A 56,254-nucleotide genomic window follows, 5' to 3' on the forward strand; every position below is an offset into this window, starting at 1 on the left:
GACCGAGTTCACATCCAGAAACTCACCCTGACGATCCGGCTCACCCTGCATACCCACCAGGATCCCAGCCCACCAGGCAAACCCGCTCACCCCACACCGAAACGACACCGACTATTTCAGCAGTCTCCTAGCCTGAGCGAAGCGGCGAGGCCGTTGCCGTCGGGGACACTCGCCCGGTCACCCAGTGGCTTCGACTCGGCTCCTCGCTCCGCTCGGTGCCGGCTCAACCAGCGGGGGGGTGGCCGACCGCGCGGGCACCAGCCAGCCGGCTCAACCAGCGCGGGGTGGCCGCTGCCGCGGGATCAAGACGACTGGCGGCCTCGACGCAACGGTCGTGCCGACGCGTTGGTTCCGAAGACAGGTCGATTGGTGACCGATTGCCCGGCTGGTCCCGCATGTGGTCGGACTCACGTGGCGCCGACGGCCGACTTCCGGTGCCCTGGGAGATAGGGAACCGCTCAATTCGGGCTTCCCCGACGGGACAGACCGCCGATGCCGCCGGGACGCACTCCCCCGTTCGAAAGCCGATCACGACCACAGCCCTATCGACAGGACTGGAGCCGACCGATGACCGTAGCCGAACGCACCGCACCCGAATCCGACTCCCGCAGACAGTCAACCCGAACGGAGCTGCTGGGCCCCTTCCACGACGGGCGAGAAATGATTCTCGCCGCCGTCCTCGCCGCGTTGGCCGGGGCCACCGGCGCGGCGGCGTGGCTGTACTCCTCCGGGTGGTACGTGACCTTCATGACGGGCAACAGCGAGCGACTGGTGCTCGAACACGTCAAGGGGGCCCACCAGCTCGGCTTCACCGCTCTGCTGACCGTGGTGGTGTTCGTTCTCGGCGTGTTCGTGGCCACCCTGGCCAGGATGTACGTTTGGCGCAAAGCCCGGCACGGGGCGACGATGCTGACCGCGGGCTCGACGATCGCCGCGTGGCTCATCGACATCAACCTCGACAACGGCAACCGAGAATTCGGCGCCGGCCCGGTGCTCTGCCTGGCCTTCGGTCTCGGCGCACTCAACACCTCGATCAGCCGCAAGGGCGAGGTCGTCATGCCTCTGTCCTACGTGACCGGCACCCTGGTGAAAATTGGCCAGGGCGCCGGGTTGCACGTGTCCGGCGCCAAGCGATGGGGATGGGTCGCTCACCTGAGCACCTACGCGGGATTCCTCGCCGGTGCAGGATTCGGCGGCCTGCTGTTCAACGCCTTCGACGAACGGAACTCGCTACTGACCCTGGCCGTGGTCGCGGTGGTCGCCGCGGCGATCACCTGGCGTCTGGATCATCCCAAGTTCTTGCGTGCCGACGTCCGCTGACATGAGTGGCCGCGTCGTCGGCCGGTCGCGTCGACTGCTGGGCAGGCCGGTCAGCCGCCCAGCGTCTTGTTCATCCGGCCGACGGCCTCCTCGTACTCGCTGACGAGGTCGGCGATGAGGTCGGCGACGGGCGTGATCGCGTTGCAGCGTCCGACGATCTGACCGGCCGGCATCGCGACGACATCGGGATTGTCGGCCTGTGAGATCCGTGCGTGCGCCTCGGCGACGAGCAGGTTCTGCAGCGGCATCGGCAACGGTTCGGGCGCGGACTCGGCGTCCCAGGCATCGGTCCAGGCCGTCTTCAGCAGTCGCGCAGGCTTTCCCGAGTAGATGCGGCGGCGCACGGTGTCCCGCGACGTCGCCTTCAGCAGTGCCTGCTGGACAGTCGACGGCTTGTCGGAACCCTCCGGCACGCCGAGCTTGTACTCCGCCGCCGTCAGCCAGTACGTGCCCATCCACACGCCCTGCGCACCGAGCGCGATCGCCGCGGCGATCTGGCGGCCACTGCCCACGCCACCGGCCGCGAGGACCGGCGCGGTGTCACCGACCGCGTCGACGAGATCCGGCCACAGGATCATCGAGGTGACCTCACCGGTGTGCCCGCCGCCCTCGTAGCCCTGGGCGATGACGATGTCGACGCCCGCCTCGACGTGATGCAGCGCATGCTCTTTCGCGCCCGCGAGCGCGGCGACCAGGACGCCGTTGTCGTGCGCGGTCTGGATGACGTCGGCCGGCGGCGAGCCGAGTGCGTTGGCGATCAGCTTGATCTGTCCGTACTTACGACGATGCTCCATCGCGACGTCGACATGCGAGCGCGCGACCGAGTGCAACCAGCCGAGCACCCCGGCGTCGACCCGGTCTCCACCCGGGAGCGGGGGCACACCCAGATCGTCGAGCGTGCGTTCGACGAACGCGCGGTGCTCCGGCGGGATCATCGAGTCGAGGTCCATCTTCGAGCCCTCGGTCGGGATCTTGGCGGGCATCACCACATCGACGCCGAACGGTTTGCCGTCGGTGTTCTCGTGCATCCACTCCAGGACTTCGTCGAGCTCCTCGGCCTCGTTGAAGCGGACACAACCCAGGACACCGAGGCCACCGGCCCGACTGATCGCCGCCGCCACGTCCTGGCTGGGGGTGAATCCGAAGATCGGATACTCGATGCCGAACTTCTCGACCAGTTCAGTACGCATGTTTCAGCTCCCTTTCGGCGCTCTACTGCGCCTCGTCGGCGGGACGTTCGGTGGTGACCGACGCTCCCCATCGATAGTCGGGTTTGCCTGCGGGAGAACGCTTGATCTCGTCCACGAACCACACGCTGCGCGGACACTTGTAGCCCGCCAACTCTTTTCGGACAACGTCGTTGAGACTCGTGAGCGACGGGTTCGCACCGTCCCGAGTCGCGATGACTGCCGCGACGCGCTGACCCCACCGGTCATCGGCCACACCCACCACGACGGTGTCGAACACGTCCGGGTGGGCCTTGAGCGCCCCCTCCACCTCCTCGGGGAAGACCTTCTCGCCGCCGGTGTTGATCGACACCGACCCACGGCCGAGCATGGTGATCGTGCCATCGGCCTCGAGGACGGCGTTGTCGCCGGGCAGCGAGTAGCGCACGCCGTCGAAGACCTTGAACGTCTTCGCGGACTTCTCCGGGTCGTTGTGGTAGCGCAGCGGTACGTGGCCGGATCGCGCCAGCACACCGACCTCGCCGCTGCCCGGCTCGACCGGCGTACCGTCCTCCCGCAAGACGTGGGTCTCCTTGTCCGCCTTCACCCGCGGACCGCCGGTGTGCGGCGTGTCCTTCGCGACGACGCCCATCCCGCCGAAGCCGGTCTCCGACGATCCGATCGCGTCGATGATGACCGAATTCGGGAACCGGTCGAGGAACTGTTCCTTGACGCTCGGTGAGAACAGGCAGGCCGACGACGCGATCGACAGCACGCTCGACAGGTCACGGTCCCCACCGCTCTCCAGCGCCTCGATCATGGGGCGCCCCATCGCATCTCCGGTGATGAACACGACGTTGACCTTGTGTCGTTCGACGATGTCCCACGCCGACGATCCGCTGAACTCGGGGTACACCACCGCTTTTCCGCCGGCGAAGAGGGACTGGAAGATCGCCCACTGCGAGCCGCCGTGAATGAACGGCGGAATCGGGTACCGGACGAGCTGTCCGCCCTCGGCACCGGTCTTGGCAAGATGCCACTCGTCGGGTACGGGTTCGCTGGTGTACCAGTCGATTCCACCACCGAGGACGCGCCACACGTCTTCCTGCCGCCACACCACGCCCTTCGGCTTCCCGGTGGTGCCGCCGGTGTAGAGCATGTACAGGTCGTCGTCGCTGCGTTCCTCGAAGTCGCGTTCGGTCGACGACACCGCGATCGCCTCCTCGAAACAGATCGCATCGCTGTGGCCCGCGCAGCACAGGTCCTCGTCCGACCCGTCCTCGATGACGACGCGGTACTCGAGATCGGGCGCTTTCGGCAACGTGTTGCACACGCGACCGGCGAAGCTCCGCTCGTGGATCAGCACCTTCATCCCGGAGTCGGTGAAGATGTGTTCCAACTCGGCTTCGACGTAGCGGTAGTTGACGTTGACCATCACCGCGCGAGCCTTGAAGATGGCGACCATCGCCTCGACCGACTCGATGGTGTTCCTGCTGTACAGACCCACTCGGTCGCCCGGTTGTACGCCCAGTTCCCGGAGTTTGTGGGCGAGGGCGTTGGCACGCGCCTCCAGGTCGGCGTAGGAGCGCAAGCGGTCGCCCGACTCGAGCGCGACGCGCTCGGGAACAAGGTCGACGGCATGCTCGATGAGGTCGGCGATTGTGTAGGCCATGGTTCAAAATTAGAACGTGTTATCGTTCTGGGCAAGCGGCAATACGCGCCCGCCGCCATCACCTGATCACCACCCGAGCACAGCGACACCGGAGTGCAGCGATGACCACAGCAACCCCCGCCGAGTCCGTCACCGAAAAGGCACCCGAGTGCCTCGTCGAGAAGCGCGGGCACATCCTGATCGTGACGATGAACCGACCGGAGGCGCGCAATGCGCTGTCGACGGAGATGATGCGGATCATGACCGAGGCGTGGGACCAGGTCGATGCCGATCCCGACATCCGGGTGGCCATCCTCACCGGCGCCGGCGGGTACTTCTGCGCGGGCGCCGACCTGAAGAGCATGAACAAGAACGCTCCCGGCGACACCGTCGACTCCGGTGCGTGGAATCCGGCCTCGTTGCCGGCCCTGCTGAAGGGACGCCGTCTCACCAAGCCGCTCATCGCCGCAGTGGAGGGACCCGCCATCGCCGGCGGTACCGAGATCCTGCAGGGCACCGACATCCGGGTCGCCGGCGAGAGCGCGAAGTTCGGTGTCTCCGAGGCCCGTTGGGGCCTGTACCCGATGGGTGGCAGCGCGGTTCGCCTCGTCCGGCAGATCCCGTACACCGTGGCGTGCGACATCCTGCTGACCGGCCGCCACATCACCGCGCGCGAGGCGCTCGAATACGGACTGATCGGCCATGTCGTCGACGACGGGACCGCTCTCGACAAGGCACTCGAACTCGCCGGGAAAATCGCGGCCAACGGTCCGCTCGCGGTGCAGGGCATCCTCAAGACCATCCGCGACACCGAGGGCCTACACGAACTCGACGCCTTCGAGATCGATGCGAAGATCGGCATCTCGGTCTTCAAGTCGAAGGATGCGAAGGTCGGACCCCGCGCGTTCGCGGAGAAGCGCACGCCGGAGTTCACCGGGGAGTAGCGGCACCGGGCGGTCGCGCCGCGCAGCGACTTCCGCGACGCCCCCGGTCAGCAGACGGCGTCCGACGTATCCTCCGACGACCTACGTGGGCGCAGCACGATCTCGTCGAGACGCCGACGATGATGCTCTTCGATGGTCATGCCCGCCTGGATCTCGTCGACGAGGGCTGCGGCGACGTCGCGGATCTTCACGTTCTCCTGCTGTGAGCGCCACCTGAGCATGTCGAACGCCCGGTCGGCGTTGACTCCGTAGACCAGCATGAGCATGCCCTTGGCCTGCTCGATCACGCCGCTGCTGTCGCGGAAGGCTCGTACCTGGTCGTCGCCCGCCGTTGCACCACGGCCATCTCGGCGTCGGTCAGGTCGAGGTAGAAGCCCTCGGTGCCGATGGCCCGCCCCGTGGCGTCGGTGATGGAATGCGCGATGACCGCGACCGGTCGGACCCGCCCGGACGTGTCGACGATGCGGTGCCGACTCGAGAACGGCGTGTGATTGGTGAGCATCTCGGCCAGCACGGCGTCGAAGTGGGCTCGATCGTCGGGGTGCTTGTGGCGGCGCATGAGTTCGGTGGTCGGTTCGACCTCCCCCGGCGCATAACCGTGCAGGGCGGCGACCTCATCGGACCATTCCCACTTCTCGCCCTCGTAGAAGAAGCGGAAGCCGCCGATACGTTGCATGCCCGACGGCATCCGGCCGGACCGGCCGGTCTGCCGACCCGCCGGGAGGCCATCCCGTCCGTGGTCGGCGTCTCCGCAACGGGGCCGTGATCACTTGGCTGCACGCGAGAAATTCTATGTTCGATCGGCATGCACGGCCGCAGGTTCTGCAGTTGGGAAGTCGTCGACGACGGTCGCACGCGGCGGATCACCGATACCGTGTCCCGTCGGGCACACGCCGACACCGGGTGCGTCGTCACACCAACGTCGCGAGTTCCCGGATCGTCTCGGTGTCGCGGGCGGTGACCATGAGCATGGTGACGCCGGCCGCCTCCCACTCCTTGATCTGAGAGCGCACCTCGTCGGCCGTGCCGACGAGCATCGTCTCGCGGACCATCTCGTCGGGCACTGCGGCGATCGCCTCGGCCTTCTTGCCGCTGAGGAACAGGCTCACGATCTCGTCGACGGCGTCGGCGTAACCCATCCGCTTGTACAGCTCGGCATGGAAGTTCTTCTCCTTGGCGCCCATTCCGCCGACGTAGAGCGCCGTCGACGGCCGGTAGCGATCGATGGCCGCGGACACATCGTCGGTGATGACGACCTGAACCGTCGCGGCCACCTCGAAGTCGTCCCGGGAACGCCGTGCCCCCGGCCGGGCGAACCCCTCGTCGAGCCACGAGTTGTACTGGTCGGCGAGGCCCAGGCTGAAGAAGATGGCGAGCCAGCCGTCGGCGATCTCTGCGGTCTGCGCGACGTTCTTCGGGCCCTCGGCACCCAGCCAGATCGGGACGTCGGCGCGAAGCGGATGAGTGATCGGCTTGAGTGGTTTTCCGAGTCCGGTCGCCCCGGGTGCGTCGCCCGGGTACGGCAGCGGATAGTGCGGACCCGCGCTGGTCACCTTGTCCTCTCGGGCCAGCACGTCCCGCACGACGCGCACGTATTCGCGGGTGCGTGCCAACGGTTTTGCGAACGGTTCGCCGTACCAGCCCTCCACCACCTGCGGACCCGACACCCCGAGTCCGACGATGTGCCGGCCGCCGGAGAGATGGTCGAGGGTCAGCGCGTGCATGGCGAGGGAGGTCGGCGGCCGCGCCGACAGCTGGGCCACCGCCGTGCCCAGACGGATGCGCGAGGTCGCCGCGCCCCACCAGGCGAGCGGCGTGTACGCGTCGGAGCCCCACGACTCGGCGGTGAAGACCGCGTCGAACCCGCATTCCTCCGCGGTGGCGATCAACTCCGGCGCTTCGCGAATCGGATCGGCACCCCAGTACCCCAGTTGCAGACCGAGCTTCACAACCACTCCCCTTCTCGCCGGGCCGCGCTTCCCACGGCCTGACATGCATCTTGTGCCCAATACTAGAACGTGTTCTACTCGAGATGTGAGCATGAGCGTAACGTCTCCGGCCGCCCCGAATCCCGTCGCCGAGGTGCCCGAGCCGAAGTCCCCCATCCTGACCGCTCCCCTGACCAACTCCTTCGACTACACACGGTCGCTGGGCCCGGTCCTGAGCCAGTTCGCGCTCGCGTTGCGCGATGGCCGGATCATCGGGTCCAAGGGCAGCGACGGCAAGGTGTCGGTTCCCCCGGTCGAGTTCGACCCCGTCACCGGCACCCAGTCCGCCGAGTTCGTCGAGGTGTCGACCGTCGGCACGGTGACCACGTGGACGTGGAACCCCGAGCCAGTGCCGGGCCAACCGTTGGACACGCCGTTCGCGTGGGCGCTGATCCGTCTCGACGGCGCGGACACCACACTGCTGCACGCGGTTTCGACCGACTCGCCCGACGACCTGTCGACCGGCCTGCGGGTCCACGCCGTCTTCGGCGCCGCGCGCATCGGCCGGATCGACGACATCGCGTACTTCGCCCCCGGCGAGAAACCCGCCACCGCTCCGGCCAACACCGCCGACGCCCCCCAGGGCGCGGAGGCGGGGCTGCTCGTCATCCCCACCCCGGTCAGCACCGCGATCACGCACTCGGCCAACGAGGAAGAGTCCGTGTACCTCGAAGGACTGAAGGCGGGCAAGCTGATCGGCACCCGCATCGGTTCGGGAGTCGATGCCGGGCGCGTGTACTTCCCGCCCCGCGGCGTCAGCCCCGCCGACGGTTCACCCGCATCCGAGCGCGTCGAGTTGGCCCACACCGGCATCGTCACCACGTTCTGCATCGTCAACGTGCCCTTCCAGGGACAGCGGATCAAGCCGCCCTACGTGGCGGCCTACGTGCTCCTCGACGGGGCGAACATCCCGTTCCTGCACCTGATCCTGGACTGCGAGGCCTCTGAGGTCCGGATGGGCATGCGCGTCAAGGCCGTCTGGCTCCCCGAGGACGAATGGGAGTACTCGATCGGCAACATCAGCCACTTCGCGCCCACCGGAGAGCCCGACGCCGAGTACGAGACCTATAAGGACCACCTCTGATGACACTGCCACCGATCGCGATCATCGGCTTCGCGCACAGCCCGAACATCGCCGGCTCCCACGGCACCACCAACGGCGTCGAGATGCTGATCCCCTGCTTCGACAAGCTCTATGCCGAACTCGGCATCGCCCGCACCGACATCGAGTTCTGGTGCAGCGGTTCCTCCGATTACCTTGCCGGACGGGCATTCTCGTTCATCTCCGCAATCGACTCGATCGGTGCGATGCCGCCGATCAACGAGTCCCACGTCGAGATGGACGGCGCCTGGGCGCTGTACGAGGCGTGGGTGAAGATCGCGACGGGCGAGGTCGATCTCGCCCTCGCCTACGGATTCGGCAAGGCCACCGCGGGCAACGCCGACCAGACGCTCACCCTGCAGACCGATCCGTACACCGTCGCCCCGCTGCATCCGGATGCCCGGTCGCTCGGCGCCCTGCAGGCTCGCGCCGGCCTCGACGCGGGCGTGTGGACCGAGGCCGACATGGCCGCGGTCGGTGCGCGGACCTTCGGCGGTTCCGCCGACGAGCTGCTCGGTCGTGAGTACGTCGCGAACCCGCTGCGACAGCACGACATCGCGCCGTACACCGATGCCGCCGCAGCGGTCGTCATCGCCAGCGAGCGCAAGGCCCGCGAGCTGGTGGCCAACCCTGCCTTCGTCACCGGGTGGGATCACCGCATCGACACACCCAACTTCGGGGCACGCGATCTCACCGTCTCACCGTCGACGAAGCTGGCCGGCGACACCGCCTTCGGCGACCGCAGCCGCGCGGTCGACGTCGCCGAGATCAACGCGTCGTACACGCACCAGGAGATCATCGTCCGCAACGCGCTCGGACTCCCCGACTCGGTGCGCATCAATCCGTCCGGCGGTTCGCTGGCCGGCAACTCGCTGTTCTCCGCAGGTCTCCAGCGGATCGGGTACGCGGCCAACGAGATCCTCGGCGGCAACGCCGGCACCGCGGTCGCCCACGCCTCGAGCGGCCCGCTGCTGCAACAGAACATGGTGGTCACCCTGAGTGCCCAGAACAACGAGGGGGCCTGAGAACTGATGGGACACAACAATCGTGCCGCGGTGCTGGGCACCGGGCAGACACGGTACGTCGCGAAGCGGTCCGACGTCACGATGGCGGGCATGGTCCGCGAGGCCATCGACGCCGCGCTGATCGACTCCAAGGTCTCGCTCGACGACATCGACGCGATCGTCATCGGCAAGGCCCCGGACCTCTTCGAGGGGTCGATGATGCCGGAGCTCGCGATGGCCGAGGCCATCGGCGCTGTCGGCAAACGCCTCATCCGCGTACACACCGCGGGTTCGGTCGGCGGTTCGACGGCCAATGTGGCCGCGTCGCTGGTCTTCGCGGGCGTGCACAAGCGGGTCCTGGCCGTCGCCTGGGAGAAGCAGTCCGAGTCCAACGCGATGTGGGCGCTGTCGATCCCGGTGCCGTTCACCAAGCCGGTGGGCGCCGGCGCGGGTGGCTTCTTCGCCCCGCACGTGCGCGCCTACATCCGGCAGTCCGGCGCGCCCGAGCACATCGGGGCGATGGTCGCCGCCAAGGATCGCCGTAACGGCGCGCTGAATCCGCTTGCGCACCTGCACCAACCGGATCAGACGGTCGAGAAGGTCATGAGCTCGCAGATGCTCTGGGACCCGATCCGTTACGACGAGACCTGCCCGTCGTCGGACGGGGCCTGCGCGGTCGTCATCGGCAGCGAGGATGTCGCCGATGCCGCGATCGCCGCAGGCGATCCGGTGGCGTGGATCCATGCCACCGCGATGCGCACCGAGCCGCTGTCCTACGCGCACCGCAACGTCGTCAGCCCGCAGGCCGGTCGCGATGCCGCGGCCGCGTTGTGGAAGGCCGGCGGCATCAGCAACCCGCTGGAGGAGATCGACGCCGCCGAGATCTACGTGCCCTTCTCCTGGTTCGAGCCGATGTGGCTGGAGAACCTGGGATTCGTGGCCGAGGGCGAGGGGTGGAAGCTCACCGAATCCGGCGACACCGAGATCGGCGGGCGCATCCCGCTCAACGCGTCCGGCGGTGTGTTGTCGTCGAACCCGATCGGGGCGTCGGGCATGATCCGGTTCGCCGAGGCCGCCATCCAGGTCATGGGCAAAGCCGGAGACCACCAGGTCCCGGACGCCCGGAAGGCACTGGGCCACGCCTATGGCGGTGGCTCGCAGTACTTCTCGATGTGGCTCGTCGGCGCCGACAAGCCCCTGCACTGAGCGGAACCTCGTGGCATTCATGCGCCATATGTGCGCATGAATGCTACGAAGTGCGTTCGGGGACAGCGCAGGCGAGGCCGTCGGCCATTCCCGTGGGTCGCACACCCAGCGACTGGTTGAGACGCGCGCGCTGATTCTCCCAGGCCACGGTCATCGCGAGTTCGACGATCTGGGTCTCCGACAGGTGTTCGGCCAACCGGCGGCGCAGGTCCGCGAGATCGTCGCCGACAGCCGGCGTACGGGTCATCGCCTCGGCGTAGCCGATGACGAGTTTCTCCAGATCGGTGTAGGCCGTCGACTCCTCATAGCGCGGCAGATCGCGGAGTTGCTGCTCGGTGATTCCGGCGCCCGACGCCAGCGCGGAGCCGATGTCGAGGCAGAACTCGCAACTGACCATGCCGGCGGCCTTGAGTTCGGCCAGTTCTTTGAGTTTCGGGTCCATCCGGTTGGACAGCAGCATCGCGCTCTCCATCCCGGCGATCCCGCCCGCCACCAGCGGCCGACGAGCGAGGTGGCCGACGAGTTCGGTGCGATGACGCCGGGCCCGCCGCATCGCGCGTACATAATTCCGGATTCGATGCAGTGCTCTCATACCCGTCCTTCCCGATCCGGCCGAAAACTGTAACGCCGCCCCAGCGCATATGTGACCAGCAGCACCAGGGCAGCCACACCGACCGCACCGTGGGCGACCGCACCCCAGGCGAAGACGCCGATCTCGTGGAGACCGCGTCCGCCCATCACCAGTCCGAGCGGCACGCCCGCGATGACGGCGACGGGTAGCCACCGGCGACGCGTCGAGGCGACCGCGATCGCCGCGCCGACGGCGATGAACGCCAATCCGCCGTCGACCATCGCGTGCTGGTTGAACGGCTCGCCGAGCGACGCCGAGATCCACTCGCCGGCAATCATGTTCCCGACGCCATGGATGATCAGGATCGCGCCGAGCGCGGCCGCGGCCACCTGCGCCGCCGACCACCGTCTTCTCCGACGACCGGCAGGCGCAGGATGCAGTATCCGGTCGACCGAAACGTAGGTCGACGCGGGCGGGTCGGGCCGCAAGCCACCGGCGAGCAACTCGAGTTCCGGGTCCGGAGCATTCGGGACGTCGCGCCCGTCGAGAACTGCCGATATCGCGTCATCGAGTCGTTCGGCCGCAGCGATGTCCACGGGGTCGAACTGTTCACTCGGATCGTGAGGCGTCACCTCGGCATCACCTCCCTCAACTTCGCCACCCCGCGATAGACGAGCATCCGCGCGGCCGTCGCCGAGATCCCCATCGCCGCGCCGATCTCGTCGGAGGTGAGTTCGGTGGCGAATCGCAGGGTCACGGCTTCCCGCTCGCGCGCCGTCAGAACCCACAACCGGCTGCGCACGTCGTCGGCCGCGGCGGCCCGCAGCATCGCGGTCTCGGGATCGCCGTCGTAAACGGACACCCCGGCGTCGCCGAGGTCGACCTCGGCGACCGGCACCTCGCGGGATCGCCGGGCCCACCAGTCCGCGACGACATGCCGCGCGATCCCGATCAGCCAGGCGCCGACGCTGTCGCGCCGGTCGTCGAACCGGTCCCACGAGCGCATCGCCTTCACGAAGACCTCCGCGGTCACGTCGTCGGCGTCGGCGGCCCCGGGCACACGGGTCCGCACGTAGCGCCAGACCCCCGCAACGTGTTCGCGGTACACCGCGTCGAACTGATCGACCGCGCCGGACTCCGAGTCGCTCCCCCTCCGTCGACGACGCCGTGGGGGCGTCGGTGAACCTGTCACCCCATCTTCGGGCCCGGCCGACGCGCTGTAACGACGGATGGGAGAACCCGGCCCACAAACGACCGCGGGCGGGACAGGGTGAGCACCCTGTCCCGCCCGTGGCGGCTCGTGTTGCGACTATCCGGCCTTGCGCACCGAGTTGATCGTCTTCTCGACTTCCCAGAAGGCGCGCAGTGCCGACAGCTTGCCGTCGGCGTCGGCGCGATAGGTGAACACCCCGCGCGCCTCGGAGACATGGCCGGCGATGTGGGTGACGATGCTGCCGATGTAGGCTACCTCGTTCCCGCAGATGATCTCCTCGTCGAAGCGGAACTCGATGCTCTCGGTCGTCCCGATCGATTTGTCCCAGAACTCCGAGATCTGCTCGTGCCCGCGGAATCCGACGCCGTCCGGGTCGAACATCGACGGGCCGACCGGGTCCTCGACCGTGGCGTCTGCCGCGAAGTTGTCGATCCAGGCCTGTTTGTCCCTGGATTCCACGAACTCACGCGAACGACGCCCCGCCACGACTGCGGGATGGTTCTCCCGGTCGATGCCGAGGTAGGCCGGTGTCTGCTCTGCTGCGGTCACTTGGTGCCGTAGTCGACGCGGAGTTCCTTGACGCCGTTGATCCAGCCGTGGCGCAGACGGCGCGGTGCGTCGAGTTTGGTGATGTCGGGCACCATGTCGGCGAGCGCGTTGAACATCAGGTTGATCTCCATCCGCGCGAGGTTCGCACCGACGCAGAAGTGCGCACCGTTGCCGCCGAACCCGACGTGCGGGTTGGGATCGCGCATGATGTTGAACGAGAACGGATCGTCGAAAACGTCCTCGTCGTAGTTCGCCGAACCGTAGAACATGCCGACGCGCTCACCCTTGGCGATGTCGACGCCGCCGATCTGCGTGTCGCGCTTGGCCGTCCGCTGGAAGCAGTTGACCGGGGTCGCCCACCGCACGATCTCGTCGACCGCGGTCGCCGGGCGCTCCTTCTTGAACAGTTCCCACTGATCGGGGTTGTCCAGGAAGGCATTCATCCCGTGGCTGATGGCGTTGCGGGTGGTCTCGTTGCCGGCGACGGTCAGCAGGATGAAGAAGAACCCGAACTCGGTCTCGTCGAGCGACTGCCCGTCGATGTCGGCGTTCACCAGCGTGGTGACGATGTCCTCGCCGGGATTCTTACGCTTCTCCTCGGCCATCGTGTAGCCGTAGCCGAGGATCTCGGCGTTGGCCTGCTGCGGATCCGTCGTGTAATCCGGGTCGTCGGCGTTCATCATCGAGTTCGACCAGTCGAACAGCTTCTCCCGATCCACCTCCGGCACGCCGAGGAGGTCGGCGATGGCCAGCAGCGGCAGGTCGACGGCCACGTCTTTGACGAAGTCACCGCTGCCCTTCTCCGCGGCCTTGGCGACGATGTCGCGGGCGGCGTCGTCGAGCTTCTCCTCGAGTGAATGCACGGCGCGCGGCGTGAACAACTTGGAGACCAGCTTGCGCAGGCGGGTGTGCTCCGGCGGATCGTGGTTGATCAGCAACGCCTTGGTGATCTCGATCTGATCGGCGGTCATGTCGTCTTCGAAACGCATGATGACGCCGTTGGCGTTGGTTTCCCAGTCCTCGTTGTTCTTGGAGATCTCGCGGACATGGGCGTGCTTGGAGATCACCCAGTACCCGCCGTCGTGGAAACCACCGCCCTTGCCGGGCGCCTGGGCATTCCACCATACCGGCGCGGTCTTGCGCAGTTGCGCGAACTCCTTCACGGGGATTCCCTGCTCGAGCAGATCGGGGTTGGTGAAGTCCCACCCCTCCTGCTCCATGAACGGGCACTTCGCGACTACGTCGGAAGGGCTCGTGCGCGCAGAATCCGCCGGGGTCGGCTCGCTGCCGATCGGGGCGCTCTGGGCCTGGGTCACGTCACACCACCTCGCTGTGAGATTTAGAACCTGTTTCAATCACATTGAAGCACACTGTGACGCATACGACACTCTCAGACGAGAACTTGTTCTAGTTTTGTTCCCGACCCGGTATCTTGACCTGCGACCTTCCCTCACAGATTCATTCGCGTTCGTCGCCGTGCAGCGTCGACGCATGGCGTCGAACACCCGTCGAGTGGGCCGCCCTGCCCGCATCATCCACCCCAGCGTAGACGCAAACATAGAACGTGTTCTAGCGTGATCACAGCGGCCTCGACGGACCGTCGGGCCTCATCCGTGGACATCCGGGTTCACCGGTACGAACGAAGGAGTGGCGATGGGCGTTCCCGTCATCGTAGAAGCGGCGCGCACGCCGATCGGCAAGCGCAACGGTTGGCTCTCGGGCCTGCACGCCGAGGAGTTGCTCGGCATCACCCAACGCGGCCTCCTCGAGAAAGCGGGCCTCGACCCCGCCCTCGTCGAGCAGGCGATCGGCGGCTGCGTGACCCAGGCAGGCGCCCAGGCCGGCAACATCACGCGCAAGGCCTGGCTGTCCGCGGGTCTGCCGGAGGCGACCGGAGCCACCACCATCGACGCGCAGTGCGGTTCGGCGCAGCAGGCCAACCATCTGATCGCCGGGCTCATCGCCTCCGACGCGATCGACATCGGCGTCGCCTGCGGAGTGGAGACGATGTCGGTCGTTCCGCTCGGCGCGAACGTCGGCACCAATGCCGGTCCGTATCACGCGGATTCGTGGGACGTCGACATGCCGAACCAGTTCGAGGCCGCCGAACGGATCGCCAAACGCCGCGGTATCACGCGCGCCGACGTCGACGCGCTCGGCGAGCGCAGTCAACGCAACGCCCGTAAGGCATGGGACGAGGGTCGATTCGACCGCGAGGTCCTGAGCCTCAAGGCGCCCGAGCGCACCAAAGAAGGCGAACTGACCGGGAACATCCTCGACGTCAGCCGTGACCAGGGTCTGCGCGACACCACGCTCGAATCCCTGTCCGCGCTCAAACCCGTTCTCGAGGGCGGTATCCACACCGCTGGAACGTCGTCACAGATCTCCGACGGCGCGGCCGCCGTGCTCATCATGGACGAGTCCCGGGCACGCGAGCTGGGCCTGACACCGCGCGCACGCATCAAGGCGCAGGCGCTCGTCGGCGCGGAGCCGTCCTTCCACCTCGACGGTCCGGTCCAGGCGACCGAGCGCGTCCTGGCCAAGTCGGGAATGTCGTTGTCCGACATCGACATCGTCGAGATCAACGAGGCGTTCGCGTCCGTGGTACTCAGCTGGGCCCAGGTCCACGGCGCCGACCTGGACAAGGTCAACGTGAACGGCGGTGCCATCGCCCTGGGACACCCCGTGGGCAGCACCGGCTCTCGCCTGATCACCACCGCGCTGCACGAACTGGAGCGTCGGGACGGTCAGACCGCGCTGGTCACGATGTGCGCCGGCGGCGCCATGGCCACCGGCACCATCATCGAGCGCATCTGATGCCCGCACTCGACCCGAACAACAAGCCCGCGCAACTGGATTCGCCGATCGTCAGCAAGATCATCAAACTGGGGTCGAAGGCGAACACCGCGCTGTACAAGGCCACCGGTGGTCGCGTCGGGGGCACTTGGCGGGTCGGCGCGGGTCTACGCAAGCCCGCGCCGGTGTGCTTGCTGACCACCATCGGCCGCAAGTCGGGACAGCCGCGCACCGCGCCGCTGATCTACCTGCGGCGCGGGGACTCCTTCGTCGTGGTCGCCTCCCAGGGCGGCTCGGCGAAGAACCCCGCCTGGTACCTCAATCTCCGGGACAACCCGCAGGTCACCATCCAGATCGGCAAGGAGAAGCACGACCTCGTGGCGCGCACCGCCACCGATGCCGAGCGTGCCGAGCTCTGGCCTGATCTCGTCGACACCTACGCGGACTACGACACCTACGCCGCCTGGACGGAACGAACGATCCCGGTGGTCATCTGCGAGCCGGCCCGGTAGCGCCGATCGCGTTGCCGCGGTGCCGTTTCCGTCCCGCTTATCGGATCTGATCAGCGGGACGTAAACGGGCTCGCGGGAGTGCCGACCGGCCGGCCGGCTAGACCACCCAGTCGTGCGGAGTCCCGGCCGGTCCAGTTGGCCAGTCGCTCAGTGGGTCCGGCGCCGGGGCGGGGTTCGACGACGACGCCGAACGGCACGTTCGGGTCGGTGCGGATCTCGGCCGGGATGAACTGCTGCGCGACCGCGAGCGTCGCCTCGGCCGTCGCGGGATCTGCTTCCGCGGGTTGCCCGGTGGCAACGGCGAGGTCCCAGCCGTGCACGAGGGTCTCGCTGACATAGCCCCAGAGCGCTCCCGCGCCGGGTACCTCACCCCACGGCACCTGGACCATGCGGGTCAGCGACGCATCATCGGCCCATCCCTCCAGGGCGGCCTCGACCAGCGCGGAGTAGGTGGCAGCGTCGTGCTGCTCGGCGATCGTCCGCATCGTTCGGACGTCGAGTCCGTCGGCGAGTGCCCGGGCACGCTCGGCGGTCGCCACGACGTGCGCCGAGAGTGTCCGGACGTCTAAGTCCTCGCAGGGAGTGGGCGCTTCCAGTTGATCGTCGGTGATCCCGGTCAGCAGTGCCGTCATCCAAGCAGTTGCCACTCGGAATGCGGGACGGGGGTCGGCGGGTGCGGCCGGGGCGGGCACGGCCTCTGGTGTGGTTGCGGTCATGATGACGTCCTCTCCTTGTCGTTGGTCGGTCTGCCACCAGTGAATCCGCAATACACGACATCTCCTGTCATGTATTCGGGAGAGAATCGCATTCGTGCGCGCCGAACGTCTCATCGCCCTGCTGATGGTGCTGAAGAGGCACGAGCGGGTGACCGCCGCCGAGTTGGCCGCCGAGCTCGGGGTCTCCGAACGAACCGTGCTCCGCGACATCGACGCGCTGTCGCTGTCCGGCGTGCCGGTCTACGCCGAGCGCGGCCGGCACGGCGGCTTCGCGTTGTTACCGGGGTATCGCACCGATCTCACCGGACTGACCGTCGACGAGGCCACGTCGTTGCTCGCCGGTACCGGACGGGTCGACTCCCCCGCGTTCACCAGCGCCATGCGCAAGGTGACCGCCGCCCTGCCCGAGGCGCACCGGAGTCATGCCGTGCGCGCCGCGCAGCGGATCCTGGTCCGTCCGGAGGGTTTCGTCAGAACCCCGGAGATCCTCGACGGCCTCCAGGCCGTACAACTCGCCGTGTTCGAGGGCCGACGGATCCGTGTGAGCTACCGGAGCCGGGGTGCGCCCACCCCGCGCGAGCACGTCCTCGACCCGATCGGACTCATCGTGGCGGGCGAGACCTGGTACCTCGTCGCCACCTCACCGCGCAGCACGTCGCACGACGGCGCCGGCTCGGCGGAACGCATGTACCGCGTCTCCCGGATGAGCGACGTGGACGTCCTCGACGAACCCGCGCGCCGGTCCGATGACGTCGACCTCGGCGAGATCTGGGAGCGGCATCGTGACGCGTTCCGACGCTCCTTCGAACCCGTCGACGTGGTGATCGACTGCTCGGCCGACGATGCCGAGCAGATCGAGTCAATCGCCGCCGCAACATATCTCGACCGCTCACCAGAAGGACGATGTCGGCTCGGACTCCGGTTCGCCGACCGTCGCCACGCCACGCGCGCGTTGTGGGCGTCGATGTTCGACCACGACTTCGTGGTCTGCGAGCCGGAATGGCTCCGAACCACGCTCACGGCCCGCGCCCGCGTTGTCGGCGGCGACTGAGGCGAGCACATCGGGCCGCCTGCACCGAACGAATGAATCCTCTGGCGAGGCCCCCCTGCCTGTGGTCTGATTCTCGAATGTTCGGGGTTCTCACTCCATGTCGGCACGCACTCGACGACGACCTGATGGACCAGTGGCGCTCCCACCTGTGCGGGGTCTGTCTGTCGCTGCGCGACAACCACGGCCAGTCGAGCAGGTTGACGGTCAACACCGATGCGGTGATGGTGTCGATCCTCACCGCAGCCCAGTCGACGTCGGAGTGCGCCTCCACCGAGGCCGGTCGGTGTCCCCTACGCGGAATGCGCACGGCGACAGTCGTGTCCGCCGACGAACCGGGTGTCCGCCTCGCCGCGACCGCCTCCCTCACCCTCGCCGCCGCGAAGGCGGCCGACGTCGGCAACGAGCAGCGACACGCGCTGGCGCCCCGTCGGCCGGTACGCGCGAAGCTCGCCGACTATGCCGGGAGCCACCTGCGCCGGAATGCCGCGGCCGACACCGAGGTCGCCCGACGTCTCGATGTCGACGGGATGATGACGACGCTCTCTCGTCAAGCCGAGATCGAGTCGACGAGCGTCGTCCTCGACGACCTCACCCGGGCGTCGGCAGTGGCTGCGGCACAGGTCTTCTCCGCGTCGGCGATACTCGCCGACGCACCCCGCAACGAGGCAGCGCTCTCCGACATCGGTGCCGATTTCGGCCGGATAGCGCACCTCTTGGACGCGGTCGACGACTATGACTCCGACGCCGAGCAGGGACGGTACAACCCACTCCGGTCCACCGGAACGTCGCCGGAGACCGCGCTCGAGCAGTGCCGGCGACTCGCCTCCGCGATCCGGACCCGCTACGCCGACCTCGAACTCGTCGACGACCGACTCCTACGAGTGGTGTTGCTCGACGGACTGCGCCACGCGATCCACAAGCGCATGCACCCGCACGCGGAGGCCCCTTCGGTGGTCGCCGACTCGCGCACCCAGTGGCCGCCGCACCGGCCGTTCGGCTATCCGACCGAGTGGCCGTACCCGCCACCCTTCAAACCGAATCGATCGTTCCACGAACGGATTCTGCCGTTCATCGGCGTCTCGTGCTTCGGCAAGGCCTGCTGCGTCGACCACTGGAATCACTTCACCGACAAGTACAAGGACGCGGTCTGCGACGACTGCGACTGCTGCGATTGTTGCGACTGCTGCGACCTGTGACCCGCCCGGGCGGGTCAATTGAGGAGCGAGCAATGCGCTCCCCCTGTGCTCCCTGAGCTGAGGTGCGGGCGAAGCGCCAACGCTCCTCGCACCTCAGGGGGCAATGGTTATGTCGTTCTTTCGGATCAGGGAGCAGAGGGGATCTAGCCGACCCCGCGGTCGGAGTCGGCCCAGTACTGGGACCGCAGCGCCTTCTTGTCCGGCTTGCCGAGCGCGGTCAGTGGCAGGGCATCGGCGAAGATCACCCGCTTGGGTGACTGCACCGCACCCTTGCGGTCTTTCACGGACTGCTGGATCTCGGCGGTGATCCGGTCCTTCGCCGCGTCGTCGGCGTCGGCATCGTTGCGCAGCACCACGATCGCGGTGACCGCCTCGCCCCACTTGTCGTCCGGGACACCGATCACGCCGACCTGACCCACTGCCGGGTGTTCGGCGACGACGTCCTCGACCTCGCGCGGGAACACATTGAAGCCACCGGTGACGATCATGTCCTTGGTGCGGTCGACGATGAACCAGAATCCGTCCTCGTCCTCGCGGGCCACGTCGCCGGTGCGCAGCCAGCCGTCGCGGAAGGTGTCCGCGGTCTGTTCGGGGAGGCCCAGGTACCCGCCGGCGAGAAGTGGTCCCGCGACGCAGATCTCGCCGGGTTCGCCCTGCGGGACGGGCTTGTCGTCGGGCCCGAGCAGGGCGGTACGCAGGAAGGCCGACGGCCGTCCGCAGCTGCTCAGCCGACGCTGGTCCTCACCGGGACCCGGATGGTCACCCTTCGCCAGGTAACTGATGACCATCGGCGCCTCGGACTGGCCGTAGTACTGCGCGAAGATCGGCCCGAAGCGCTCGATCGCCTCGGCGAGCCGGACCGGATTGATCGGCGACGCACCGTAGTACACAGTCTCCAGCGAGGACAGGTCGCGCGTCTTCGAGTCCGGGTGGTCCATCAGTGCGTACAGCATCGACGGCACCAGCATCGTCGCGGTGATCTTCTGCTCCTCGATCGTGCGCAGCACCTCGGCCGGGTCGAACTTGGACAGCACCACCATCGATCCGCCCTTCATGAGGGTCGGGACGAAGAAAGCGGCACCCGCGTGCGAGAGGGGCGTGCAGAGCAGGAACCGCGGGTGTTCGGGCCATTCCCATTCCGCGAGCTGGATCTGCGTCATCGTCGACATCGCGCGGGCTGTCCCGATGACGCCCTTCGGCTTGCCGGTGGTGCCGCCGGTGTAGGTGATGGAGACGACGTGGTCGGGTGAGAGATGCGCGGCGACAAGGGGCTTCGGCTCGAAGCCGTCGGCTTCGGCGATCACGTCCCGCGCGTGGGCGGCGAGTTGCTCCGGCACCGGCCCGAGGGTCAGCACCTGCTTGAGACCGGGAACCCGTTCGAGCAGTGCCGCGGCCCGCTCGACGAACATGGGCACCGGGTCGATGATGAGAGTCGACACGCCGGCGTCCGAGAGCACGTACGCGTGGTCGTCGAGTGAGCCCAGGGGATGCAGAGCGGTGCGGCGCCATCCCTGCGTCTGGCCGGCGCCGATCACGAACAGCACCTCGGGCCGATTCAGCGCAAGTAGGCCGACCGCGGTTCCCGTACCAGCACCCAACCCCTCGAACGCCTGGATGTAGCGGCTGATCGACGCCGCCATCTCACCGCCGGTCATCTCGGTGTCGCCGAGAGACAGCACGGTGCGGTCGGCGTGCCGCCGCAGCGCCGCGACCATCAGGTCGCCCATGTGCGTGCCCCCGCGCAGGTGATCGAAGTCGGCCGGTGCTGTCGTCGTACCCTCGTTCGTCATGACCACCAGACTAGGACGTGTTACAGCTCTAGGGAAGAATCTCCACCAAAACAGGCAGACCCAACGGTAGAACTTGTTCTAGATTCGCATTTCCGAGACGTCGTCCGACCCCCTGCGCACGCGCCGGATGTCCCCCACATGGGAACCACCGGTGACCTAGGATCGAGTCATGACTGATCTCGACCTCGCCACCACCCGGCGTGACATCGCCGACGCCCTGCTGACCGCCCTCGAGCGCCGCCACGAGGTCCTCGATGCCATCGTCGACGCCGAGAATCACGACGAGGCCGTCACCGCGATCGTCGACCTGCTCGGCAAATCCAAGCTCGGCGCCGAGGCCATCCTCGACATGAAGCTCGACCAGCTCACCAAGGACGACCGCCGCAAGAACCAGGCCGAACTCGACGACCTCAACAGCGCCCTCACCTTCACGCTCGCCGAACGTCCGGCCAGCAGTGGGGACACCCTTGATCTCCGTCCGTTCGACCCGTCCGCCGACGCCGAACTGTTCTCGGCGCGCACCAACGAGATCGGCACCGCCGGCGACGGTTCGGGCGCTCCCGCCGGCGATGTCGCGGCCGAGATCGATGCCGCCACCGCCCGGGTCGACGCCGAGGAAGCCGTCTGGCTGGTCGCCGTCGAAGGCGAGTCGAAGGTCGGCTTCGTGTTCGGCGAACTGAAGGACGGCGAGATCGACCTGCGCATCTGGATCCACCCGCAGTTCCGCAAGTCGGGGTACGGCACCGCAGCGCTACGCAAGTCCCGTTCGGAGATGGCGGCGTACTTCCCCGGCGTGCCGATGGTCGTCCGCGCGCCCAGCGCCTGACGGTCCACCTACAGTCGACGAACCCACCAGCCGTTCGGGGTGGTGGGTTCGTCTGTTGGTGGCGTGCCGGACGGTCAGGTCCGTTGGGGCCGCGGGAGGCCGAAGTGGGCGACGATCGCGCGGATCCGGTTGTCCTCGTCGACCACGAAGGTCTCGGACACGGTGGCACCCAGCCGAAGGGTCTTGGGTCGGACGTGGACGATGTAGCGCGTGGTGACGCTGTGCCCGTCCACCGTGGCGGTGAAGTCCGAGATCCGGTGGATGAGGCGGAATTGCGGGCCACGCGCGAGGCTGCGGGCGATGTGGTCGCCGTCGCGCCCGGTCCGCACACCGAACTCCACGCGGGTGCAGTCCGGGTGCAGGACGACCGACGACGGATCGTGACTCACCAAGGCGTCCACATAAGCGCGCGCCGCGGCGATCCGCTCGGCCGAGGGATCTCGGGGCGAGGTCATCGCGCGCCGTACACGGGCATCGGCACCGGCGCCTTGGCCAGGATCTCCTCGATCACCGGGCCGAGCTCGCCGGCCTCCCACCGAGAGCCCTTGTCCCGCTCGATGCTTCGCTGCCATCCATCGGTGATCGAGATCTTGCCGCCCTCGACTTCGAACACCCGGCCGGTCACCGAGCCCGCCGCGGGCGAACCCAGCCAGACCACGAGGGGCGAGACGTTCGCCGGATCCATCGTGTCGAAGGAACCGTCGGCGGGCGCCGCCATCTGAGCGGCCATCGCCTCACCGGCACCCATGGTCATCTGGGTACGGGCGGCCGGAGCGATCGCGTTCACGGTCACACCATACGACCCCAGTTCCGCGGCCGCCTGGATCGTCAGAGCCGCGATGCCGGCCTTCGCCGCGACGTAGTTGCCCTGCCCCACCGAACCGTACAGTCCCGCACCGGAACTCGTGTTGATGATGCGCGCCTGCGGAACGTCGCCGGCCTTCGCCTGGGCACGCCAGTGCGCGGCTGCGTGCCGCAGACCGACGAAGTGCCCTTTGAGATGTACGCGGACGACCGCATCCCACTCGTCCTCCGACAGCGAGACCAGCATACGGTCGCGCACGAAACCCGCGTTGTTGACCAGTACGTCGAGGCGTCCGAACGCGGAGAGTGCGGTCTCGACCATGGCCGCACCCGAATCCCAGTCCGCGACGTCGCCCACCGACGCGACTGCCTGCCCGCCGGCGGCGACGATTTCGTCGACGACCTCACTCGCGGGGTCCTCGGCGTAGTCGTTGACGACGACCTTCGCGCCGTCGGCGGCGAACGCGAGGGCGTGGGCGCGTCCGATGCCCTGGCCGGCACCGGTCACGATGACGACACGACCCTCATTCAACTTGCTGGTCACTGATGTTCTTCCTTTCCGAAGTGTCTGCGGCCCCGAACCGCACACCGGGTCTCAGACTGCGTTACCGGCCGTGGCGGCGTCGAGGAATGCCGGCTTCTCGCCACCGCCGTGGACGGTCAGCGTCGACCCGGTGATGTAACCGGCAAGCGGTGACAAGAGAAAGGCGACCGCGTTGCCGACATCGGCGGGCGTGGCCATCCGCCCCATCGGGATGGTCTCGCCGACGGCTGCCACACCGGCGTCGTCCCCGTAGTGCAGGTGGGACTGTTCGGTGACGACCGGGCCGGCCACGACCGAGTTCACCCGAACCCGCGGCGCCCACTCGACGGCGAGCGAGCTCATCAGGTTGTCGAGTCCGGCCTTCGCCGCACCGTAGGCCGAGGTGCCGGGTGACGGCCGGTGGCCGCTCACGCTCGAGATGTTCACGATGGCACCACCATCGGACTGCGTCTGCATCACCGCGTTGGCCGCGCGGGCCACGGCCAGCGGGGCCAGCAGATTGAGGTCGACGATCTTGCTCGCGAACCGGGCCGACGCGTCGGCGGCCAACGCGAACGGGGAGCCGCCGGCATTGTTCACGACACCGTCGATGCGTCCGGCCCGCCCGATGATGTCGTCCATCATCGCCACGACCGCATCCGCGTCGCGGACATCGCAGGACACGAAGTCGAGATCGCGGAGGTCGTCGGCGAGATTGTCGGCGTTGCGACCACAGATCACCGGACGGGCGCCGAGCGAACCCAGGACGCGGGTGATCCCGGCACCCACCCCGCGCGCCCCGCCCGTGACCAGGATGACCTTCCCGACCAGGCCCAGCTCGACCTGTGACTGCGTCTGCATGGGTGCTACCCTACCAAACAACCAAGCACTTGCTTGGTGCGCTTCCGCAGTCCCCTCGGACTGTCCGGACCGCCCCATGAGAGGAGCCCGCGTGCCGATCACCACGACACGTTCCGATACCGGGATCGTGACCGTCACCGTCGACTATCCGCCGGTCAACGCGCTGCCATCGGCCGCATGGTTCGAACTCGGCGACGCCATCACCGCCGCCGGCCGGGACCCCTCCACCCACGTGGTGGTGCTCCGCGCAGAGGGTCGGGGCTTCAACGCGGGCGTCGACATCAAGGAGATGCAGGCGACCGACGGCTTCGACGCCCTGATCGGCGCCAACCGCGGATGCGCCGCCGCCTTCAGCGCCGTCTACGACTGCGCCGTGCCCGTCGTCGTCGCCGTCAACGGGTTCTGCGTGGGCGGCGGCATCGGCCTCGTCGGGAACGCCGACGTCATCGTGGCCTCCGACGACGCCGTCTTCGGACTACCCGAGGTGGACCGCGGAGCACTCGGCGCCGCAACCCATCTCGCGCGGCTCGTGCCACAGCACATGATGCGCACCCTCTACTTCACCGCCAAGAACGTCACCGCCCAGCAACTCGAGCACTTCGGTTCGGTCTACCGGGTCGTGCCCCGCGAGGACCTGCTCGACGCGGCACTCGAGGTCGCAGAGGCCATCGCCGCCAAAGACACTCGCGTGATCCGCACGGCGAAGGAGGCGATCAACAACATCGACCCCGTCGATGTCAAGGCGAGTTACCGCCTCGAGCAGGGGTACACCTTCGAGTTGAACCTGGCCGGCGTCGCCGATGAGCACCGCGACGCGTTCGTGTCGACCGGCAAGCCACTTGCCGCGAATTCCGCCTCGGATGGAGGACGTGCCTGACATGCCCACCGACAAGACAAGCACTTTCGACGACGTCATCGCCGAGCTACGCGACGGCATGACCATCGGCATCGGCGGATGGGGTTCGCGCCGCAAGCCGATGGCGTTGGTCCGTGCGCTCGCCCGCTCCGACGTCAAGGACCTCACCGTGGTGACCTACGGTGGCCCCGACCTCGGATTGCTCTGCGCGGCAGGGAAGGTGCGCCGCGCGTACTACGGCTTCGTCTCCCTCGACTCGGCCCCGTTCTACGATCCGTGGTTCGCCAAGGCGCGCACCAACGGCGAGATCGAGGTACGCGAGATGGACGAGGGCATGGTGAAATGCGGCCTCGAAGCGGCCGCCGCACGCGTGCCGTTCCTGCCCATTCGTGCCGGCCTCGGCTCGGACGTCCTCAACTTCTGGGAGGGTGAGCTGAAGACCGTCACCTCGCCCTATCCCGACGCCGACGGCCGGACGCAGACGCTGGTGGCCATGCCGGCACTGAAGCTCGACGCCGCATTCGTGCACCTGGATCTGGCCGATGCCCACGGCAATGCCGCCTACACCGGGGTCGACCCGTACTTCGACGACCTCTACTGCGCGGCTGCCGAACGACGCTATCTCGAGGCCGATCAGATCGTCTCCACCGAGGTGCTCGTCAAAACCGTTCCGCACCAGCGCCTTCTGCTCAACCGCATGGCCGTGGACCGGGTCGTCCACGCGCCCAACGGTGCGCACTTCACGTTCGCCGGTGACTACGGGCGCGACGAGAAGTTCCAGCAGTTCTATGTGGCGTCGGCGAAGGAGCCCGAGACCTGGGACGCGTTCTCGCGCCGATTCCTCCAGGTCGACGAACAGACCTACCAGCGAGAAGTGACCGCCTGGCAGGACGAGCAGAAGGAGACCGGACAGTGAGCACCGCCGAAACCGCGACCACGCCCGGTGAATCGTCCGGTACGGATGAACCCACCCGCGCCGAGTACTGCGTGATCTCCTGCGCCGACATCTTCGCCGGCGCCGGCGAGATCATGGCCTCGCCCATGGCGCCCACTCCCCTGCTCGGCGCCCGGCTCGCGCGTCTCACCACCGAACCCGACCTGCTGATCACCGACGGCGAGGCGCTGATCCTCGCCGACACCCCGCCGATCGGGAAGACCGGGCCGATCGAGGGGTGGATGCCGTTCCGCAAGGTGTTCGACGTCGTGGCATCGGGTCGGCGCCATGTTGTCATGGGCGCCAACCAGATCGACCGGCACGGCAACCAGAACCTGTCGGCGTTCGGTCCGTTGCAGCACCCCACTCGCCAGATGTTCGGTGTGCGTGGCGCGCCCGGCAACACCATCAACCACCCCACCAGCTACTGGGTGGCCCGCCACACCGCGCGCGTCTTCGGCGAGTCCGTCGACATCGTGTCGGGCGTCGGTTTCGACAAGGTCGATCCGGAGAACCCGGCCTTCGACGACCTGAACATCCATCGCGTGGTCACCAACCTCGGCGTCTTCGACTTCGGCGGACCAGGCCACACCATGCGGGCCCTGTCCCTGCATCCCGGGGTCGGCGCCGACGAGGTCGCCGAGAACACCGGCTTCGAGGTCGAAGGCCTTGCCGACGCACCCGAAACGCGCCGGCCGACGGCAGAGGAGCTCGGTCTGATCCGGGACGTCCTCGACCCGAAGGGCGTCCGCAACAAGGAAGTCCGATGAGCAGTCCCACCAGCGCACAACCGAGTCCCGCGCGCGCCGCCGGACTGTCGACGTCGTTCACCGAGCTCGTCGGCATCGAGTACCCGATCGTCCAGACCGGCATGGGATGGGTGTCCGGACCGTCGCTGACCTCGGCAACCTCGAACGCCGGCGGGCTGGGCATCCTGGCGTCGGCCACGATGACGTTCGCGGAACTCGAGGCGGCCATCGCGAAGACGAAATCGTTGACGGACAAGCCATTCGGTGTGAACATGCGTGCCGACGCGACCGATGCCCCCGAACGCATCGACCTGTTGATCCGAGAGGGCGTCAAGGTCGCCTCCTTCGCGCTGGCCCCGAAACCCGAACTGATCGCGAAGCTCAAGGACAACGGCATCGTCGTGATCCCGTCGATCGGTGCGGCCAAACATGCCGTCAAGGTCGCCTCGTGGGGTGCCGACGCAGTGATCGTCCAGGGCGGCGAGGGCGGTGGTCACACCGGACCGGTCGCCACCACCCTGCTGCTGCCGTCGGTGCTGGATGCGCTGTCCGCCAAGGGGATCGACATGCCGGTGGTCGCCGCGGGCGGGTTCTTCGACGGCCGTGGGCTCGCCGCCGCACTCGCCTACGGGGCTCAGGGTGTGGCCATGGGCACCCGGTTCCTGCTGACGTCGGACAGTGCCGTGCCCGACTCCGTCAAGCAGGCGTACCTCGCCCGCGGTCTCGGCGACACCGTTGTCTCGGTCAAGGTCGACGGCATGCCGCACCGCGTGTTGCGTACCCCGCTGGTAGAGGCGCTCGAGAGCGGGAGCCCGGCCCGGGCCCTCGTCGCCGCGGCCCGCAACGCCAACGAGTTCAAGCAGATGACCGGCATGCGCTGGACGACGATGCTCAAAGACGGGCGCACGATGAAGAAGTCGGGCGAACGCACGTGGCAGCAGGTCATCATGGCGGGCAACACCCCCATGCTGCTCAAGGCCGGCCTCGTCGAAGGTGACACCCGCGCCGGCGTGCTCGCCTCCGGCCAGGTCGTCGGCATGATCGACGACCTGCCCAGCTGTGACGAGTTGATCCAGTCGATCATGACGCAGGCACACGAACGGCTGAAGGCGCTCGGGTCGTTGGGCTAGGGGCGCCCCGGAGCGTGCGGAGGGCCGTCCCCACCCCGCTCCCTGAGGAGGCCCGGAGCTTGCGGAGGGCCGTCACGAAGGGTCCTCGCACCTCAGGCAGCGCAGGGCGGGCCGTCACCCCCCGCCCCCTGAGGAGGCCCGGAGCCTTCGAGGCTCGTCGCTTGCGCTCCTCGCACCTCAGGCAGCGCAGGGCGGGCCGTCACCCCCTGCCCCCTGAGGAGGCCCGGAGCCTTCGAGGCTCGTCGCTTGCGCTCCTCACACCTCAGGCAGCGCAGGGCGGGCCGTCACGAAGGGTCCGGTACCTTCGGACCGTGACGACCCCGGAAGTCCTGCGCCTGAATTCGGTCGACTTCGTGCGGCAGTCCCGCGCGATCCTCGCGGACATCGACCTCACCGTCCGCGCCGGCGAGCGGTGGGCGCTCATCGGCCCGAACGGCGCCGGCAAGTCGACGATCCTGAGCCTGTGTGGCGCGGAACAGCATCCGACGCGCGGGACCGTCCATGTCCTCGGACACCAACTGGGGCGCGTCGAGACCCGGAAGCTGCGTGAGTCCATCGGCCACGTCAATCCGCGGCATCCGCTGCGGTCGCCGCTGTCGATCCGCGAGGTGGTGCTGACCGGTGCGACGGGCACGACCGAGCTGATGGACCACCGGGATCCCGCACCGGAGACACTGGCCCGCGCCGACGAACTGATCGAGATGCTCGGCTTGAGCGCGCTCGCGTCGGCGCCGTGGACGAACCTGTCGCAGGGCGAACGCGGCCGGACCCTGATCGCCCGCGCGTTGCTGTCCGATCCTCGACTCCTGCTGCTCGACGAACCGTCGACCGGCCTCGATGTGGCTGCCCGCGAGCGTCTTCTGCAGACCGTCGACCGGCTGCACCGGACACATCCCGATCTCGCGACGGTGCTCGTCACCCATCACCTCGAGGAACTTCCCGAGACGACCACGCATGCCGTGCTGGTGACCGGCGGCCGAATCCTCGCCGCCGGGCCGGTTCACGACATTCTCACCACAGCCCTGGTGACCGAGTGCTTCGACTACCCGATCGAGATCGCCCACGACGAAGGGCGGTGGTCGGCGCGGGGGGCACAGCGTGACGACGGCCTTATTCGCTGCTCCCTGAGAAGCGAGCTTGCGCGCGTCACGAAGGGTTCGTAACCTCGTCTCGCCAGAACCCTTCGAGGCTCGTCGACCTCGACGCGCTCCTTCGTCGCTTGCTCGGCCCGGCGGCTATCGCTCCTCGCACCTCAGGGAGCAGGGGTTATGTTGTCCTTCCGGCTCAGAGAGCAGTGGTTAAGTCGCCCTTCGGATCAGAAAGAGCGACGGCAGCTAAGCCGACGGCGTCAGCGTCCAGCCGGCAGCTGCGGTCCGCTGGTTCCAGAACTCGGTGTATCGCCCACCGCGGGTGAGCAGTTCGTCGTGGGTGCCGATGTCGTCGACGCCGCCCTGATCGTCGAGCACGACGATCTGGTCGGCGGCGATCACGGTGGACAGCTTGTGCGCGATGACCAGCACCGTGCTGCGGTCGGCGAGCCGGCGGATGGATTCCGCGACGTGGGACTCGTTCTCGGGATCGAGAGCGCTCGTCGCCTCGTCGAACAGCACGATCGGCGCATTCTTCAGCAGGGCGCGTGCAATCGAGACTCGTTGCCGCTCACCGCCGGCCAGGGCCGAACCGCCCTCACCGACGACGGTCTGCCAGCCATCGGGCAGCCGGTCGACGATCGAGGTGACCCCCGCGGTCTCGGCGGCTGCTCGGATCTCGTCGTCGGTCGCATCTGGCCGTCCGAGTTTGATGTTCTCCCACAGGGTGTCGTCGAAGAGGTAGACGTCCTGGAACACCTGGGACAACTGGCCCATGAGTGCACCGGTCTCCTGCTCCCGCACGTCGACGCCGCCGACCTTCACGACGCCGCCGTCGACGTCGTAGAACCGTGCGATGAGACGGAAGATCGTCGACTTACCCGACCCCGACGGGCCGACGAGTGCAGTCATCGTGCCGGGGCGGGCTCGCAGGGACACATCGCGCAGGACCAGCGCGCCGGTCTCGTACCCGAAAGCGACACCGTCGAGTTCGACAGCACCCGGTTCGGTGATCGGCGTGGGTTGATCGGGGGTGGGCATCCGGTCGGTGTCGAGCACCCCGGTGATGCGGTTGATCTCGTCGGTGGACATGCGCAGCGTCGAACCGAGTTCGGCGAGTTCGCCGATCGGGCCGAAGAAGCGGGCCGCGAGGCCGAAGACGGCGATCAGCAGGGCCGGCTCGATGTGGCCCGCCACGGCCAGCCCCGCGCCGAGCGCGAGCACGGCACTGAAGACGACCTGCACCGACAGTCCGTTCAGCAGGATGCCGAGGATCGACCGCCAGAGCATCGACTTGCCCACGCGTGCTTGCTGTCCGAGTGCGTCGGCGAGCGGCTTGTGCGCGGAGTCCGAGTCGCCGAAGGCCCGCAGCACCGCCTGGCAGCGGGCGAACTCCAGGACCCGGTTGTTGACCTTGACGGCCTCGGCACGCTTACGGCCCTCGGACTTCGCGAGGAACGAACTCGACAGCTTGCCGACGTACATCAGCAGCAGCGTCCCGGCGACCATCAGAAGGCCGATGCGCCAGTCGAAGAAGCAGATGCCGATGACGACCACGACGGAGCTCACCATGTTGACGACGACCGGCGTGATGTAGTGCGCCCCGGTGCTGCCCACGAACATCGTTCCCTTGACCGCGATCTGGGAGACGTCACCGACGCGGTCGCGGGTGAACCAACCGAGCGGCAGCGTGACCATGTGATCGCCGAGACGGTGGTGCAGCATGCGCATCGCGTAGAGCGCCATCGTCATGCCCTTGAGCGACTGCACGTAGGCACTGACCGCACAGATGACGACCAGAACGGCCAACGGCCACAACCACATCGCGGCGGCGGAGAGGTCACCGGTCAGCAGGTGTTCGACGATCGGGACCAGGGTCAGCATCGCCAGCCCCTGCGCGACGCCGTAGACGACCACCCAGGTCAGGAAGACGACCATCCGGGCCCGTTCGGAACCCAGGATCGTGTAGAAACCGCGGATCATCGTGCCGCCTCGCTGCTCGTGACCGCGCCCCGCGCGATCTCCTCGTCCTGCCTGGTGGTCCCGGCCTCGTAGGAGGCCCACATCGACGCGTACAACCCGCCGCGGGCGACCAGTTCGTCCTGCCGACCCTGTTCGACGACCCGACCCCGATCCAGGACGACGATGTTGTCCGCGTGCGTGATCGAGCCCAGACGGTGCGCGATGACGAGCACCGTGCGCCCGACCATCAACGCGCCGATGGCCTGCTGGATCTGCGCCTCCGACTCCGGGTCGGCGAAGGCGGTGGCCTCGTCGAGGACGAGGATCGGGGTGTCGGCGAGCAGGGCCCGCGCGATCGAGACACGTTGCGCCTCACCGCCGGAGAAGTGTGCCCCGTCGCCGACCACGGTGTCGTAGCCGTCGGGCAGCTCGAGGATGCGGTCGTGGATCTGGGCGGCGCGGGCGGCGTCGTAGACCTGCTCGTCACTTGCGTCCGGACGGCCGAGCCGGATGTTGTCGCGCACCGACATCGTCAGCAGCTGCACGTCCTGGAGCACGAACCCGACGTGGCGATAGAGCTCGGTGGGCAGGATGTCGCGGACATCGACCCCACCGATGCGCACCGCACCGGAGTCGGGATCGCCGAAGCGGGGCAGCAGCGTCGCAAGCGTCGACTTACCGCTTCCCGACGGCCCGACGAGAGCGGTCACGGTTCCCTCGGCCAGTTCGACACTGACCCCGTCGAGCGCCTTCACCCCGGACGGGACTCCGAGGCGCGGCGGGTAAGTGAAGTGCACGTTCTCGATCCGCACATCGTGCCCGGCGGGCACCTGGGGGTTCTCCGGAACCGTCAGCTCTGGTTCGGCGAGCAACGAGGCGATACGCAGGGCGGCGGCCGAGGCCTGCTGACGGGTGTGCACCGCGGTCGAGACCGTGAGCAGCGCGGTCGGGAGCACCATCGCGATCAGCGTCGACCCGACGAGTTCGATCGGTTGGACCCACCCGTTGTCGACGAGCCAATACCCGACTCCGAGGTTGACCAGCAGGATCAGCGGCGCGCTGATCAGCACGGTGGTGACCGCCTGTACGCGGAGCATCGGCCCCATGTAGCCGGCGAAGTCGTCGTTGAACTCGTCGGCGGCATCGACGAACCGCCGGTGCGCCTTGCCGGTCTGTCCGAAGGTCTTCACGACGGCGACGCCCGAGATGAACTCGACGATGGTGGCACTGATCCGCGCGACGCCCTTGTCCATCTTCTCCATCTCGGTCGTCAGGTCACGAGCCATGTAGGAGTACGTCAGCGCGTACAGCGGCACCGTCGCGATCGCGAGCAGCCCCAGGCGCCAGTCCAGGTAGAAGCAGTAGATCAGCGCGAAGATCGGCGACAGTATCGCGGCCGTGGCCTCGACGGTCGCGTGCGCGACGAGATAGTGCAGGTCGGCGACATCGTTCTGCACCGACTTGCGGACCGCACCCGAGCTGGTCCGGCTGAACCACCCCAGCGGCAGCCGACCCAGCTTGTCCGCGATGCGGATTCGGAGTTGCGCCTGGAGATCGAGATCGGCGAAGTGGGTGATCGCGAGGGCGAGGAAGCTGAAGGCGGCGCGAGCGCCGAGCCCACCGACCACCAGCCACACGACCAGCCAGACGCGCCCGGAATCGACCGGCCCCGGTTCGAGCAGGATGCGCCCGAGTTCGACGATCCCGATGAACGGCACCACCGTGGCGGCGGAGGCGAAGATCTGGACGAACTGGGCGAGCATCGTGCGCTTCTTCACCGGGGCCAGGACGTCGGCGAGGGCAGCGGCTTTCGCCTTGGACTCGGATCTGGCCTGAGCGCGCGCGGCTTTCGGATCGTCGGGTTCGACGTCGACGTCGGAGACTGGTGCCGGCGCGGCCACATCGGTTCCGCCAATTGTCATACGCGCACAATAACGGCCAGACGCTGGGAAAGGAAAGCTACCCTAACTTCGACGCGCGTGGTCAGCGCGGCAGGATGCCGTCGAGGACCACCGACAGGTACTGATCGGCGATCGAGTCGACCGTCATCGAGCCCCCGGGCCGATACCACCGCACGGCGACCCACACGGTGTCGCGCATGAAGCGATAGACGAGTTCGACGTCGAGATCGGCCCGGAATTCCCCGTTTTCGACGCCGCGCTGCAACACCGACTGCCACAACTGCCGGAACTCGACGTTCAGTTCGGAGATATAGGCGAAACGTTCCTGGCCCGAGAGACGCTTCGCCTCGTCCTGGTAGATCGCCACCGCGTTGCGTTCGGCATCGATCGACTCGAACGACGCGATGACGAGCCCCCGCAGGGTCTCGGTCGCCGACTTGCTCGACGCCGCGATCTGCCGGTAGCGAGCGAACAGGTCGTCGAGGAAACCCCGCAGGATCTCGTCGACCATCGACTCCTTCGAGTCGAAATGGTGATACAGACTCCCAGAGAGGATTCCGGCCGCGTCGGCGATGTCCCGGACCGTCGTCGAGCGCAGCCCTTGCTCGGCGAACATGCGCCCGGCGGTCGCCAACAACTCGTCCCGGCGCGACGAACGAGTCGGCGCGTCGGCGGTACTCGCAGCGGTCCGGCCGTTCGCGTCGATCCTGGTCTGACCTCGTGGTGACAAGCGCATCCTCCTGGAAGAGTCTGCGCTCACCCTAGCAAGCGCTTGGCCGGGACCGTCGGACGACGATCCCGGCCAAGACGACCGATGTTATGCGCCGAGGCGCTTGCGCACCTTCTTCATGGCGCGGTTGTTGAAGAACTTCCACAGCTTCAGCTGGTTGTTGGTCAGCCTGGTGTCCTTGGGCAGGAACGGTGGCGACATCATCTCGGCAACGCTGACCGGCAGCGTCGAGAACGCGACGGCCCGAGCATGGCTGAAGGTCTCGAAACCGGTGCGGCCGTGATACCCGCCCATTCCGCTGTTACCGACGCCGGCGAACGGCAGTTCGCCACTGAACAGGTGGATGGCGAAGTCGTTGCCGTTGATCGAACCACTGCGGGTGTTGTCGGCCAGCTTCTGGAACCGCTCGTTCTGATCGCCGCACCAGTACATGGTCAGCGGATGCGGGTGCGAGCCGATCTGGCTGATGACCTCGGACAGGTCGCGGTAGGGGTACACGGTCAGCACCGGACCGAAGACCTCGTCCTCCTCGATCTTCATGCCCGCCTTGACGCCGGTGAGCAGCGTCGGCGGAATCTTGCGGCGTTCGGCGTCCGGCAGCGGTTCGCCGCCGGGGATCACCTGACGCTTGGTGGCGCCGAGCTGCTCGGCGTCGTCGATGAGCCCGAGGATCCGCTCGTAGTTCTTCTGGTTGATCGTCGACGTGAACTGCTCGTTGTCGATGATCGTCGGGAAGTTCTCGGTCCACCGCGCGACGACCTTGTCGGTGAACTCGCCGAGCTTGGCCTCGGGGACGAAGACGTAGTCCGGGCACAGGCACACCTGGCCGCCGTTGACCATGCGGGCGTCGGCGAGCATCGTCGCGGCTTTGTCGATGTCGGCGTCGACGTCGACGACGGCCGGGTTCTTGCCGCCGAGTTCGAGGGTGACCGGGATCAGGTTCTTCGCGGCCTCCTGGGCCACCGAGGCGCCCACACCGGGTGAGCCGGTGAAGAACATGTGGTCGACCTTGAGCTTGGCGAAATCCGATCCGGAGCCGTGCTTGGAGGTGGCGATCGCCAGCTCCTCGATCGAAAAGTAGTTCGGTGCGTGCTTCGCGATTACGTCGGTGGTCTTCGCGGTCACCGACGACGGTCGCATGATGACCCGGTTACCGGCGGCGAACGCCGAACCCGCGGGCACGACCGTCAGCTGCAGCGGGAAGTTCCACGGCCCCATGATGCCGACGACGCCCAGCGGGTCGTGGCGGATGCTCTGCTTGTACCCGAGCAGGCCCTGCACCTTCGCGACCTTCGACTCGGCCATCCACTCCTTGACCCCGCGACGCTGGTGGGCGAGGTCGATCATGCAGCCGGCCACATCGGCGGCGAGCGAGAGCTCGCGCGGGCGGGCACCGAAGTCCTCGGCCAGCGCGGCGGCGATCTCGTCGGCGTTGTCGAGGAGCAGGGCTGCAAGCCGCGTGATGCGGTCGATGCGCGTGTCGGCGTCGGGGATCCCGTCGCGCAGGAACGCCGCGCGCTGGATCTCGACCAGTTCGGTCAAACTATGCGCTTCCGACGAGACGCCACGCGTCGCGCCGGTGGCGCCGGTGCTGGTGTGCTCAGCAGGCTTGGTCATCGAGATCCCCTCAGCTAGGTCGTGCTGCACCTGACGTGCGGCGGTTGGAACGAAATGGTCCGCGTGTGCCACACAATAGTATGCGCCAGATCACACCCGTATGTGGGCACGCCTGTTGTCAGAATGGTACGGCCTCGAGAGGGGAACGTCGAGGGGCGAACTGTGGCCCTCAGGCAGCAGAGGTGGTGACTCTCAGCCGAGCCGCTCGATGATCGTGACGTTGGCGGTCCCGCCGCCCTCGCACATCGTCTGGAGTCCGTAGCGGCCGCCGGTGCGCTCGAGTTCGTTGAGGAGGGTCGCGAACAGCTTGGCGCCGGTGGCGCCGAGGGGGTGACCGAGTGCGATGGCGCCACCGTTGGGGTTGACCTTCGCCGGGTCCGCGCCGGTCTCCTTGAGCCACGCGAGCACGACCGGCGCGAACGCCTCGTTGATCTCGACGACGTCGATGTCGTCGATGGACATGCCGGTCTTGTCGAGGGCGTACTTGGTGGCCGGGATCGGCGCGGAGAGCATCATCACGGGGTCGTCGCCGCGCACGGACAGGTGGTGGATGCGGGCTCGCGGTGTCAGATTGTGTTCCTTCAGCGCGCGTTCGGAGACGACGAGGGTCGCCGACGACCCGTCGGCGATCTGCGAGGCGACGGCCGCGGTGAGCCGGGAACCATCGGCGAGGACCTGCAGGCCGGCCATCTTCTCCATCGAGGTCTCGCGCGGGCATTCGTCGACGACGCAGTCACCGAGGGCGACGTTCTCGTTGTCGAACTTGCCGTCGGCGATCGCGGCCCGGGCCCGCTCGTGCGACTGCAGCGCCCAGCGCTCCATGTCCTCGCGACTGATGTCCCACTTCTTCGCCATCATGTCGGCGCCGAGGAACTGCGAGATCTGCGCGTCGCCGAAACGTTCCTGCCAGCCGGCGGATTCAGCGGTGGGCGTGGTGAATCCGAACTCCTTGCCCGAGATCATCGCCTGCGAGATCGGGATGGCGCTCATGTTCTGCAGGCCGCCGGCGACGACGATGTCCTGGGTTCCGCTCATGATGCCCTGCGCTGCGAAGTGGATGGCCTGCTGGCTGGACCCGCACTGCCGGTCGACGGTGGTGCCGGGCACCTCGAGCGGGAGACCGGCTGCGAGCCAGGCGGTCCGGGCGACGTTGCCCGCCTGGCCACCGATGGCGTCGAGGCAGCCGAACACCACGTCGTCGACGGCCGCGGGGTCGATGCCGGTGCGCTCGACGAGTGCGGAGATGATGTGGGCGCCGAGATCGGCGGGGTGGGTCTTGGCGAGCGAGCCGTTGCGTTTGCCGACCGGGGTGCGGACGGCGTCGACGATGTAGGCCTGGGGTGTGGTCATGGTCGGTGCTCCTTGAATCGGTAGAAGTCGTTGGCGGTCAAGCACGCTGGCTGGAGATCGAGACGACCTCGCCGGTGAGGTAGGTGGTGTAGTCGCTGGCCAGCATCGCAACGGTCGCGGCGACCTCCCAGACCTCGGCCGCGCGCCCGTAGGCCTCTCGGGAGGCGAGTTCGTCGAGGAGGTCGTCGCTCGTGACCTTGGCCAGGAACGGGTGTTTCGCGATCGACGGTGCGATCGCGTTGATGCGCACCCCGACGTCGGCGGCTTCAAGTGCCGAACAGCGGGTCAGGGCCATCACCCCGGCCTTCGCCGCGGCGTAGTGCGCCTGTCCGCGCTGGGCCCGCCAGCCGAGGACAGAGGCGTTGTTGACGATCACGCCGTTGTGCTCGACCGAGCCGAAATACCGCAGGGCTGCGCGGGTGGCGCGGAATGTACCGGTGAGCGTGATGTCGAGGACACGATCCCATTCCTCGTCGGTCATCTCGGCGACCGGGGTCTCGCCGCCGAGCCCGGCATTGTTGACCAGTACGTCGATACGTCCGAGTTCGGTTGCGGCATCGGCGATCAGCGCGTCGACCTCCGCGGTGACCTGCACATTGCAGGTGCGCTGGGTGACCGTGCGCTCCGGGAATTCCGCCGACAGCTTCTCGGCGGCCTCACCGAGGCGTCGTTCATGCCAGTCGCTGATGAGCACATCCGCGCCTTCGAGCAACGCACGCCGGGCCGACGCGAAGCCGATTCCCGTTCCGGCGGCGGCGGTCACCACGACCTTCTTGCCCAGCAGCAGGCCGTGCCCGGCGATCTCGGCAGGCGGTGTGGCCAGCGGCGAGACCGCTCGGCCGGCCGCCCGGGCCCCGTTGACGTCGACTCCGGTCATCTCAGCGTGCCTCTCGGGGTAGGCCGAGCACGCGCTCGGCGATGATGTTGCGCTGCACCTCGTTCGAGCCGCCGTAGATGGTGTCGGCGCGGGTGAACAGGTAGAGCCGTTGCCATTCGTCGAGTTCGACGTTCTCCGGGTCGGCGATGTCGTTGGCCTTGCCTTCGGCGGTCGCGGCCGGCCCGATCAGCGACGGTGCGCCCACGACGTCCATCGCGAGCTCACCGAGGTCGCGATGCCAGTTGGCCCACAACAACTTCGAGACCGAGGCCGCACCCGCTTGCGAGGTCACGTCCCCGTCCAGCGTCCGCTGGGCGTGGGCGCGCATGACCATCAACCCGATATCCGCCCGAGCCAGCCGCGACGCGATCTCCGGGTCGTCCAGCGCCCCGTTGGCTCGCGCGAGATCGGTGAGATTGCCCAGCTCGCGCGCGAATCCGACCTGCTGACCCAGCGTCGACACCCCGCGCTCGAACTGCAGCAGCCCCATCGCCACCTTCCAGCCGTCGCCCGGGTCACCGACGATGAGATCGGCATCGGTTTCCGCGTCGTCGAAGAACACCTCGTTGAATTCTGAAGTGCCGGTGAGCTGTTGGATCGGGCGGACGGTGACGCCCGGTTGGTCGAGCGGCACCAGCAGGAAACTCAGTCCGGCATGGCGCGACGATCCCTTCTCGGTACGCGCGATCACGAACACCCACTGCGCCACGTGGGCGAGCGAGGTCCAGATCTTCTGGCCGTTGATGATCCACTTGCCGTCTTCGAGCCGCGCCGACGTGGACACGCCCGCGAGGTCCGATCCGGCGCCCGGCTCGGAATAACCCTGCGACCACAACTCGGTGACATCGACGATGCCGGGCAGGAAACGCCGCTTCTGCTCGTCGGTCCCGTAGGCGATGAGCGTGGGGCCCAACAGTTCCTCGCCCAGATGATTCACGCGCGCAGGTGCGTTTGCACGTGCGTACTCGCGATGGAAGATGATGCGCTGTTCGAGCGTCGCACCACGACCGCCGTACTCGACCGGCCAGCCGATGCAGGTCCACCCGGCGCGCGCGAGGTGACGATCCCATTCGAGGCGCTCGGCGAAGAACTCGTGTTCGCTGCCCGGCCCCCCACGACCCTTCAGATCGGCGAAGTCGCCGGCGAGGTTCTCGTCGAGCCACGCACGCACCGCGGCCGCGAACTCGGTGGTGGCGTTCGGGGTCGATTTCGCCCATTCACCCAGGTCGACGGCACGATCGGCAAGATTCGTCGTGGTCATGGGCGCTAGCATAACGCACCAAGCAAGTGCTAGGTTGGGCGCATGGCGCAGACCCCACTGCACGAGGTCCTCCCCACGCCCACGACCCCGGCCGCACTGCGCCGGGCGGCGCAGACCTGGCCCGACCGTATCGCTCTCGTCGACGGTCAGTGGCAGTCTTCGACGCATCCGCGGATCGAGTCGACCTGGACCCGTCTCCACGAGTCCGTCCGGGATTTCGCGGCAGCGTTGGTGGCCTCGGGTATCGAGGCCGGCGACCGGGTCGCCATCTGGTCGCCGAACAGCTTCCACTGGCCGATTGCGGCGCTCGGGATCCACTACGCCGGTGCGACGCTCGTCCCCTTGAACACGCGCTACACCGCGGGCGAGGCGATCGAGATCATCGCACGGTCCGGGGCCCGGGCCGTCGTCGTGTCCGGCGAGTTCCTCGGTGTCGATCATGCGGCCGAGTTGTTGCGCGATCACCGCGCCACGATGCCCGACGTCGTGATCCGGGTGTCGCTCACGGACGACGCCGCCCCGCTCGACGGTGCCGTCGACTGGGATGAGTTCCTCAGTCGGGCGGCAACCCCCGACGCACTCGCCGAAGCCGACCGACGCGCCGATGCCGTCTCACCCGACGATCTCTCCGACATCCTCTTCACCTCCGGCACGACCGGAAAGTCGAAGGGTGTGCTGGCCACCCACCGGCAGACCCTGACCGGCTCGTACGGCTGGGGCGCGAACGCCGGCCTGGGCCCGGACGACCGCTACCTGATGGTCAATCCCTACTTCCACACCTTCGGGTACAAGGCGGGCATCCTGCCGAGCGTGCTGTTCGGCGTGACCATGCTGCCGCTCGCCGTCTATTCACCGGACCAGGCGATGAAACTCGTGTCCGACGAACGCGCGACGGTCTTCCCGGGCGCGCCCACCATCTTCCAGACCATCCTCGACGACCCGAAGCGGGCCGACCACGACCTCTCCAGCCTGCGGATCGTCATCACCGGTGCCGCGATCGTGCCCGTCGTCCTCGTCGAACGCCTGCAATACGACCTGGGCGTCGACACCGTCATCACCGCCTACGGCCTGACCGAGGCGAGCGGCTTCGTCTCGACGTGCACCCCCGACGACGACGATGCGACGGTTGCCAACACCTGCGGACGTGCGTTCCCGGGTATGGAGATCACGCTCTCCGACGACGGTGAGGTGCTGGCGCGCGGAGACATGGTGATGGTCGGCTACCTCGACGACCCGGAGGCCACCGCCGCGACGATCGACGCCGACGGGTGGCTGCACACCGGCGACATCGGGACCCTCGACGAGCGCGGCAACCTCAAGATCACCGACCGGCTCAAAGACATGTACATCTGCGGCGGGTTCAACGTCTACCCCGCGGAGATCGAGCAGACCCTCGCGCGGCTCGACGGTGTCACCGAGTCCGCGGTCGTCGGCGTGCCCGACGACCGGCTCGGCGAGGTCGGCCGCGCCTACCTGACGGTCCGGGCGGACGCCGACCTCGACGAGGCGCAGGTCATCGCGTTCGCCAAGGAGCACCTCGCCAACTTCAAGATCCCCCGGTCGGTGGTCTTCGTCGACGAGTTCCCCCGCAACGCGTCGGGCAAGATCCTCAAGCGCAACCTCACCTGACCCCAGGATTTCGTAGCACCAATGCGCGCTATTCACCTACTGACGCTACGAAATTCGGGGCTGGGAACCGGCCGGACGTGCGGTGCGTCCAAGTGTGTATGACCGACGACCTGCGCGCCATGATCGCTTCCCACGACGGCGTCTTCACCACGCATCAGGCACACTCGCACGGGGTGTCGGCCGACGGCATCCGGCATCGGGTTCGGACCGGACAGTGGGTCCGGGTCACGCGAGGTGCCTTCCGGGTGGCCGACCGGACGGTCGACGATCGGATGCGGATGCGGCTCGCCGGGGTTCGCCACGCGCGCGGGCGATGCTGGAGGCGATGTCGTCGGGCGCGAGGTCGGAGGCGGAGCGGATCACCGCGAAGCTACTCGACGGCAGCGGGTTCACGGGGTGGTCGGCCAACACGCCGGCGTGTGGCTACGTCCTCGACTTCGCGTTCGAGGCGTCGAAGATCGCCATCGAGATCGATGGGATGGCATTCCATAGTGACGCCGTCGCATTCCAGCGAGACCGCACCCGACAGAACGACCTCGTCAGATCCGTACAGCCCTACGACGGAAATCCGTAGCGTAGATGCGGATATAGCGCGTATCCGCGCTACGAAATCCCGGTCAGGAGCGGGGCTTCACCAGCGGGAACAGGATGGTGTCGCGGATGCCGAGGCCGGTGAGGGCCATCAGCAGGCGGTCGATGCCCATGCCGGTGCCGGTGGTCGGGGGCATGCCGTACTCCATCGCGGCGAGGAACTCCTCGTCGAGGACCATCGCCTCGTCGTCGCCGGCGGCGGCCAGGCGGGCCTGATCGGCGAAGCGTTCGCGCTGGATGACGGGGTCGACGAGTTCGGAGTATCCGGTCGCCAGCTCGAAGCCGCGTACGTAGAGGTCCCACTTCTCCACGACGCCGATCTGCGACCGATGTGCGCGGACGAGCGGCGAGGTCTCGACCGGGAAGTCGCGGACGAAGACCGGGCGGTCCAGCTTCTCGCCGACCATGTGCTCCCAGAGTTCCTCGACGAGCTTGCCGTGCCCGTATCCCTTGTCCTTCGGGATCTCGAGGCCGACGCGCGCCGCGATGGCCAGCAGCTGCTCGACGGTGGTCTCCCCGTCGGCGCCGGCCGGGACGATCTGCTCGCCCAGCGCCTCCGACAGCGACGGGTACATCTCGAGTGCGGTCCACTCGCCCGAGAGGTCGTAGGCGGAACCGTCCGGCATGGTCGGGGTCTGGGTGCCGAGCGCCGCCTGCGAAACCTCTTGCACCAGTTCGCGGATCATGACAGCGGAGTCGTCGTAGGTGCCGTAGGCCTGATAGGTCTCGAGCATCGCGAACTCCGGCGAGTGCGTGGAGTCGGCACCCTCGTTGCGGAAGTTGCGGTTGATCTCGAAGACGCGCTCGATGCCGCCGACCACACAGCGCTTGAGGAACAGCTCCGGTGCGATGCGCAGGAACAGATCGATGTCGAAGGCGTTGGAGTGCGTGACGAACGGTCGCGCGGCCGCCCCACCGTGCAGGGTCTGCAGCATCGGGGTCTCGACCTCGAGGAAACCCCGACGGCCCAGCGCCGCACGGAGTTCGGCGATCACCGAGATCCGGGTGCGGGCGATGCTGCGGGCCTCCGGGCGCATGATGAGGTCGACGTAGCGCTGCCGGACGCGAGTCTCCTCGTTCATGTCCTTGTGCGCGACGGGCAACGGCCGCAACGACTTCGACGCCATCTGCCAGCCGTCGGCCATCACCGAGAGTTCGCCGGTGCGCGAGCTGATGACCTCGCCCGAGATGAACACGATGTCCCCGAGATCCACCTCGGACTTCCACCGCGCCAGCGCTTCCTCGCCGACGCCGTTGAAGCTGACCATCGCCTGCAGCTGCGTGCCGTCGCCCTCCTGCAGCGTGGCGAAGCACAGCTTGCCTTTGTTGCGCAGGAAGATCACGCGTCCGCTCACGCCGACGTGCTGTCCGGTCTCGGTACCGGCCTCGAGGTCGGGGTAGGCGGCGCGGATCTCACCGAGGCTGTGGGTGCGCGGGATGGCGACCGGGTAGGCCTCGCGACCCTCGGTCAGGATCCGCTCACGCTTCTCGCGGCGGATGCGCAACTGCTCGGGCGTCTGCTCGTCGGTCGCTTCGGGGGTGGCGGTGCTGGTCGGGCTGTCACTCACCCCACGCACCCTATCGGGGCCGGTCATCGACTCCAACTCACTGCCTCGCGGTGACCGCGGACACAACCGGGTCGCGCTGGGCGGGTTCAGCTCTCGTGGGCGGAGATGACAGCGAGGTCGTCGGGCCGAATCCGACCGTTGACCCGTGCCGACCGCATCCGACGGTGCCCGCCGACGACGAACACCGCGCCGTGCACCCCGCGCGCCTGCAGGTGCCAGGCGAGCCATTCGGCCTCGTGCCCGTCCTCGCTGACGAGGATCCATCGTGATTCCGGCCGGGCGACGCGCAGTGAGTCCGGGGTGTCCGGCGTGAGCCGGTCGAGAACCTCGACGGCGTCGATGGCCAGGGCCCCGAAAAGTGCGCCGTCGAGCTGACGGCGCCGGTGGGAGCGGACGTCGACGGGGGTGGCACCGGCGGCGACGGCGGACGCGTAGTCCTCGACCCGCAACGACAGCGGCGCAGACGGGGCTGGGGCGACGGTCGGCGGTACAGCGGCAAACACCGAAGCAGGGGCAAACACCGAACCGGCGGAAGAAGGACGAACAGAAGAAACAACCGAAGCGGTCATGAGAGGGAGTCCTCAGGTGATCGAGATCGAGCGGGGAGCGCGAAGGAGGGCAGCCGCAGACGCGGTATCAGCCCTGACAACACTCCCGACAGCTCGTGATCACGGCGACGAGTATGCCACAGCACACCCCAACCGGCCAGACCCCGACCCGACCGAGGTCGTCACACCGACGTCGTCACACTTCCGGCGGCTGCCACCGCTGCACGCGTCGCATCTGCGCGTTCAGGACGGCGTCGGGCGTCATGCGCAGAGCGAGATCGCGCGCCCAGACAGCGGGGCCGGCACGCAGTTGCCCGACCCGGCCGATCGTCGACGCCTGCCGCGCGATCCGCTGGGTCCGCGGGCGTCGGAGCCGGTCGTAGGTGCGCAGCGCCTCGTCGAGGTCACCGCGGCCGTGCCGGCGTAGCAGCGCGGTCAGGGTGGCCGCGTCCTCCATCGCCTGATTCGCACCTTGCCCCAGGTTCGGGGTCATCGCGTGCGCGGCGTCGCCGACGAGAACACTCGCGCACCCCCGGCCCGCTCTGACGAACGTGGGCAGCGGCTTGGCGAGCTCCTCGATCGGCAGGTATCCGACGGTCGCCGGATCGGTGGCGTCGAGCAGCTCCCCGATCGGTCGATGCCACCCCGAAAACCGTTGCCGCACTGCATCGAGACCGCCCGCCGTGTCGCCCCCGTCGTCCGACACCGAGGCGAACCAGTAGACATGCCCGTCAGGGAGCGGCGCGATCCCGAAACGCGCCCCACGTCCGGTCGTCTCGCCGGCCGCGTCGACCGACACCGGGGTCGTCGTGATGGCCCGCCACGCGGAGTAGCCACATCGCCGGACGCCCGGGTCCTCGACGACCGCGGCACGCACCCGGCTGCGCAGCCCGTCGGCGCCGACGATCAGGGCGCAGTCGCCGATCTCGGAACCGTCGACCAGCCGCACGAGACCGCGGTCGGGCGCGATGTCGTCGACCCCGGAACCGGTCCTGATGTCCACGACGTCGGCCGCGGCCGCAAGGAGGGCCGCGTGGAGATCGGTGCGGCGGACGACGCGCATGTCGGTCAGCGACGCCGGATCGAACCGACTGAGCCATCGCCCGCCCGGTGTCCGGGTTCCGCTCGTCGGCGGGGTCGCCGCTGCGGCGTCGCCGAGGACCGACCGCATACCCAATGCGTCGAGTGCGCGGACCCCGTTGGCGAAGATGCTCAGGCCGGCACCCCCGCCGCGCACCTCGGGCGCGCGCTCGACGACCGTCACCCGGGCACCCGTCGACGCCAGTCCGACCGCGCTACACAGGCCGGCGATCCCGGCTCCCACCACGACGACCTTCATCAGCTTCTTCTCCACATGGAGAAGACGCTAGCAGATAAACTTCTCCGCGTGGAGAAATCAGCCAAAGGGTCGACGCGTGATCTGCTGCTCGACACCGGCATCACCCTCATCGGCACCGTCGGGAGCCGGCAGGCGTCGGCACGCGCGGTCGAAGACGCGTCCGGGGTGCCACACGGGAGCGTTCGGCATCATTTCGGCGGTCAGAGCGGTTTTCTCGCGGCTCTCGTCGAGCATGTGTTCAGCGCCGACCGCGCTGCGGAGGGCGAGTCGACCCAGGAGGTGATCGTCCGCTGGTTGGGCACCGACCGCGTCCGCACCAGGGCGCGGTACGAGCTCATGCTCCTGGCGACGCGCGACGAGGACCTGCGACACGTGATGGTCGGGCATCGGGAGCGCTACGTCGACGGACTCGTCGACGGCGGGTTGACCCGTACCGAGGCCCGGCAACTGGTCGCCGCGCTCGACGGCCTCGTCCTCGACGCCCTCCTGCGGAACTCCGACGGCACCGACTCCGACCACGATCCCACTACCCTGCTGCGCGCGTTCCGCTGACGATCCGGGGTCACGTCGTCCCGACGAGTTCGGCGGCCAACGTACGGAGGTGGTCGGCGAGTTCGTCGACGCCGGGCTGCTCCACCGGGAAGTGCCCGCACCCGGTCAGCAGATGGATCTCGGCGCGCGCCGCGATCCGTCGCGCGAAGCGCACACTGACCTCCGGCGGCGTCCACGAGTCGGCCGCCGGATGGACCAGCAGCACCCGTGGACCCCGGTACTCCTCAGGGGGCGGCACCTCGTGCGTCATCAGGTCCGCCAGGAACCCCAGCGACACTGACGATCCGGCACCGAGACGGTCGTCGACGCAGGCCTGGGACAGGTCCGGGTCGCGACTCATCGCCGACATCGGCGCCACCCATCGGATCGGAAACCGCATCCGGGCGAGCACCCCGACGCGGGCGAGCACCGGCATCAGCGGGGTGAGGCGACCGAGCGCCGGCGTGCGCGCGACCGCTCGACGCGCATCGGGATCCCCGGCCAGATCGAGCAGGCAGGTCGCGACGACCGCGGCCACCCGTCCGGTCCGGCTCGCGACCTCGTAGGCGAGCATCCCGCCGAGACTCGCCCCCAGCACGATGAGCGGACGCGGATCGTCCTCGGTCTCGGTCGTCACGAGATCGCAGATCAGATCGACCCAGTCCTGGTAGCGGACCCTCCCCGGATCGGCCACCCGCGTGCGTCCGTACTGCGGCAGATCGGGGGCGAGGACCGCGAACCCCTCGTTCGCGAGGATCGCGCCCAGCGGCCAGACCAGGGCACTGTGTCCGCCACCGCCGTGCAGCAGCAACACGCGCAGCGGTGCCGCGCTCGGGCGCGCCCGCAGGATGTGGACGTCGACCTCCCCGCAGGCCCGGCCGGAGCTCGACGGCCAGGTCCACCAGGTGGATTCGGCCGCGACCCCGGCGGCGACGGACCGCCACGGCTCGGGCAGGAACCGAAGGTAGGATTCGGGGGTTCCGGATCGGCGGATCATGTATCCATCGTCGAACCGGCGGCGGGACTCCACAACTCGCATTTCCCGAGGATCGATCAGATGCGCAAAAGGCCACGGCAACAACGCTCTTCGTTCACCGTCGACACGATTCTCGAGGCGGCCACTCAGCTTCTCGACACCGAGGGCGCGGAGATGACGACCAACCGCATCGCCGAGAAGGCCGGGGTGTCGGTGGGCTCGATCTATCAGTACTTCGGCGACAAGCAGGCGATCTTCGACGAACTCGCGCTTCGCCATCTCGACGCCGCCGCCGGGGCGATGACGGCCGTCCTCGCCGACCACCCGCCCGGTTCGTGCCCGTGGCCGGAGGTGCTTCATGCGGTGATCGAGGTCGCGGTCCGCGAGAACTCTACGCACGGCCGCGCCCATGGGCGGCTGCGCGAACTGGCCGACCCGACACGCCTGGCCACGGAGTACACCACCCTGATCGATTGGCTGATCGACCGGTTGAGCGCCCATCTCGTCGCCGACGGCTGGACGGCGCAGTCCGCGGCCGCCGACCTCCGGCTCGCCTTCGCCGCCGTCGACGCCCAGATCCACCAGCTGGCCGGCACCGACCTGACCGCCGACGAACTGACCGACCGCATCACGGCCTACACCGAGGCAGCACTCCGCGCGCACCGATGACACGCCGAATCCCCGTGCCGCCGTTCGGTTCGCCTAGTGTCCCGGGTCGGAAATTCGTTTCATGAGTTCGGCGGTCCAGGTGGATGCATCGCGAGGCGGCGGAGGACGCAGCTACTGGATGTACCTGCGACGACGCCAACGAAGCGAGGCGCCGCCTGGGCGTCGCAATCATCAACGAATTTCCGGCGCGGGACACTAGATCTACTTCCCGCGACGCGGATTCGCCTTGGCCCGTTCGTGGACCAGGCGCAGGCCATCCAGGGTCAGGTGCGGGTGATGATCGGTGAGGGAACGACATTCGTCGAACATCAGCGGCGCGAGAAACCCGGTGGCGACCACCGTCACGTCGTCGCCGTCGAATCCCGGGACGGTGTCGCAGACGCGGTCGACCAACCCGTCCACCTGACCGGCGAAGCCGTACAGGATGCCCGACTGGAGCGCTTCGACGGTGTTCTTGCCGAGCACGCTGCGAGGCGGCATCAACTCGACCTTCCGCATGGTCACGGTGTGCTCCGACAGCGCCTCGACCGCGAGGTTGACGCCCGGTGCGATGGCCCCGCCGAGGAACTCGCCCGTCGCGGAGACAGCGTCGACGACCGTTGCGGTACCGAACGCGACCACGATGCAGGGTCCGCCGAATTCCGTGTGCGCGGCAAGGCAATTGGCGACCCGGTCGGTGCCGACCTCTTTCGGGTTGTCGACCAGGAGGGGAACCCCGGTCCGCACACCGGGTTCGAGCAGCACGTGCGGCCCGTTGCCGAAGTAGCGCGGCACCATCACGCGCAGTTCGCGCAGGAGCGACGGAACCGTCGACAGCGCACTCACCCCGGTCACCTGCTCTATGTCGTCGCCGAGCATGCCGCGGAACGCCCACGCCAGTTCGTCGGCGGTGTAATGCGGGTCGGTGTGGATTCGCCAATCACGCACCAGGCGCGCGTGATCCCCGACCCCGGCGTACACGCCGAGATGGATGTTGGTGTTGCCGACGTCGACGGTGAGCAGCATCGAAGGTCGTCGCCGCGTCAGAGCGAGGCGTCGGCGAAGATCGGACCGTCGAGGTGACGCGGGTCGAGCAGGCCCGACCCCGCGGGTACGTCGGCCGGATCGTCGCCCGTGGTCACGATGCGGTTCTGCGCGTCGACGAACACCACGTTCGGCGAGTACTCACGCAGCTCGGCCGCATCGAGCATGCTGTAGGCGATGATGATGACGAGATCGCCCGGGTGGACGAGATGCGCAGCCGCACCGTTGATCCCGATGACACCACTGCCGCGCTCGCCGGCGATCGCGTAGGTCACCAGCCGGGCGCCGTTGTCGATGTCGACGATCGTGACCTGCTCACCCTCGAGCAGGCCCGCGGCGTCGAGCAGATCGGAGTCGATGGTCACCGAGCCGACGTAGTGCAGGTCGGCCTGGGTCACGGTGGCGCGGTGGATCTTCGAGGTCATCATGGTGCGCAACATGGTCATCGTCCCTCTGTCGTGGTTGTGGTGGCATTGGTCCAGGCGATTTCTTCTTCGAGCGCGGCGACGCCGCCGACGGTCACGCCGACGTTGTCGATCAGGCGAGCGCCGCCGAGCCGGGCCGCGACGAGCAGCCGTCCCGCGCCCTTCTCCGGTGGTTCCTCGAGCTGACGCCCGCGCAGGTCCAGGTAGTCGACCTCGATCTCCGGGACCGTGGCGAGCACCGACCGTGCGGCGGCGAGAATGGCATCGCGTCCGCCTTCGGCCGCATGGGCCCCCGCGACGAGCGACGCCGAGAGCGTCGTCGCCAGCTCCCGCTGCTCCGGGGTGAGATAGCGGTTGCGTGACGACATCGCCAGCCCGTCGGACTCGCGGACGGTCGGGACGCCGACGATGTCGACGTCGAGGTTCAGGTCGGTCACCATCTGCTTGATGAGCACCAGCTGCTGATAGTCCTTCTCACCGAAGAACGCCGCATTGGGTCCGACGATGTTGAGCAGCTTGAGGACCACCGTCAGCATTCCGGCGAAGTGTGTCGGCCGCGAGATCCCGTCGAGGATTCGGCCCGCCTCGCCCGGGTGCACCGTCGTCCGCGGGCCGTTCGGGTACATCGACGACGCGGACGGCGCGAACACCAGCTCGACGCCCAGCGGCTCGAGGAGCGCGAGGTCGGCGTCGAGGGTGCGCGGGTAGGCGTCGAGGTCCTCGCCGGCGCCGAACTGCAACGGGTTGACGAAGATGGACACCACCACCACGGTGTTGCCCTTCGCCTTGGCGGCCCGGACGAGCTGCAGATGGCCGGCGTGCAGGGCACCCATGGTCGGGACGAGCACGACACGTTTGCCCGCGGCCCGCAGCGCACGGGTGACGCGGCTCAGCGACGACGGCTCTCGATGCACGGTCATCTTGCCGGCCGAGTAGGTGGGCTGTGCGTCGGACGGGCCGCTCACGCCGTCTCCTCCGCTTGATGTCATCGGTCCTCCAATGCGTCGATCAACGCCTGCGGTGCGTGGCTGTGATCCGCGGCGCGCCGGGCGAGTGTGCGGTACGCCTCGGCGATGCCGTGCGGTCCCGGGCCGGCGGGGACGGTGCGCAACGCCGCCAGGTGTCGGGCGACCGCGGGCGCGTCACCGCGGGCGACGGGCCCGGTCAGCGCCGACGGGCCGAGTTCCAGCACGTTCCGCAGCGACGCCGCGGCCAACGGCCCGAGGATGCGTTCGGCGAGGCGGTTACCGTGTCCGTCGACGGTCGCGGTGTCGCGGCCGGAGTGGTCGATGGCGGCGTTGAGAGCGAGGACCGCGTCGGAGATCAGGGCGATCAGGTGGTTGGCGCCGTGGGCCAGTGCGGCGTGGTAGAGCGTGCGATCGGCTTCGGCGATCCGGACCGGGTCACCGCCCATCTCCAGCACCAGCGACGACGCGATGGCCTCGCCGACCGCATCGACGGCGGTGATGGCGAAACAGGCGTTGGTGAGGCGCGCGGTGTCGTCCTCCGAACCCACGAACGTCATCGCCGGATGCAGTGCGATCCCGAGTGCACCGCGGTCGGTCAGCGGTTGCAGCACGGCCACCCCGTGCGCGCCCGCGGTGTGCGCGACGATCGTCCCCGGACGGAGCGAGTCGGACGCCGCGATCTCGTCGACCACGGCGGCGAGCTCGGAGTCGGGCACGCTGACCAGCAGCAACTCGGATCGCGCGACGACCGCGTCGAGGTCGAGGACCTCGGAATCGGGGAGTCGACTCACCGCGCGGGCCCGGGACTCGGGCGACCGCGCCACCACGGCTCCGACCACATGCCCGGCCTTCTCGAGCGCCTCGCCCAGAGCGGTCCCGACGCGGCCGGCGGACACGAGGCCGACGGTGAGGCGAGCGGGCGTCGGCAGATTCGTCATGCCGGGAAACGGGTCGGTGAGACCGGAACGGAGGTGCGAGCCATCGACGAAGGCGTCATCGCCACCGGTTCGCCGTGCCGATGGCATACCGGCATCACCGCTCGGTGAGGTCACCGCTGTCCTCCAGAGTGTCGTTCCAGTCCCGCCTCTGCCGAGACGTCCGTCGGATGAGCGGAGTCATCGCGGCGGCGTCGGCACGGGTACCAGACGTTGCAGAGCAAGAGTAGGTCCGACACCGCGGCCGGTGCCAACGTCTGTGACAGGTGTCACCTCGAGGGCGCCCGGTTGATCCGCCGGTCGTGCCGACCGATCCACCGAACCACCGGTGACCTGCGCCGACGCGGCGTAGTCTGAGACAGCCGCAGTCCGCCCAGGATTGCCGGCCCGGACGACATCGACACACCCGCGCACACGAAGGTCCCGCCCATGAGCTTGGAACCGGGCACAGAGTTCGCCGGTTACCGGGTCGTGCGCAGGATCGGTGCGGGCGGGATGGGTGAGGTGTACCTCGTCCGCCATCCCCGGCTCCCGCGCCATGACGTGATCAAGGTCCTCGCCGAGCAGGTGTCGAACGATCCGATCTTCCGCGCCCGGTTCACCCGCGAGGCCGACCTCGCCGCCCAGCTGGACCACCCGTGCATCGTCAGTGTCTACGACCGGGGCGAAGTGGACGGACGACTCTGGATCTCGATGCAGTACGTGCCCGGCACGGACGCCGCGGCATTGCTCGCCACCAGCCCCGGCGGGCTCCCGCTCGCCGACGTCGCGGCCGTGGGCGACGCGATTGGCGCCGCTCTCGATCACGCACACCGCTCCGGACTGCTCCACCGCGACGTCAAACCAGCGAACATCCTGATCAGCCCCGAGGAGTCCGATCCGCGACTCCCCCAGCACGTCACACGCCGGCGTATCCGGCTGGCGGACTTCGGGATAGCGCGCCCGACCGACGGTGGTGCCACCTCGCTCACCTCGACGGATCTCGTCATCGGCTCGTTCCCCTATTCGTCACCCGAGCAGCTCTCGGCCGAGACCCTCGATGCCCGCAGCGACGTCTACTCGCTGTCCTGCACCGTCTTCGAATTAATCACGGGCACAGTGCCGTTCGCTGCACGGACGCCCGCCATGATGATCCACCACCACCTCAGCACCCCGCCCCCGGAGCTGTCCGACCTCCGGCCCGACGTGCCGCCGGCGGTGTCCGACGTGGTGCGCTCCGGTCTCGCAAAGAACCGGACGGACCGTCCGTCGTCGGCGGGGGCCTTTGCCGCCGAACTCCGTTCGGCGATCGACTCGACGGTGTTCGCCCCGGCGCCACCGCGGCCGGAGCGCACCGTGCGCGGCCACGCCGCGGCACCGACGTTCGGTCCACCGATGTCCGGACCACGACCGCCGGCGTTGCCCCCGACCGCCTTCGCACCCACCGCTGCGATCCCGGTCGCCGGTGCCACCCAACCGGGAGACGACGGCCCTCGGCCCACCATCGCACGGGGCGCGACGGCGTACTCCGGACTCCCCGGACACGCTGTCCCACAGCATGATCCCGGGTCGTCGACGGTCCGCGCCTCGCGCGATCTACCGGTGCTGGACCCACCTCGGCCCGGCGCGGGTGCGACCCGGCGGACCACCGCGTCGCTCGCATGCGGTGTGGCGGCGATCCCGTTGAGCGTCGTCGGTGGACTGGGCCTGCCGGTCGGCGTGGCCGGCTGGTATCTCGCCGGCCGTGGTCAGCCGGGTTCGGCCGGGCGGTTCGCCCGCGTGCTGTGCGTCCTGGGCGTCGTGCTGAGCCTGGGGTTCATCGCGTTCACCGTCGGACGCGCCGTGGCGATGCAGTTCTGACTTCGACGTCATGGCAACGGATTTCGTCAGCGCCAGCTCCCCGGCCGGGACTGCTGCGGCTCACGCGCCTGCCTGGACAACGCGCCGAACACGGCGTCGACCACCCACAGGGTCAGGATGCCCGCCACGATGTCGACCACGTCGTCGAACGGTGAACGGAATCTCGGCGAGAACGGGTCCAGTACCTGCGAGGCCGGGACGTCGAGGAGTCTCCCGGTGCCGTCGACGATCGCGTCGACCGGGTTCGACGCCCAGCCCTCGTACGCGTTGATCGCCAGCAGCATGATGACCGGAATGGCCAGCACCCACCAGAATCCACGTCGACGCGCGACCGACCACGCCACGATCAGCATCACGACGAAGGCGGGCATGTGCTCCGAACAGAACGTGAGCACGGGGTAGTCTCCCGATCGCACCAGGACCGGGACCTGACCACCCCAGAATCCGAGTGCTCCGACCGCGCCGATCACCACCGCGATCCCCGACCGCATCGGATTACGAGCCCAGATCCCCAGCACGAGAACCATGTACAGCGGCATCAAAGCCGTCAGCGACCAGATGAGCAACAGGCTCGCCTCGGGACCGTTGGCCTGGAGGTTCGCGTGGTACTCGCGGAACGGGGTGCCGTCGAGCGGGTCGAAGGTGAAGAGCCACAACACCGTCGGCCACCACGCGATGACCGGCAGGAACACCGCGGTGCTCACCAGCGACTGCTTGACCGCGTTCCCGCGCTTGGTGTGGCGGATCGCGGCCATCGACGGATCGGACCCCGGCCCGAGACCGAACTCCCCACCCGCGAGCGTCTCGCTCATACGGGAATACTAGGGCGATCGTCCAACTCGTATCGGCGAATCCGCGGCAACGCCGCAGATGCACCCGGACGGATGACAGGGGCATCGGACCGCGACCCGGCAGCGTCGCAAGCGGCCGGGCGGATCAGCCGTTCCGTCGGCGCCGTCCGCCGCCGGTGGACTCCGTCTGTGACCGCAGCTGGCTCAGGAGTTCGGAGACGGGCAACCCCGCCGAGTGTGCCGATTCCGCGTCGTCGGCAACCGCACGGCGTCGACGACCACCGCCGGAGGACTCCGCGGGCCGACCGCCCGGCTGATTCTCGTGTCGTCCAGCGGACCCGAGGAAGGGCGGGGGCTCCACGTCGTCGGAAGCATCCGCGACGCCCGGGGTCTCATCGCTCTCGGGTGCTTCGCCCGACGCCGCCCGGGTCGACCATTCGTCGGTCGGGGTGTCGTCGGTGTAGAGCGGTTGATTCGCGTCCGCGACCGGCGACTGCGATCCCGGGCCTCGGGTATCCGCCGCGTCGGTGTCGTTCCCGAGGTAGAAGCCCCCGGAGAACGGCAATGACGCGGACTCTCCGGCGCCGGTCGACGCACCGTCCGCACCCGAGGTCTCGGCGCCTGCGGAGGCCTTCGGGCCGTCGGCGTGATCGGTGTCGACGATCTCGGCGTCGGAGACGTCTGAGTCGGACGTCCTCCCGGACGTCCCCGTCGCGGCAGAGGGTTCTGCCGGCGCGCTCGTCGCCGCGGGCTCGTCGGGCGATACCTCGGTGGCGATGCGGCCCGAGATCGGGTCGTCGGTGACGACCGGGATCACCTCGGTCATCTCGTTGGGATCGACCGGTCCCGTATGCCTGCCGTCGTCCGCGGTCGGAGCCGTCGCCGCGAAGTCGCGCGCGGCGAGCACCCCGTCGTCGGCGTAGGTGGCGCCGTAGGAGGACACGCCACCGATATCACCGGAGAAGCCACCGCCGTAGGGTGCACCGGATCGACGTCCCGCGCGTGATTCGTCGTTCAGGCCCGAGGCCAGTTCGCGCATCTTCTCACTCGACAGGGCGACCCGCTGATCCGGCAGCGGTTCACCGAGGAGCATCTCCAGGCTGGAACGCAACGCCAGCACCTGGGCCTTGAGCTCGGAGAGTTCTTCGTTCGACTCGGCGGTGACCTCTTTGCGGATGGTCGTCTCGACATCGAGTTCGTACTGCCGACGCGCGGCGATCTCGCGTTCCAGCTGCAGTTCGTAGACCAACCGGAGGTCACGGCTCTTCGCCTCGGCGCTCTCGGCCTGTCGACGGAACTTCGTCACCAGGATCGCGCCGATGACGGCCGCCCACAACGCCGCGATGACTGCCAGCGAGCCGGTGATCGACAGCCTGTCGGTGAAGACCATCAGGATGCTGGCGATCAATGCGAGCACGATCAAGAGGCCGAGCAACCACTGAGCCGTCGACCGACTCGAGCGGCGCGAGTCGGCGGCACGGCCGTTCGAGGTCGTCATGATCGTGAATTTACCCGCTGTGAGTGCATTCGGACCGCAGGCGGGTGCGGAGTTTCTCCGATAGTCGACATGTTAGGCGACGAGTGGGCGGGGCGTCCGACACTCGCCCCGACCCTCACGGACCGCCGACGGCGGACGGATCGTCGGGTGCTCGGCAGCAGTACTCGAGCCACAGCGCGGCACCGACGAGGACCACCCCGCCGATCAGTCCGACGATCGCGCCCGGCCGGTCGTGGTCGGCAGCGGCCAGATCGTGTTGGCCGAGCAGGAAGGCCAGCAGACCCAGCCACACCCCGACGGCGATCGCGCCGAGGATCGCAGAAGCCTTGGCCAGGGCCAGCACTCGCGCGGCAGTGAGCGGATGGAGTTGTCCCCGCGCGCGACCGACATCCCGCGAATCGACCCGGGAACGGACGACGAAGGCGATGACGATCTCGAGTGCGGCAAGCACATACAGCACCACACCGGCGAGCAACGGCAGCGGCGGGAAATCGGAGTAGTTGTACCGCACCAGGATCCACGCGACGATCGCCGTGACCGCTGCGATGACGGCGAGATCGCGGACCCGGGTGGGACCGAGACCGGTTTCCTCGTCGTCCTGATCCGGCCGGCGCGGGTCCGGCGCGGTCACGAGTCGACCCCGGTCAGGCGGCCGACCGGACGCACCGCGTCCCGCTCTGCGGCGTCGAGCCCGGCCACGAGATCGGACACCGCGCGCGCCCCGTCCGGGGTCCAGAGGGTGGCATCGGGTTCGATCTCGAGCCACGGGACGAGGACGAAAGCCCGTTGCGCGGCACGGGGATGGGGCAGTGTCAGGTCCGGGTCCCCGGACACGACGACCTGGCCGGACTCGGACACGGTGACGACGTCGACGTCGAGAGTTCTCGGCCCCCAGCGGATCTCGCGCGTCCGTTCGGCCGCCCGCTCGAGTTCGAATCCGCGCTCGAGCCATCCGCGCGCATCGTGCGGGCCGTCGACGACGAGCGTGATGTTGCGGAAGTCCTCCTGCTCGACCCCGCCCCACGGCGGCGTCGAATAGACCGCGGACACCGCGACCAGGTCGTCGGCGAAAGCCTCGACGACCGAACGCAGGTGCGCGGTCGGGTCACCGATGTTGGAACCGGCCGAGAGCACCGCGCGGCTCATCGCGTCCCCTTGCGGGAACGTCTGGTCACCACCGCGACGTCGTCGAAGGTCAGTGGGATCGGCGCCGACGGCTTGTGCACGGTCACCTCGCAGGCATCGATGCGCTCGTCGGTCATGATCGACTCCGCAACCTCGGCCCCCACCTTCTCGATGAGGTTGCGCGGTTCGCCCCCGACGATGCCGGCGACCTGCTGCGCGAGCGCGCCGTAGTCGACGGTGTCGGCGAGGTCGTCGGACTCGCCGGCGGCCCGTAGGTCCAGCCAGAGCACGACGTCGATGTAGAAGTCCTGGCCGTCGGCCCGTTCATGGTCGAACACACCGTGATTGCCGCGCACCTTGAGGCCGCGCAGTTCGATCCGGTCAGCCATTCGAGTCTCCTACCGAGGACGAGGTTCGGGAACCGCCGGTGCGCCAGGCCGCCGCGACCGCGACCGCGTCGCGACTGCTCGCGACGTCGTGGACGCGCACCCCCCACGCGCCCGCGGCGGCGGACAGCGCCGAGACCGACGCGGTGGCGACATCACGTCCGGCGGGCGGCCGATCCGCACCGTCGCGACGCAGCAGCGACCCGAGGAAGCGTTTGCGGGAGGCTCCGACCAGCACCGGGAAGCCGAGCCCGGTGATGGTGTGCAATGCGTTGAGCAGGGCCCAGTTGTGCTCGGCGGTCTTGGCGAAGCCCAGCCCCGGATCCAGGATGAGGCGGTCGGCGTCGACGCCGGCCGACACCGCCGCATCGACCTGGGCCAGCAGTTCCCCACTCACCTCGGCGACCACGTCCCGGTACCCGTCGACGTCTCCACTGCGGTGCGTGAACCGCCGGTCCGTGCTGTCCCCGGCCGGGCGCCAGTGCATCAGGATCCACGGCAATCCCGCGTCCGCGACGACCCGCGCCATGTCGGCGTCGGCACGCCCGCCGGACACGTCGTTGACGATCGCGGCGCCGGCCCGGATCGCGGCGGCCGCGACCGGGGCGCGCATCGTGTCGACAGACACGGTCACCCCGCGCGCGGCGAGTTCGCCGATCACCGGGACCACGCGCTCCGCCTCGAGACCGGGGTCGACCCGGACCGCGCCGGGCCGGGTCGATTCGCCACCGACGTCGATGAGGTCGGCACCCTGCTCGATGAGTTCGAGCCCATGCGCGATGGCCGCATCGGCGTCGAGGTAGCGGCCGCCGTCGGAGAAGGAGTCGGCGGTGACGTTGAGGACGCCCATCACGAGAGTCCGGTGCACACCGCCGCCGGCGGGGACTGCGTGCGCCTGCGTCACCGGGTGATCAGGTCGAGGGCTTCGCCGCGGGACACCGCACTGGTCTTGAAGATGCCGCGCACCGCCGACGTGGTGGTCGTCGCGCCGGGTTTGCGGATACCGCGCATGGCCATGCACAGGTGCTCGGCCTCGATCACCACGATCACCCCGCGGGGCTCGAGTCTGCGCATCATCGCGTCGGCGATCTGGCTGGTGAGCCGCTCCTGGACCTGCGGACGCTTCGCGTACAGGTCGACCAGGCGTGCCAACTTGGACAGCCCGGTCA

Annotated in this window: 57 protein-coding genes and 1 pseudogene (1 of these 58 cut by a window edge); 21 read left to right on the top strand and 37 right to left on the bottom strand. The window is 68.3% G+C overall.

All coding sequences use genetic code 11. The features are described 5' to 3' along the window. Nucleotides 1-567 precede the first annotated feature (567 nt). Nucleotides 568-1,320, top strand: a complete 753-nt coding sequence (locus JW364_RS15605) for a DUF1275 family protein (RefSeq protein ID WP_137810441.1) — start codon at nt 568-570, stop codon at nt 1,318-1,320. 50 nt (nt 1,321-1,370) lie between these two features. Here JW364_RS15605 and JW364_RS15610 read toward each other — a convergent pair whose 3' ends face one another. Both JW364_RS15610 and JW364_RS15615 read right to left on the bottom strand, forming a co-directional pair. Continuing rightward, the gene (locus JW364_RS15610) at nt 1,371-2,510 is read right to left on the bottom strand and encodes a nitronate monooxygenase family protein (RefSeq protein WP_058253558.1); all 1,140 of its coding nucleotides are present in this window, start codon (nt 2,508-2,510) and stop codon (nt 1,371-1,373) included. 22 nt (nt 2,511-2,532) lie between these two features. Further along, the gene (locus tag JW364_RS15615) at nt 2,533-4,158 is read right to left on the bottom strand and encodes an acyl-CoA synthetase (protein ID WP_205333801.1); all 1,626 of its coding nucleotides are present in this window, start codon (nt 4,156-4,158) and stop codon (nt 2,533-2,535) included. Nucleotides 4,159-4,259: 101 nt separating this feature from the next. Between JW364_RS15615 and JW364_RS15620 the strand changes: the two genes are divergently transcribed. Then, nucleotides 4,260-5,081, top strand: coding sequence for a crotonase/enoyl-CoA hydratase family protein (locus tag JW364_RS15620; protein ID WP_058253560.1), 822 nt, complete (start codon nt 4,260-4,262; stop codon nt 5,079-5,081). Nucleotides 5,082-5,128: 47 nt separating this feature from the next. Here JW364_RS15620 and JW364_RS24205 read toward each other — a convergent pair whose 3' ends face one another. The 3 genes from JW364_RS24205 to JW364_RS15630 form a co-directional block, all read right to left on the bottom strand. Further along, nucleotides 5,129-5,368, bottom strand: coding sequence for an ANTAR domain-containing protein (locus tag JW364_RS24205; RefSeq protein WP_231742642.1), 240 nt, complete (start codon nt 5,366-5,368; stop codon nt 5,129-5,131). Continuing rightward, nucleotides 5,365-5,757 (bottom strand): PAS domain-containing protein, encoded by a 393-nt coding sequence (locus JW364_RS24210; RefSeq protein WP_240199161.1) that lies wholly within the window; start codon nt 5,755-5,757, stop codon nt 5,365-5,367. The genes JW364_RS24205 and JW364_RS24210 overlap by 4 nt, the downstream gene beginning before the upstream one ends. A gap of 235 nt (nt 5,758-5,992) precedes the next feature. Continuing rightward, nucleotides 5,993-7,030 carry an LLM class F420-dependent oxidoreductase gene (locus JW364_RS15630; protein WP_058253561.1) on the bottom strand — a complete coding sequence of 346 codons (1,038 nt, stop codon included), beginning with the start codon at nt 7,028-7,030 and terminating at the stop codon, nt 5,993-5,995. 91 nt (nt 7,031-7,121) lie between these two features. On the opposite strand from JW364_RS15630, the gene JW364_RS15635 reads away from it, so the two are divergent. The 3 genes from JW364_RS15635 to JW364_RS15645 are packed head-to-tail and all read left to right on the top strand — an operon-like array spanning nt 7,122 to nt 10,381. Then, nucleotides 7,122-8,153 (top strand): OB-fold nucleic acid binding domain-containing protein, encoded by a 1,032-nt coding sequence (locus JW364_RS15635; protein WP_058253577.1) that lies wholly within the window; start codon nt 7,122-7,124, stop codon nt 8,151-8,153. Beyond that, complete coding sequence (locus JW364_RS15640) at nt 8,153-9,196, top strand: thiolase domain-containing protein (protein WP_205333802.1); 1,044 nt, start codon at nt 8,153-8,155, stop codon at nt 9,194-9,196. The genes JW364_RS15635 and JW364_RS15640 overlap by 1 nt, the downstream gene beginning before the upstream one ends. Before the next feature lie 6 nt (nt 9,197-9,202). After that, nucleotides 9,203-10,381 (top strand): thiolase domain-containing protein, encoded by a 1,179-nt coding sequence (locus JW364_RS15645; RefSeq protein WP_058253563.1) that lies wholly within the window; start codon nt 9,203-9,205, stop codon nt 10,379-10,381. 43 nt (nt 10,382-10,424) lie between these two features. Here the strand turns inward: JW364_RS15645 and JW364_RS15650 are convergent, their stop codons facing one another. The 5 genes from JW364_RS15650 to JW364_RS15670 all read right to left on the bottom strand — a co-directional run bounded on the left by JW364_RS15650 (nt 10,425) and on the right by JW364_RS15670 (nt 14,030). Then, a complete protein-coding gene (locus JW364_RS15650; RefSeq protein WP_137810446.1) occupies nt 10,425-10,973 on the bottom strand; it encodes a carboxymuconolactone decarboxylase family protein in 549 nt (182 codons plus the stop codon). After that, a complete protein-coding gene (locus JW364_RS15655; protein ID WP_137810447.1) occupies nt 10,970-11,584 on the bottom strand; it encodes a hypothetical protein in 615 nt (204 codons plus the stop codon). The genes JW364_RS15650 and JW364_RS15655 overlap by 4 nt, the downstream gene beginning before the upstream one ends. Further along, nucleotides 11,581-12,060: an RNA polymerase sigma factor gene (locus JW364_RS15660; protein WP_058253566.1), complete on the bottom strand. Its 480-nt coding sequence runs from the start codon at nt 12,058-12,060 to the stop codon at nt 11,581-11,583. The genes JW364_RS15655 and JW364_RS15660 overlap by 4 nt, the downstream gene beginning before the upstream one ends. Nucleotides 12,061-12,261: 201 nt before the next feature. Next, on the bottom strand, nt 12,262-12,714 hold the full coding sequence (locus JW364_RS15665) for a nuclear transport factor 2 family protein (protein WP_065629762.1): 453 nt from the start codon (nt 12,712-12,714) through the stop codon (nt 12,262-12,264). Beyond that, nucleotides 12,711-14,030, bottom strand: coding sequence for a cytochrome P450 (locus JW364_RS15670; RefSeq protein WP_058253568.1), 1,320 nt, complete (start codon nt 14,028-14,030; stop codon nt 12,711-12,713). Before JW364_RS15670 ends, JW364_RS15665 begins: the two co-directional genes overlap by 4 nt. A 337-nt stretch (nt 14,031-14,367) precedes the next feature. Here JW364_RS15670 and JW364_RS15675 point away from each other — a divergent pair, with 337 nt between their 5' ends. Beyond that, nucleotides 14,368-15,531 (top strand): steroid 3-ketoacyl-CoA thiolase, encoded by a 1,164-nt coding sequence (locus JW364_RS15675; protein WP_068970424.1) that lies wholly within the window; start codon nt 14,368-14,370, stop codon nt 15,529-15,531. Further along, nucleotides 15,531-16,022, top strand: a complete 492-nt coding sequence (locus JW364_RS15680) for a nitroreductase family deazaflavin-dependent oxidoreductase (protein WP_058253570.1) — start codon at nt 15,531-15,533, stop codon at nt 16,020-16,022. The genes JW364_RS15675 and JW364_RS15680 overlap by 1 nt, the downstream gene beginning before the upstream one ends. A gap of 50 nt (nt 16,023-16,072) precedes the next feature. Here the strand turns inward: JW364_RS15680 and JW364_RS15685 are convergent, their stop codons facing one another. Then, complete coding sequence (locus JW364_RS15685) at nt 16,073-16,738, bottom strand: TIGR03086 family metal-binding protein (RefSeq protein WP_068970422.1); 666 nt, start codon at nt 16,736-16,738, stop codon at nt 16,073-16,075. A 94-nt stretch (nt 16,739-16,832) separates the two neighbouring features. Here JW364_RS15685 and JW364_RS15690 point away from each other — a divergent pair, with 94 nt between their 5' ends. Together JW364_RS15690 and JW364_RS15695 are read left to right on the top strand one after the other, a co-directional pair. After that, the gene (locus tag JW364_RS15690; protein ID WP_065629764.1) at nt 16,833-17,789 is read left to right on the top strand and encodes a YafY family protein; all 957 of its coding nucleotides are present in this window, start codon (nt 16,833-16,835) and stop codon (nt 17,787-17,789) included. 77 nt (nt 17,790-17,866) lie between these two features. Continuing rightward, entirely contained in the window at nt 17,867-18,985 is a 1,119-nt protein-coding gene (locus JW364_RS15695; RefSeq protein WP_137810454.1) for a DUF5685 family protein, read from the top strand. Between the two features lie 143 nt (nt 18,986-19,128). Here the strand turns inward: JW364_RS15695 and fadD8 are convergent, their stop codons facing one another. After that, complete coding sequence (gene fadD8 / locus JW364_RS15700) at nt 19,129-20,775, bottom strand: fatty-acid--CoA ligase FadD8 (RefSeq protein ID WP_065629766.1); 1,647 nt, start codon at nt 20,773-20,775, stop codon at nt 19,129-19,131. A gap of 169 nt (nt 20,776-20,944) precedes the next feature. Here fadD8 and JW364_RS15705 point away from each other — a divergent pair, with 169 nt between their 5' ends. Further along, nucleotides 20,945-21,601 carry a GNAT family N-acetyltransferase gene (locus JW364_RS15705; protein WP_058253927.1) on the top strand — a complete coding sequence of 219 codons (657 nt, stop codon included), beginning with the start codon at nt 20,945-20,947 and terminating at the stop codon, nt 21,599-21,601. A gap of 74 nt (nt 21,602-21,675) precedes the next feature. On the opposite strand, the gene JW364_RS15710 is transcribed toward JW364_RS15705, so the two are convergent. From JW364_RS15710 to JW364_RS15720, 3 genes are read right to left on the bottom strand one after another with little or no spacing between them, the layout of a single operon-like run. Next, nucleotides 21,676-22,056, bottom strand: coding sequence for a hypothetical protein (locus tag JW364_RS15710; protein WP_065629768.1), 381 nt, complete (start codon nt 22,054-22,056; stop codon nt 21,676-21,678). Then, the gene (locus JW364_RS15715) at nt 22,053-22,949 is read right to left on the bottom strand and encodes an SDR family oxidoreductase (protein WP_065629769.1); all 897 of its coding nucleotides are present in this window, start codon (nt 22,947-22,949) and stop codon (nt 22,053-22,055) included. The genes JW364_RS15710 and JW364_RS15715 overlap by 4 nt, the downstream gene beginning before the upstream one ends. A 51-nt stretch (nt 22,950-23,000) precedes the next feature. Beyond that, nucleotides 23,001-23,789: an SDR family oxidoreductase gene (locus JW364_RS15720; RefSeq protein ID WP_137810457.1), complete on the bottom strand. Its 789-nt coding sequence runs from the start codon at nt 23,787-23,789 to the stop codon at nt 23,001-23,003. Nucleotides 23,790-23,880: 91 nt separating this feature from the next. Between JW364_RS15720 and echA20 the strand changes: the two genes are divergently transcribed. From echA20 to JW364_RS15745, 5 genes are all read left to right on the top strand, one after another. Next, complete coding sequence (echA20, locus tag JW364_RS15725; RefSeq protein WP_205333803.1) at nt 23,881-24,666, top strand: (7aS)-7a-methyl-1,5-dioxo-2,3,5,6,7,7a-hexahydro-1H-indene-carboxyl-CoA hydrolase; 786 nt, start codon at nt 23,881-23,883, stop codon at nt 24,664-24,666. 1 nt (nt 24,667) lies between these two features. After that, on the top strand, nt 24,668-25,561 hold the full coding sequence (locus JW364_RS15730; protein ID WP_137810459.1) for a CoA transferase subunit A: 894 nt from the start codon (nt 24,668-24,670) through the stop codon (nt 25,559-25,561). After that, on the top strand, nt 25,558-26,349 hold the full coding sequence (locus tag JW364_RS15735) for a CoA-transferase subunit beta (protein ID WP_078113609.1): 792 nt from the start codon (nt 25,558-25,560) through the stop codon (nt 26,347-26,349). Before JW364_RS15730 ends, JW364_RS15735 begins: the two co-directional genes overlap by 4 nt. Next, a complete protein-coding gene (locus JW364_RS15740; RefSeq protein WP_205333804.1) occupies nt 26,346-27,458 on the top strand; it encodes a nitronate monooxygenase family protein in 1,113 nt (370 codons plus the stop codon). Before JW364_RS15735 ends, JW364_RS15740 begins: the two co-directional genes overlap by 4 nt. A 311-nt stretch (nt 27,459-27,769) precedes the next feature. Further along, entirely contained in the window at nt 27,770-28,621 is an 852-nt protein-coding gene (locus JW364_RS15745; RefSeq protein WP_205333805.1) for an ABC transporter ATP-binding protein, read from the top strand. A gap of 171 nt (nt 28,622-28,792) precedes the next feature. On the opposite strand, the gene JW364_RS15750 is transcribed toward JW364_RS15745, so the two are convergent. From JW364_RS15750 to JW364_RS15780, 7 genes are all read right to left on the bottom strand, one after another. After that, nucleotides 28,793-30,529: an ABC transporter ATP-binding protein gene (locus JW364_RS15750; RefSeq protein ID WP_205334524.1), complete on the bottom strand. Its 1,737-nt coding sequence runs from the start codon at nt 30,527-30,529 to the stop codon at nt 28,793-28,795. Further along, nucleotides 30,526-32,430, bottom strand: a complete 1,905-nt coding sequence (locus JW364_RS15755) for an ABC transporter ATP-binding protein (protein ID WP_205333807.1) — start codon at nt 32,428-32,430, stop codon at nt 30,526-30,528. The genes JW364_RS15750 and JW364_RS15755 overlap by 4 nt, the downstream gene beginning before the upstream one ends. A 61-nt stretch (nt 32,431-32,491) precedes the next feature. Further along, on the bottom strand, nt 32,492-33,139 hold the full coding sequence (locus JW364_RS15760) for a TetR/AcrR family transcriptional regulator (RefSeq protein WP_058249973.1): 648 nt from the start codon (nt 33,137-33,139) through the stop codon (nt 32,492-32,494). Nucleotides 33,140-33,226: 87 nt separating this feature from the next. Continuing rightward, entirely contained in the window at nt 33,227-34,756 is a 1,530-nt protein-coding gene (locus JW364_RS15765; protein WP_068971976.1) for an aldehyde dehydrogenase family protein, read from the bottom strand. A gap of 192 nt (nt 34,757-34,948) precedes the next feature. Next, nucleotides 34,949-36,106, bottom strand: coding sequence for an acetyl-CoA C-acetyltransferase (locus tag JW364_RS15770; RefSeq protein ID WP_078112634.1), 1,158 nt, complete (start codon nt 36,104-36,106; stop codon nt 34,949-34,951). A gap of 37 nt (nt 36,107-36,143) precedes the next feature. Then, entirely contained in the window at nt 36,144-36,983 is an 840-nt protein-coding gene (locus JW364_RS15775; RefSeq protein ID WP_058249907.1) for an SDR family oxidoreductase, read from the bottom strand. 1 nt (nt 36,984) lies between these two features. Next, entirely contained in the window at nt 36,985-38,244 is a 1,260-nt protein-coding gene (locus tag JW364_RS15780; protein WP_078112635.1) for an acyl-CoA dehydrogenase family protein, read from the bottom strand. A gap of 42 nt (nt 38,245-38,286) precedes the next feature. On the opposite strand from JW364_RS15780, the gene JW364_RS15785 reads away from it, so the two are divergent. From JW364_RS15785 to JW364_RS24215, 3 genes and pseudogenes are all read left to right on the top strand, one after another. Continuing rightward, nucleotides 38,287-39,873 (top strand): FadD3 family acyl-CoA ligase, encoded by a 1,587-nt coding sequence (locus tag JW364_RS15785; protein ID WP_205333808.1) that lies wholly within the window; start codon nt 38,287-38,289, stop codon nt 39,871-39,873. 119 nt (nt 39,874-39,992) lie between these two features. After that, nucleotides 39,993-40,064: pseudogene (locus JW364_RS24645) on the top strand (hypothetical protein); the annotation flags it as partial. 134 nt (nt 40,065-40,198) lie between these two features. Then, complete coding sequence (locus JW364_RS24215; RefSeq protein ID WP_240199163.1) at nt 40,199-40,447, top strand: endonuclease domain-containing protein; 249 nt, start codon at nt 40,199-40,201, stop codon at nt 40,445-40,447. A gap of 43 nt (nt 40,448-40,490) precedes the next feature. Here JW364_RS24215 and lysS read toward each other — a convergent pair whose 3' ends face one another. The 3 genes from lysS to JW364_RS15805 all read right to left on the bottom strand — a co-directional run bounded on the left by lysS (nt 40,491) and on the right by JW364_RS15805 (nt 43,919). Beyond that, nucleotides 40,491-42,059 (bottom strand): lysine--tRNA ligase, encoded by a 1,569-nt coding sequence (gene lysS, locus JW364_RS15795; protein WP_205333809.1) that lies wholly within the window; start codon nt 42,057-42,059, stop codon nt 40,491-40,493. A 59-nt stretch (nt 42,060-42,118) separates the two neighbouring features. Beyond that, nucleotides 42,119-42,601 carry a hypothetical protein gene (locus JW364_RS15800; protein WP_068971970.1) on the bottom strand — a complete coding sequence of 161 codons (483 nt, stop codon included), beginning with the start codon at nt 42,599-42,601 and terminating at the stop codon, nt 42,119-42,121. A 175-nt stretch (nt 42,602-42,776) separates the two neighbouring features. Then, entirely contained in the window at nt 42,777-43,919 is a 1,143-nt protein-coding gene (locus tag JW364_RS15805) for an FAD-dependent monooxygenase (protein ID WP_205333823.1), read from the bottom strand. Nucleotides 43,920-44,000: 81 nt separating this feature from the next. Between JW364_RS15805 and JW364_RS15810 the strand changes: the two genes are divergently transcribed. Continuing rightward, a complete protein-coding gene (locus tag JW364_RS15810; RefSeq protein WP_205333824.1) occupies nt 44,001-44,471 on the top strand; it encodes a TetR/AcrR family transcriptional regulator in 471 nt (156 codons plus the stop codon). A gap of 10 nt (nt 44,472-44,481) precedes the next feature. Here the strand turns inward: JW364_RS15810 and JW364_RS15815 are convergent, their stop codons facing one another. After that, on the bottom strand, nt 44,482-45,447 hold the full coding sequence (locus JW364_RS15815; RefSeq protein WP_205333810.1) for an alpha/beta hydrolase: 966 nt from the start codon (nt 45,445-45,447) through the stop codon (nt 44,482-44,484). A gap of 60 nt (nt 45,448-45,507) precedes the next feature. On the opposite strand from JW364_RS15815, the gene JW364_RS15820 reads away from it, so the two are divergent. Next, nucleotides 45,508-46,095 (top strand): TetR/AcrR family transcriptional regulator, encoded by a 588-nt coding sequence (locus JW364_RS15820; protein ID WP_065629607.1) that lies wholly within the window; start codon nt 45,508-45,510, stop codon nt 46,093-46,095. A gap of 201 nt (nt 46,096-46,296) precedes the next feature. On the opposite strand, the gene JW364_RS15825 is transcribed toward JW364_RS15820, so the two are convergent. The 4 genes from JW364_RS15825 to JW364_RS15840 are packed head-to-tail and all read right to left on the bottom strand — an operon-like array spanning nt 46,297 to nt 49,563. Further along, entirely contained in the window at nt 46,297-47,100 is an 804-nt protein-coding gene (locus JW364_RS15825; RefSeq protein ID WP_058249901.1) for a type III pantothenate kinase, read from the bottom strand. Nucleotides 47,101-47,117: 17 nt separating this feature from the next. After that, the gene (gene panD, locus JW364_RS15830; RefSeq protein WP_065629606.1) at nt 47,118-47,558 is read right to left on the bottom strand and encodes an aspartate 1-decarboxylase; all 441 of its coding nucleotides are present in this window, start codon (nt 47,556-47,558) and stop codon (nt 47,118-47,120) included. 2 nt (nt 47,559-47,560) lie between these two features. Beyond that, on the bottom strand, nt 47,561-48,508 hold the full coding sequence (panC, locus tag JW364_RS15835; protein ID WP_137809940.1) for a pantoate--beta-alanine ligase: 948 nt from the start codon (nt 48,506-48,508) through the stop codon (nt 47,561-47,563). Between the two features lie 20 nt (nt 48,509-48,528). Then, entirely contained in the window at nt 48,529-49,563 is a 1,035-nt protein-coding gene (locus tag JW364_RS15840) for a Rossmann-like and DUF2520 domain-containing protein (protein WP_205333811.1), read from the bottom strand. A 312-nt stretch (nt 49,564-49,875) separates the two neighbouring features. On the opposite strand from JW364_RS15840, the gene JW364_RS15845 reads away from it, so the two are divergent. Next, entirely contained in the window at nt 49,876-51,285 is a 1,410-nt protein-coding gene (locus JW364_RS15845; protein WP_137809942.1) for a serine/threonine-protein kinase, read from the top strand. Between the two features lie 26 nt (nt 51,286-51,311). Here JW364_RS15845 and JW364_RS15850 read toward each other — a convergent pair whose 3' ends face one another. The 7 genes from JW364_RS15850 to folE all read right to left on the bottom strand — a co-directional run. Beyond that, nucleotides 51,312-52,097 (bottom strand): hypothetical protein, encoded by a 786-nt coding sequence (locus JW364_RS15850; RefSeq protein ID WP_205333812.1) that lies wholly within the window; start codon nt 52,095-52,097, stop codon nt 51,312-51,314. A gap of 124 nt (nt 52,098-52,221) precedes the next feature. Further along, nucleotides 52,222-53,574: a DUF6779 domain-containing protein gene (locus JW364_RS15855; RefSeq protein WP_205333813.1), complete on the bottom strand. Its 1,353-nt coding sequence runs from the start codon at nt 53,572-53,574 to the stop codon at nt 52,222-52,224. A gap of 115 nt (nt 53,575-53,689) precedes the next feature. After that, nucleotides 53,690-54,205, bottom strand: a complete 516-nt coding sequence (locus tag JW364_RS15860; protein ID WP_068971963.1) for a DUF3180 domain-containing protein — start codon at nt 54,203-54,205, stop codon at nt 53,690-53,692. Further along, nucleotides 54,202-54,720, bottom strand: coding sequence for a 2-amino-4-hydroxy-6-hydroxymethyldihydropteridine diphosphokinase (gene folK / locus JW364_RS15865; RefSeq protein WP_205333814.1), 519 nt, complete (start codon nt 54,718-54,720; stop codon nt 54,202-54,204). Before folK ends, JW364_RS15860 begins: the two co-directional genes overlap by 4 nt. Further along, a complete protein-coding gene (folB, locus tag JW364_RS15870; RefSeq protein ID WP_205333815.1) occupies nt 54,717-55,088 on the bottom strand; it encodes a dihydroneopterin aldolase in 372 nt (123 codons plus the stop codon). The genes folK and folB overlap by 4 nt, the downstream gene beginning before the upstream one ends. After that, entirely contained in the window at nt 55,081-55,935 is an 855-nt protein-coding gene (folP, locus tag JW364_RS15875; RefSeq protein WP_137810001.1) for a dihydropteroate synthase, read from the bottom strand. Before folP ends, folB begins: the two co-directional genes overlap by 8 nt. 50 nt (nt 55,936-55,985) lie before the next feature. Continuing rightward, nucleotides 55,986-56,254 carry the 3' end of a GTP cyclohydrolase I FolE gene (folE, locus tag JW364_RS15880; protein ID WP_137809947.1) on the bottom strand. 343 nt of this gene lie beyond the right edge of the window, so the window shows 269 of its 612 coding nt (coding positions 344-612); the start codon falls outside the window, past its right edge; the stop codon is at nt 55,986-55,988.

It is taken from the genome of Gordonia sp. BP-119 (assembly GCF_016924115.1).
Classification (GTDB): Bacteria; Actinomycetota; Actinomycetes; order Mycobacteriales; family Mycobacteriaceae; genus Gordonia; species Gordonia hongkongensis.

Coding starts and splice junctions, on each gene's coding strand:
- JW364_RS15640 (WP_205333802.1), top strand. CDS start 8,153: ATGACACTGCCACCGATCGCGATCATCGGCTTCGCGCACAGCCCGAAC.
- JW364_RS15680 (WP_058253570.1), top strand. CDS start 15,531: ATGCCCGCACTCGACCCGAACAACAAGCCCGCGCAACTGGATTCGCCG.
- JW364_RS15785 (WP_205333808.1), top strand. CDS start 38,287: ATGGCGCAGACCCCACTGCACGAGGTCCTCCCCACGCCCACGACCCCG.
- lysS (WP_205333809.1), bottom strand. CDS start 42,059: ATGACCGGCCCCGATAGGGTGCGTGGGGTGAGTGACAGCCCGACCAGC.
- JW364_RS24210 (WP_240199161.1), bottom strand. CDS start 5,757: ATGCAACGTATCGGCGGCTTCCGCTTCTTCTACGAGGGCGAGAAGTGG.
- JW364_RS15620 (WP_058253560.1), top strand. CDS start 4,260: ATGACCACAGCAACCCCCGCCGAGTCCGTCACCGAAAAGGCACCCGAG.
- JW364_RS15635 (WP_058253577.1), top strand. CDS start 7,122: ATGAGCGTAACGTCTCCGGCCGCCCCGAATCCCGTCGCCGAGGTGCCC.
- JW364_RS15605 (WP_137810441.1), top strand. CDS start 568: ATGACCGTAGCCGAACGCACCGCACCCGAATCCGACTCCCGCAGACAG.
- folB (WP_205333815.1), bottom strand. CDS start 55,088: ATGGCTGACCGGATCGAACTGCGCGGCCTCAAGGTGCGCGGCAATCAC.
- folP (WP_137810001.1), bottom strand. CDS start 55,935: ATGGGCGTCCTCAACGTCACCGCCGACTCCTTCTCCGACGGCGGCCGC.
- JW364_RS15825 (WP_058249901.1), bottom strand. CDS start 47,100: ATGCTGCTCACCGTCGACGTCGGCAACACCAACATCCATCTCGGCGTG.
- JW364_RS15815 (WP_205333810.1), bottom strand. CDS start 45,447: ATGATCCGCCGATCCGGAACCCCCGAATCCTACCTTCGGTTCCTGCCC.
- JW364_RS15705 (WP_058253927.1), top strand. CDS start 20,945: ATGACTGATCTCGACCTCGCCACCACCCGGCGTGACATCGCCGACGCC.
- JW364_RS15755 (WP_205333807.1), bottom strand. CDS start 32,430: ATGACAATTGGCGGAACCGATGTGGCCGCGCCGGCACCAGTCTCCGAC.
- JW364_RS15750 (WP_205334524.1), bottom strand. CDS start 30,529: ATGATCCGCGGTTTCTACACGATCCTGGGTTCCGAACGGGCCCGGATG.
- JW364_RS15845 (WP_137809942.1), top strand. CDS start 49,876: ATGAGCTTGGAACCGGGCACAGAGTTCGCCGGTTACCGGGTCGTGCGC.
- panD (WP_065629606.1), bottom strand. CDS start 47,558: ATGTTGCGCACCATGATGACCTCGAAGATCCACCGCGCCACCGTGACC.
- JW364_RS15720 (WP_137810457.1), bottom strand. CDS start 23,789: ATGCAGACGCAGTCACAGGTCGAGCTGGGCCTGGTCGGGAAGGTCATC.
- JW364_RS15850 (WP_205333812.1), bottom strand. CDS start 52,097: ATGAGCGAGACGCTCGCGGGTGGGGAGTTCGGTCTCGGGCCGGGGTCC.
- JW364_RS15685 (WP_068970422.1), bottom strand. CDS start 16,738: ATGACCGCAACCACACCAGAGGCCGTGCCCGCCCCGGCCGCACCCGCC.
- JW364_RS15610 (WP_058253558.1), bottom strand. CDS start 2,510: ATGCGTACTGAACTGGTCGAGAAGTTCGGCATCGAGTATCCGATCTTC.
- JW364_RS15710 (WP_065629768.1), bottom strand. CDS start 22,056: ATGACCTCGCCCCGAGATCCCTCGGCCGAGCGGATCGCCGCGGCGCGC.
- JW364_RS15675 (WP_068970424.1), top strand. CDS start 14,368: ATGGGCGTTCCCGTCATCGTAGAAGCGGCGCGCACGCCGATCGGCAAG.
- JW364_RS15615 (WP_205333801.1), bottom strand. CDS start 4,158: ATGGCCTACACAATCGCCGACCTCATCGAGCATGCCGTCGACCTTGTT.
- folK (WP_205333814.1), bottom strand. CDS start 54,720: ATGAGCCGCGCGGTGCTCTCGGCCGGTTCCAACATCGGTGACCCGACC.
- JW364_RS24215 (WP_240199163.1), top strand. CDS start 40,199: ATGTCGTCGGGCGCGAGGTCGGAGGCGGAGCGGATCACCGCGAAGCTA.
- JW364_RS15645 (WP_058253563.1), top strand. CDS start 9,203: ATGGGACACAACAATCGTGCCGCGGTGCTGGGCACCGGGCAGACACGG.
- JW364_RS15800 (WP_068971970.1), bottom strand. CDS start 42,601: ATGACCGCTTCGGTTGTTTCTTCTGTTCGTCCTTCTTCCGCCGGTTCG.
- JW364_RS15820 (WP_065629607.1), top strand. CDS start 45,508: ATGCGCAAAAGGCCACGGCAACAACGCTCTTCGTTCACCGTCGACACG.
- JW364_RS15805 (WP_205333823.1), bottom strand. CDS start 43,919: ATGAAGGTCGTCGTGGTGGGAGCCGGGATCGCCGGCCTGTGTAGCGCG.
- JW364_RS15650 (WP_137810446.1), bottom strand. CDS start 10,973: ATGAGAGCACTGCATCGAATCCGGAATTATGTACGCGCGATGCGGCGG.
- JW364_RS15730 (WP_137810459.1), top strand. CDS start 24,668: ATGCCCACCGACAAGACAAGCACTTTCGACGACGTCATCGCCGAGCTA.
- JW364_RS15775 (WP_058249907.1), bottom strand. CDS start 36,983: ATGACCGGAGTCGACGTCAACGGGGCCCGGGCGGCCGGCCGAGCGGTC.
- JW364_RS15740 (WP_205333804.1), top strand. CDS start 26,346: ATGAGCAGTCCCACCAGCGCACAACCGAGTCCCGCGCGCGCCGCCGGA.
- JW364_RS15765 (WP_068971976.1), bottom strand. CDS start 34,756: ATGACCAAGCCTGCTGAGCACACCAGCACCGGCGCCACCGGCGCGACG.
- fadD8 (WP_065629766.1), bottom strand. CDS start 20,775: ATGACGAACGAGGGTACGACGACAGCACCGGCCGACTTCGATCACCTG.
- JW364_RS15780 (WP_078112635.1), bottom strand. CDS start 38,244: ATGACCACGACGAATCTTGCCGATCGTGCCGTCGACCTGGGTGAATGG.
- JW364_RS15855 (WP_205333813.1), bottom strand. CDS start 53,574: ATGACGACCTCGAACGGCCGTGCCGCCGACTCGCGCCGCTCGAGTCGG.
- JW364_RS15770 (WP_078112634.1), bottom strand. CDS start 36,106: ATGACCACACCCCAGGCCTACATCGTCGACGCCGTCCGCACCCCGGTC.
- JW364_RS15695 (WP_137810454.1), top strand. CDS start 17,867: ATGTTCGGGGTTCTCACTCCATGTCGGCACGCACTCGACGACGACCTG.